The sequence below is a fragment of the Winogradskyella alexanderae genome (assembly GCF_020166335.1).
Taxonomy (GTDB): domain Bacteria; phylum Bacteroidota; class Bacteroidia; order Flavobacteriales; family Flavobacteriaceae; genus Winogradskyella; species Winogradskyella alexanderae.
The window spans coordinates 173,015-230,685 of sequence record NZ_JAIUJR010000001.1; the positions used below are offsets into that span (position 1 = coordinate 173,015).

Annotated in this window: 52 protein-coding genes (2 of these 52 running past the window's edge); 19 read left to right on the forward strand and 33 right to left on the reverse strand. The window is 34.6% G+C overall.

The genetic code is table 11. The features are described 5' to 3' along the window. The 3 genes in view from mfd to LBU54_RS00740 are tightly spaced (at most 57 nt apart) and all read left to right on the forward strand, a layout consistent with a single transcriptional unit that may run on beyond the window. Positions 1-1,038: the 3' portion of a transcription-repair coupling factor gene (gene mfd, locus LBU54_RS00730; RefSeq protein ID WP_224524081.1), read on the forward strand. It extends 2,298 nt beyond the left edge of the window; the window shows 1,038 of its 3,336 coding nt (coding positions 2,299-3,336); its start codon lies off the left edge, out of view; its stop codon occupies positions 1,036-1,038. Beyond that, the gene (locus LBU54_RS00735; RefSeq protein ID WP_224524084.1) at positions 1,031-1,894 is read left to right on the forward strand and encodes a DMT family transporter; all 864 of its coding nucleotides are present in this window, start codon (positions 1,031-1,033) and stop codon (positions 1,892-1,894) included. The genes mfd and LBU54_RS00735 overlap by 8 nt, the downstream gene beginning before the upstream one ends. Before the next feature lie 57 nt (positions 1,895-1,951). After that, a complete protein-coding gene (locus LBU54_RS00740; RefSeq protein WP_224524093.1) occupies positions 1,952-3,256 on the forward strand; it encodes a TlpA family protein disulfide reductase in 1,305 nt (434 codons plus the stop codon). A 63-nt stretch (positions 3,257-3,319) separates the two neighbouring features. Here LBU54_RS00740 and LBU54_RS00745 read toward each other — a convergent pair whose 3' ends face one another. Further along, a complete protein-coding gene (locus tag LBU54_RS00745; protein ID WP_224524095.1) occupies positions 3,320-4,264 on the reverse strand; it encodes a nicotinic acid mononucleotide adenyltransferase in 945 nt (314 codons plus the stop codon). Between the two features lie 199 nt (positions 4,265-4,463). Here LBU54_RS00745 and LBU54_RS00750 point away from each other — a divergent pair, with 199 nt between their 5' ends. Then, complete coding sequence (locus LBU54_RS00750; protein ID WP_224524097.1) at positions 4,464-5,465, forward strand: NAD(P)H-dependent glycerol-3-phosphate dehydrogenase; 1,002 nt, start codon at positions 4,464-4,466, stop codon at positions 5,463-5,465. A 2-nt stretch (positions 5,466-5,467) separates the two neighbouring features. Here the strand turns inward: LBU54_RS00750 and LBU54_RS00755 are convergent, their stop codons facing one another. Beyond that, a complete protein-coding gene (locus LBU54_RS00755) occupies positions 5,468-5,863 on the reverse strand; it encodes a hypothetical protein (protein WP_224524098.1) in 396 nt (131 codons plus the stop codon). Between the two features lie 161 nt (positions 5,864-6,024). Here LBU54_RS00755 and LBU54_RS00760 point away from each other — a divergent pair, with 161 nt between their 5' ends. Beyond that, positions 6,025-7,572, forward strand: a complete 1,548-nt coding sequence (locus tag LBU54_RS00760) for a pyruvate kinase (RefSeq protein WP_224524099.1) — start codon at positions 6,025-6,027, stop codon at positions 7,570-7,572. 7 nt (positions 7,573-7,579) lie between these two features. On the opposite strand, the gene pheS is transcribed toward LBU54_RS00760, so the two are convergent. After that, positions 7,580-8,599, reverse strand: coding sequence for a phenylalanine--tRNA ligase subunit alpha (gene pheS, locus LBU54_RS00765; protein WP_224524100.1), 1,020 nt, complete (start codon positions 8,597-8,599; stop codon positions 7,580-7,582). Positions 8,600-8,655: 56 nt separating this feature from the next. Next, positions 8,656-9,012 (reverse strand): hypothetical protein, encoded by a 357-nt coding sequence (locus tag LBU54_RS00770; protein ID WP_224524101.1) that lies wholly within the window; start codon positions 9,010-9,012, stop codon positions 8,656-8,658. Positions 9,013-9,081: 69 nt separating this feature from the next. Between LBU54_RS00770 and LBU54_RS00775 the strand changes: the two genes are divergently transcribed. After that, positions 9,082-9,600, forward strand: a complete 519-nt coding sequence (locus LBU54_RS00775) for a CvpA family protein (protein WP_224524103.1) — start codon at positions 9,082-9,084, stop codon at positions 9,598-9,600. On the opposite strand, the gene LBU54_RS00780 is transcribed toward LBU54_RS00775, so the two are convergent. The 14 genes from LBU54_RS00780 to LBU54_RS00845 all read right to left on the reverse strand — a co-directional run bounded on the left by LBU54_RS00780 (position 9,597) and on the right by LBU54_RS00845 (position 25,018). Continuing rightward, positions 9,597-10,226, reverse strand: coding sequence for a carbonic anhydrase family protein (locus LBU54_RS00780; RefSeq protein ID WP_224524106.1), 630 nt, complete (start codon positions 10,224-10,226; stop codon positions 9,597-9,599). The genes LBU54_RS00775 and LBU54_RS00780 overlap by 4 nt on opposite strands. Before the next feature lie 22 nt (positions 10,227-10,248). Next, on the reverse strand, positions 10,249-12,111 hold the full coding sequence (locus tag LBU54_RS00785; RefSeq protein ID WP_224524107.1) for a SulP family inorganic anion transporter: 1,863 nt from the start codon (positions 12,109-12,111) through the stop codon (positions 10,249-10,251). 39 nt (positions 12,112-12,150) lie between these two features. Next, a complete protein-coding gene (locus tag LBU54_RS00790; RefSeq protein ID WP_224524126.1) occupies positions 12,151-12,924 on the reverse strand; it encodes a universal stress protein in 774 nt (257 codons plus the stop codon). 10 nt (positions 12,925-12,934) lie between these two features. Beyond that, on the reverse strand, positions 12,935-14,515 hold the full coding sequence (locus LBU54_RS00795) for a SulP family inorganic anion transporter (RefSeq protein ID WP_224524128.1): 1,581 nt from the start codon (positions 14,513-14,515) through the stop codon (positions 12,935-12,937). 75 nt (positions 14,516-14,590) lie between these two features. Further along, a complete protein-coding gene (locus LBU54_RS00800; protein WP_224524131.1) occupies positions 14,591-14,923 on the reverse strand; it encodes a hypothetical protein in 333 nt (110 codons plus the stop codon). 9 nt (positions 14,924-14,932) lie between these two features. After that, positions 14,933-15,688 (reverse strand): tetratricopeptide repeat protein, encoded by a 756-nt coding sequence (locus LBU54_RS00805; RefSeq protein WP_224524145.1) that lies wholly within the window; start codon positions 15,686-15,688, stop codon positions 14,933-14,935. A gap of 1 nt (position 15,689) precedes the next feature. After that, a complete protein-coding gene (locus tag LBU54_RS00810) occupies positions 15,690-17,462 on the reverse strand; it encodes a BatD family protein (protein WP_224524146.1) in 1,773 nt (590 codons plus the stop codon). Between the two features lie 17 nt (positions 17,463-17,479). Next, on the reverse strand, positions 17,480-18,310 hold the full coding sequence (locus LBU54_RS00815; RefSeq protein WP_224524147.1) for an aerotolerance regulator BatC: 831 nt from the start codon (positions 18,308-18,310) through the stop codon (positions 17,480-17,482). A 59-nt stretch (positions 18,311-18,369) separates the two neighbouring features. Beyond that, entirely contained in the window at positions 18,370-19,407 is a 1,038-nt protein-coding gene (locus tag LBU54_RS00820; protein WP_224524148.1) for a vWA domain-containing protein, read from the reverse strand. Next, positions 19,400-20,404: a vWA domain-containing protein gene (locus tag LBU54_RS00825; RefSeq protein WP_224524149.1), complete on the reverse strand. Its 1,005-nt coding sequence runs from the start codon at positions 20,402-20,404 to the stop codon at positions 19,400-19,402. Before LBU54_RS00825 ends, LBU54_RS00820 begins: the two co-directional genes overlap by 8 nt. Next, complete coding sequence (locus LBU54_RS00830) at positions 20,404-22,113, reverse strand: BatD family protein (protein ID WP_224524150.1); 1,710 nt, start codon at positions 22,111-22,113, stop codon at positions 20,404-20,406. The genes LBU54_RS00825 and LBU54_RS00830 overlap by 1 nt, the downstream gene beginning before the upstream one ends. Before the next feature lie 3 nt (positions 22,114-22,116). Continuing rightward, positions 22,117-22,983 (reverse strand): DUF58 domain-containing protein, encoded by an 867-nt coding sequence (locus tag LBU54_RS00835; RefSeq protein ID WP_224524152.1) that lies wholly within the window; start codon positions 22,981-22,983, stop codon positions 22,117-22,119. A gap of 76 nt (positions 22,984-23,059) precedes the next feature. Further along, a complete protein-coding gene (locus LBU54_RS00840; RefSeq protein WP_224524155.1) occupies positions 23,060-24,061 on the reverse strand; it encodes an AAA family ATPase in 1,002 nt (333 codons plus the stop codon). Between the two features lie 147 nt (positions 24,062-24,208). Further along, positions 24,209-25,018 (reverse strand): DUF4382 domain-containing protein, encoded by an 810-nt coding sequence (locus tag LBU54_RS00845; protein WP_224524157.1) that lies wholly within the window; start codon positions 25,016-25,018, stop codon positions 24,209-24,211. 177 nt (positions 25,019-25,195) lie between these two features. On the opposite strand from LBU54_RS00845, the gene LBU54_RS00850 reads away from it, so the two are divergent. From LBU54_RS00850 to LBU54_RS00860, 3 genes are read left to right on the forward strand one after another with little or no spacing between them, the layout of a single operon-like run. Beyond that, positions 25,196-26,059, forward strand: coding sequence for an aldo/keto reductase (locus LBU54_RS00850; RefSeq protein ID WP_224524159.1), 864 nt, complete (start codon positions 25,196-25,198; stop codon positions 26,057-26,059). A gap of 11 nt (positions 26,060-26,070) precedes the next feature. After that, a complete protein-coding gene (locus LBU54_RS00855) occupies positions 26,071-26,823 on the forward strand; it encodes an SDR family NAD(P)-dependent oxidoreductase (RefSeq protein ID WP_224524161.1) in 753 nt (250 codons plus the stop codon). Positions 26,824-26,846: 23 nt separating this feature from the next. Beyond that, a complete protein-coding gene (locus LBU54_RS00860; protein WP_224524164.1) occupies positions 26,847-27,980 on the forward strand; it encodes an ATP-binding protein in 1,134 nt (377 codons plus the stop codon). A gap of 217 nt (positions 27,981-28,197) precedes the next feature. Here the strand turns inward: LBU54_RS00860 and LBU54_RS00865 are convergent, their stop codons facing one another. The 5 genes from LBU54_RS00865 to amaB form a co-directional block, all read right to left on the reverse strand. Next, positions 28,198-29,391 (reverse strand): DUF1501 domain-containing protein, encoded by a 1,194-nt coding sequence (locus tag LBU54_RS00865; protein ID WP_224524166.1) that lies wholly within the window; start codon positions 29,389-29,391, stop codon positions 28,198-28,200. Between the two features lie 10 nt (positions 29,392-29,401). Further along, positions 29,402-30,772, reverse strand: a complete 1,371-nt coding sequence (locus LBU54_RS00870) for a DUF1800 domain-containing protein (protein WP_224524167.1) — start codon at positions 30,770-30,772, stop codon at positions 29,402-29,404. 150 nt (positions 30,773-30,922) lie between these two features. Beyond that, on the reverse strand, positions 30,923-31,534 hold the full coding sequence (locus LBU54_RS00875) for a hypothetical protein (RefSeq protein ID WP_224524168.1): 612 nt from the start codon (positions 31,532-31,534) through the stop codon (positions 30,923-30,925). Positions 31,535-31,577: 43 nt separating this feature from the next. Next, positions 31,578-32,270 carry a hypothetical protein gene (locus LBU54_RS00880; protein ID WP_224524169.1) on the reverse strand — a complete coding sequence of 231 codons (693 nt, stop codon included), beginning with the start codon at positions 32,268-32,270 and terminating at the stop codon, positions 31,578-31,580. A gap of 116 nt (positions 32,271-32,386) precedes the next feature. Continuing rightward, positions 32,387-33,940 carry an L-piperidine-6-carboxylate dehydrogenase gene (amaB, locus tag LBU54_RS00885; RefSeq protein ID WP_224524170.1) on the reverse strand — a complete coding sequence of 518 codons (1,554 nt, stop codon included), beginning with the start codon at positions 33,938-33,940 and terminating at the stop codon, positions 32,387-32,389. Positions 33,941-34,061: 121 nt separating this feature from the next. On the opposite strand from amaB, the gene LBU54_RS00890 reads away from it, so the two are divergent. The 3 genes from LBU54_RS00890 to LBU54_RS00900 all read left to right on the forward strand — a co-directional run bounded on the left by LBU54_RS00890 (position 34,062) and on the right by LBU54_RS00900 (position 36,490). After that, positions 34,062-35,141: an isoaspartyl peptidase/L-asparaginase family protein gene (locus LBU54_RS00890; RefSeq protein ID WP_224524171.1), complete on the forward strand. Its 1,080-nt coding sequence runs from the start codon at positions 34,062-34,064 to the stop codon at positions 35,139-35,141. 189 nt (positions 35,142-35,330) lie between these two features. Further along, on the forward strand, positions 35,331-36,179 hold the full coding sequence (locus LBU54_RS00895) for an SH3 domain-containing protein (RefSeq protein WP_224524172.1): 849 nt from the start codon (positions 35,331-35,333) through the stop codon (positions 36,177-36,179). Positions 36,180-36,181: 2 nt separating this feature from the next. Then, positions 36,182-36,490 (forward strand): antibiotic biosynthesis monooxygenase family protein, encoded by a 309-nt coding sequence (locus LBU54_RS00900; RefSeq protein ID WP_224524187.1) that lies wholly within the window; start codon positions 36,182-36,184, stop codon positions 36,488-36,490. Between the two features lie 4 nt (positions 36,491-36,494). Here the strand turns inward: LBU54_RS00900 and LBU54_RS00905 are convergent, their stop codons facing one another. Then, complete coding sequence (locus tag LBU54_RS00905; protein ID WP_224524189.1) at positions 36,495-38,747, reverse strand: T9SS type B sorting domain-containing protein; 2,253 nt, start codon at positions 38,745-38,747, stop codon at positions 36,495-36,497. A 194-nt stretch (positions 38,748-38,941) separates the two neighbouring features. Between LBU54_RS00905 and LBU54_RS00910 the strand changes: the two genes are divergently transcribed. Then, the gene (locus LBU54_RS00910; protein ID WP_224524191.1) at positions 38,942-39,370 is read left to right on the forward strand and encodes a hypothetical protein; all 429 of its coding nucleotides are present in this window, start codon (positions 38,942-38,944) and stop codon (positions 39,368-39,370) included. Between the two features lie 48 nt (positions 39,371-39,418). On the opposite strand, the gene LBU54_RS00915 is transcribed toward LBU54_RS00910, so the two are convergent. Further along, positions 39,419-40,474, reverse strand: coding sequence for an endonuclease/exonuclease/phosphatase family protein (locus tag LBU54_RS00915; protein WP_224524193.1), 1,056 nt, complete (start codon positions 40,472-40,474; stop codon positions 39,419-39,421). Between the two features lie 136 nt (positions 40,475-40,610). Here LBU54_RS00915 and LBU54_RS00920 point away from each other — a divergent pair, with 136 nt between their 5' ends. The 3 genes from LBU54_RS00920 to LBU54_RS00930 all read left to right on the forward strand — a co-directional run bounded on the left by LBU54_RS00920 (position 40,611) and on the right by LBU54_RS00930 (position 45,345). Next, positions 40,611-43,478 carry a TonB-dependent receptor gene (locus tag LBU54_RS00920; protein ID WP_224524202.1) on the forward strand — a complete coding sequence of 956 codons (2,868 nt, stop codon included), beginning with the start codon at positions 40,611-40,613 and terminating at the stop codon, positions 43,476-43,478. A gap of 44 nt (positions 43,479-43,522) precedes the next feature. Continuing rightward, positions 43,523-44,917, forward strand: coding sequence for a DUF5689 domain-containing protein (locus LBU54_RS00925; protein ID WP_224524204.1), 1,395 nt, complete (start codon positions 43,523-43,525; stop codon positions 44,915-44,917). A 65-nt stretch (positions 44,918-44,982) separates the two neighbouring features. Further along, complete coding sequence (locus LBU54_RS00930; protein WP_224524207.1) at positions 44,983-45,345, forward strand: hypothetical protein; 363 nt, start codon at positions 44,983-44,985, stop codon at positions 45,343-45,345. Between the two features lie 60 nt (positions 45,346-45,405). Here LBU54_RS00930 and LBU54_RS00935 read toward each other — a convergent pair whose 3' ends face one another. Beyond that, on the reverse strand, positions 45,406-45,912 hold the full coding sequence (locus LBU54_RS00935; protein ID WP_224524219.1) for a cation transporter: 507 nt from the start codon (positions 45,910-45,912) through the stop codon (positions 45,406-45,408). Positions 45,913-46,008: 96 nt separating this feature from the next. Here LBU54_RS00935 and LBU54_RS00940 point away from each other — a divergent pair, with 96 nt between their 5' ends. Then, entirely contained in the window at positions 46,009-46,905 is an 897-nt protein-coding gene (locus tag LBU54_RS00940) for a DMT family transporter (RefSeq protein ID WP_224524222.1), read from the forward strand. A 34-nt stretch (positions 46,906-46,939) separates the two neighbouring features. Here LBU54_RS00940 and LBU54_RS00945 read toward each other — a convergent pair whose 3' ends face one another. Continuing rightward, positions 46,940-49,006, reverse strand: coding sequence for a M16 family metallopeptidase (locus tag LBU54_RS00945; protein WP_224524225.1), 2,067 nt, complete (start codon positions 49,004-49,006; stop codon positions 46,940-46,942). A gap of 15 nt (positions 49,007-49,021) precedes the next feature. Beyond that, positions 49,022-50,365, reverse strand: coding sequence for a M16 family metallopeptidase (locus tag LBU54_RS00950; protein ID WP_224524228.1), 1,344 nt, complete (start codon positions 50,363-50,365; stop codon positions 49,022-49,024). Between the two features lie 286 nt (positions 50,366-50,651). Here LBU54_RS00950 and rplU point away from each other — a divergent pair, with 286 nt between their 5' ends. After that, positions 50,652-51,323 carry a 50S ribosomal protein L21 gene (rplU, locus tag LBU54_RS00955; RefSeq protein ID WP_224524231.1) on the forward strand — a complete coding sequence of 224 codons (672 nt, stop codon included), beginning with the start codon at positions 50,652-50,654 and terminating at the stop codon, positions 51,321-51,323. A 38-nt stretch (positions 51,324-51,361) separates the two neighbouring features. Further along, entirely contained in the window at positions 51,362-51,622 is a 261-nt protein-coding gene (rpmA, locus tag LBU54_RS00960; protein WP_224524233.1) for a 50S ribosomal protein L27, read from the forward strand. 57 nt (positions 51,623-51,679) lie between these two features. Here the strand turns inward: rpmA and LBU54_RS00965 are convergent, their stop codons facing one another. The 5 genes from LBU54_RS00965 to LBU54_RS00985 form a co-directional block, all read right to left on the reverse strand. Continuing rightward, positions 51,680-53,473, reverse strand: a complete 1,794-nt coding sequence (locus LBU54_RS00965) for a MutS-related protein (RefSeq protein WP_317196315.1) — start codon at positions 53,471-53,473, stop codon at positions 51,680-51,682. Positions 53,474-53,526: 53 nt separating this feature from the next. Then, a complete protein-coding gene (locus LBU54_RS00970; protein ID WP_224525877.1) occupies positions 53,527-54,273 on the reverse strand; it encodes a succinate dehydrogenase/fumarate reductase iron-sulfur subunit in 747 nt (248 codons plus the stop codon). A gap of 8 nt (positions 54,274-54,281) precedes the next feature. Further along, positions 54,282-56,282 carry a fumarate reductase/succinate dehydrogenase flavoprotein subunit gene (locus LBU54_RS00975; protein ID WP_224524236.1) on the reverse strand — a complete coding sequence of 667 codons (2,001 nt, stop codon included), beginning with the start codon at positions 56,280-56,282 and terminating at the stop codon, positions 54,282-54,284. Between the two features lie 11 nt (positions 56,283-56,293). Beyond that, the gene (locus LBU54_RS00980; RefSeq protein WP_224524239.1) at positions 56,294-56,980 is read right to left on the reverse strand and encodes a succinate dehydrogenase cytochrome b subunit; all 687 of its coding nucleotides are present in this window, start codon (positions 56,978-56,980) and stop codon (positions 56,294-56,296) included. 100 nt (positions 56,981-57,080) lie between these two features. Next, positions 57,081-57,671, reverse strand: partial view of a hypothetical protein gene (locus LBU54_RS00985; protein WP_224524242.1) — the end only. It continues 645 nt past the right edge of the window; only the last 591 of its 1,236 coding nucleotides appear in the window; the start codon falls outside the window, past its right edge — the gene reads right to left on this strand; its stop codon occupies positions 57,081-57,083.

A 57,671-nucleotide genomic window follows, 5' to 3' on the forward strand; every position in this document is an offset into this window, starting at 1 on the left:
TTTATTCATAATCGAATCGAAAATATTAAGGAGGTAGCCGGCATGATTCAACGACTTGTCCCAGATGCGAAAATAGGTATTGGACATGGACAACTCGACGGAAAAAAACTTGAAGAGCTCATGCTCGCATTCATGAATGGTGAGTTTGATGTCCTAGTAAGTACAACTATTGTTGAGAGTGGTCTCGATGTACCAAATGCCAACACCATATTTATTAATAATGCTAACAATTTTGGATTGAGTGATTTGCACCAAATGCGCGGACGAGTTGGCAGAAGTAATAAAAAAGCCTTTTGTTACTTTATAACACCAGAGTACTCCGCAATGACAGCAGATGCCAGAAAACGGATTACCGCACTAGAACAGTTTACTGAACTCGGGAGTGGTTTTAATATCGCGATGAAGGATTTGGAAATAAGGGGTGCAGGTGATCTCTTAGGTGGTGAACAAAGTGGATTTATCAATGATATTGGATTTGATACCTATCAAAAAATCCTCAATGAGGCAATCGAAGAATTAAAAGAAACTGAATTTTCAGATTTATATAAAGATGATGGTAAGCCAAAACAATACGTTAAGGACATTACTATAGATACTGATTTTGAACTTCTTTTTCCTGATGACTATGTAAATAATATAACCGAACGTCTAAATCTTTACACAAAACTTAATGACATTAAAACCGAAGAGGAGCTTATTAAGTTTGAAGCCGAAATTGTAGACAGGTTTGGTGAAATGCCAATACAAGTTTTAGATTTATTTGATAGTGTGCGTTTAAAATGGGTCGCCATTAAAATGGGTATAGAAAAACTCATAATGAAAAAAGGACGTTTAATTGGCTATTTTATTCAAGACCAGAATAGTAAATTTTACCAAAGTGATGCCTTTACAAATGTGTTACAATTCGTTCAGCTCAATGTTGGAAAATGCAAAATGAAGGAAAAACAAACTAGAAACGGTTTGCGACTGCTCATTACATTTGAAAAAATTAAGTCCGTTAAACAAGCACTTGAAGCTCTTTCTAAAATAAATGAGTAATAAAAGTCATTATAACCATTTAATGTGGTTGACAATAGCTACAATTTTTATCAGTACCTCTGGCGCCCTTGGTAAATTTATTGACCTTCCTACACCTGTAGTTATATGGTGGCGCTCGGCAATTGCAAGCGTATTCTTGTTAGTTTTTTGTTTAGCAAAAAAAGTAGATTTAAAAATAAACAGTGGTAGAGATAGGTGGACCTTCTTTCTAGCCTCAGTTTTCATGGGTGCCCACTGGATAACATATTTTTACGCTCTTAAACTTTCAAACGTAGCCCTCGGTATGCTATCGTTATTCACATTTCCAGTAATCATTGCACTTTTAGAACCAATCTTTACAAGAATTAAGTTTGATCCCATACACATTGTTTTAGGCGTAATCGTGCTTATTGGTGTCTACATTTTAGCCCCAGAATTCAATCTAAAAAGTTCAGATCTGCAAGGTATCTTACTGGGAATACTTTCTGCTGTGTGTTATGCCATAAGAATATTGATACTTAAAAACCACGCTTCAAACTACAATGGAACTATGCTAATGTTCTATCAAGTTGCCATATTGAGCATTATACTAATACCTGGTTTAATTGTATTTGACGGATCAAATATAGAAACCCAATACCCATTTGTGTTGTTGCTGGGTTTATTAACCACTGCAGTAGGTCACACCCTTTTTGTAAATAGTCTTAAGTATTTTAAAGCAAGTACAGCAAGCATTATAGGTAGTGCACAACCTGTCTTTGGCATAATTATAGCCTATTTTTTCTTGAATGAAATACCAACATTACATACATTTGTTGGAGGCTCATTTATACTTACAACAGTTTTTATCGAAAGCATACGTTCTAGAAAATCTTAATAAACTCAAAAATTGGCGTAATTATTGAAGCTTTTATGCAGTTAACAATTTCACAATATGAAAAAATTAGTTCTTGTTTTGCTCCTTTTACCGTTAATGGGACATTCGCAAAGTGTTTCTGGAACCTTTTCGCCTTCTAGCGATTTTACCTATGCCTTTCTATACAAGGCCACACCTGAAGGTGCAGACTATGTAAATAGAGGAAAACTTGACAGTTTGGGATATTTTGAAATTGCGTTAGATGAATCTGTATCTCCAGGGATTTATAAGATCGTTTATGCCATTCCGCCAGAAGAAAATAATTTCGATTTCATTTATGATGGTAAGGAGTCTGTTAATTTTAATTTTAGTCGTGATAATGGTGTAGAATTTAAATCCTCAGATGAAAACAAACTTTGGAATTCATACTTAAAAAGTATGGAAATGGTTAATAGAACCATTAGTAATTATTACTCTAAAGGTGTGAGGGACGAGGAAGGTTTTAAAGGGATTTTTAAAACATTGAAAGACACTCAAGAAGGTTACGAAAAATTAGCCGACGATAAAATGGTATCTTCCTTTATAATTGCAAATAGACCCTACATCCCTAAAGCATATGAAGATGTAAGTACCTATTCTATAAATCTCAAGGAGCATTTCTTAAACCAGATTAATTTTAATGATTATCTATTACAAAGTTCCTCATTTCTTGTGGACCGAATTAATGCCTATGTTTTTAATATGGTACAAAATCCCAATGACGAGACTCTTAAGAAACACGTCGATGAAGTTGCAGAAGCCATTGGCAGTGGAGCTGATGAGATTAAAACCATACTATTAGAAGTATTATGGCAACGCTTTGTTAGCCAAGATAACCACACATTAGCAAATTACTTGGCAGATTCATATTTACTGGATTTAGCAAATGAAACAGGCAGAATAGTATTAGCAGAAACCTTAATATCCTACAAAAATACCTCTGTTGGTACGTTAGCACCTGACTTTGAAATAAGCTCTACAGAGAGTACCACAACCCTTCATAATCTTGAGGGGTCTGAGTATTATTTATTGGTCTTTTGGAGTAGTGGTTGTGGGCATTGCCTAAATGAATTGCCTAAAGTAAACGCGCTAGTTTCAAATATGTCAAATATTCGAGTGGTAGCTTTTGGGTTAGAAGATAATCCTATGGATTGGACGGAAGAAATAAAAAAGTATCCGGGTTTTACACATACTATTGGCCTTGGCAAATGGGATAATCCAACAGTAAAAACCTATGGGATAGCCGCTACACCAATGTATTTTTTACTCTCAAAAGATAAAATTATCATGTCAAAACCATATGCATTTGAGGATTTAGAAGTACTAATAAATAATCTTAAATAAAAAAACGCTCAGTAAAGCAAGCACTTTATCTGAGCGTTCTGAAACTAAATAACCAACCAAAATTTAGCTTCTTTTATTTTCCCTCGGGTTATCTACCTTAATGGTCTTTTGTTTACGTTTCTTCGGTTTATCAAACTCTTCAATTACTTTCCCTGAAGTATCAGAACTTCTAAAATACGGTATATAGCCACGTCCTTCAAACTCATAAATCGTTCCCGAACTCGGATGAAGTAACTCAATTGTTCTATCATTGATAACGCTTAGCTCAAAGAATTCATTGTCAAAGAAATCATAATCTAACGTTAAAGTTTTTAGATAGATATTACCCGACACGTCACCTACGCCATATATCCCTGTATAATCCCAGTAAATGTTTGCAGGATCCAAAATAGTTATATCCTGCGAGCTCCTAAAGGTAGAATCATTACCACCAGACAAAAATTGAAGATAATTTTCGTTGTCAAACTCATTTAAAGTCCCAAATTCACTCGTAAATACTTTCTCCCATGCCTCATATTCTTGGAGGAAATAATGAATGTTATCATAGAAGATAAAATCATAATCAAAATTATTTCTTTGAAATCCTCTTAGAAAATAAGAGGTGTCATTGAATGGATTATAAAGCTCAATGGTATTATTATTTATTTGAAAAACATCAAAACTTTCAATGCCATCAATTATATGATCTACATCCAAAATCATATCATAAGCTACATAGTTTCCTATTGGAACACCAAACCCGTTCCCTTGTGATCCAAAATCAACAAGATTGTTATTAGCGAAAAGCGTTCCATTTCTAAAAGAAATCGTAAATGCTATTTGGAGAAAAGGTGTTTCACCAAACCCTTGTGTCTGATTTATATCTACATACCATAACTCATAAGAACGCAATAGTTGATCTAAAGACACTCCTGGATTATTGTCTACAATTACTACCTCATCTGTATAACAAGAAGTAAATAAAGTTGCACTTAATGCAAAACCTAAAAGTAATTTCAATGTCTTCATAATTCAACGGTTTTAAAGGTTATCAATTCTCTAAATCCAAAACCTGTGCCAAAAATTAATTTTTATTTGTTGTTCTAGCTCTACATTCTTGTTAACACCAGTAATTATATAGGTTTGTGGCCTCCAGGATTCTATGTATGCAACTCTAATCTTCTTGATATTTTGTGTATTTTTGAATGCTAAAAATTGTTATAATTAAATGGGCAACACCACAAAATATGCTGTATTTGGAGCAGGTTCTTGGGCTACAGCTATAGTAAAAATGCTTAGTGAAAATTTGGATGAAGTGGGTTGGTATATGCGCAGTGTTTATACAAAGGAGCATCTATTAAAAGAACAACATAATCCCAGTTACCTAAGTTCGGTAGAATTTCATACCAATCAATTAATATTAAGTAATGATATCAACGAAATGGCAGACTGGGCAGATGTATTGATATTTGCTATTCCATCAGCTTTTATGCATTCAGAGCTTGAAAAACTATCTGCTGATATCAGTAAAAAAACTATTGTCTCGGCAGTAAAAGGTATTATCCCAGAATCTGGATTATTGGTTGGTGAGCATTTTCATGATATTTTCAACATTCCATTTGAACAAATTGCCGTAATTGCTGGACCTTGCCATGCGGAAGAAGTAGCCCTAGAGCGGCTGTCCTATTTAACCATTTCTTGCGCTGACCCTAACAGAGCACAATCCATTGCCAATAATTTGTCTAGTCACTATATAAAAACAAAAATAAGTGATGATATTATTGGCGTAGAATATGCGGTAATGCTTAAAAACATTTACGCTATTGCCGCTGGTATTGCTCATGGACTAGGATATGGTGATAATTTTCAAAGTGTATTAATGAGCAATGCCATCAGGGAAATGAAGCGCTTTATAAAGAAGATGCATAAAATGAAACGCAACATTAACAATTCGGCTTACCTAGGAGATTTGCTTGTAACTGGCTATTCTGTTTTTTCTCGTAACCGGATGTTTGGCAATATGATTGGGAAGGGTTATACCGTAAAATCTGCAATGATGGAAATGAATATGGTGGCCGAAGGCTATTATGCTACAAAAAGTGCTAGGTTGCTCAATGAAAAAAATAAGAAAAAAACGAGACTTCCAATTATTAACGCCGTTTACGATATACTTTACGAAAATAAAGATCCAAAAACCGTATTTAAGAAATTAACCGATAAATTGGACTAAATTTATTTTGCCAAAACCCCTTTAGAATTCATTAATGGTAGTTGTTGAAATGCTTTTGAATTAATGGTGTTCTTCCTAAACACATAAGTCTTATCAAACATTTTGTTGCTTTTGAAATAAGTGACTTTAAATTCATTGTTTAACTCTAATACAGCTTCTTGCAAGTATTCAATTTTGGCAAAGCTTCTTTTAGGAAGATGCTCAAGTCTGTGCCGCATTGCTGGTGTTTGTTTTTTTTGATTATACCCCTTTGATACAATAAGTACCATCTCCAAATCTTCATCTGAATTATTAATGATGTAGGCATTCCAATCCAATGTGTGATATTCAAGGTTTTTTTCATGTATTACCGCAACATAGACATCCTTAACGTCCGGGATTTCGATATCACTTCTCATATGAAAATTTATAAATACTAATAGTCAAATATATGGTAAAAAATAGTTGAAGTTAAACTACTATTAACAAATTGCAAAGATGACTAATATCATTATTAGTAAGTGTAATCTATATTAATTTTGCAAAGCTATTCTAAGTCATACAATCATCTTCTAAAATCATGGATATAACTAAATTAACTAGCGAATTAGAAACTATTTTAAATAGGCTGGAAAATTCTGAATATGAAATTAACAACGCAGTCAAAAATATTTCGCCAAAAAATAAATTAAGTGCAAAAAATCTTCTCAGATATTTGATTGTAAGAACCTTTGATCTTAGAAAATATCATGATAATCTTTCCGATTTAGGTATTTCCTCTTTACGAACCTCTGAGGGTTATGTATACAGTAATCTGTATAATGTTGTACGTAATCTAAAATTAATCCAGGGTATACCAATCAATAACATTGAACAATCGGTTTTACCTATTGAATTGGTCGGTTATAAAAAGAGTAAAAAATTATTAAAGAAAAACACAAATAAACTTTTTAAACGTAAGCAGAAAAAACATTTTGCCGAGATAATGGTTACACTGCCAGAAGACGCCTCAAAAAATAGATCTATAATAAGCAAAATGGCTAATAAAGGTATGGAAATAGCCAGAATAAATCTAGGTCATGGCAATATAGAATCATGGACCCAAATGGTAAAATATATCAAAGAAATAAATAATAAAACATCTCACAATATTAAAATTTATATGGATCTGTCAGGTCCCAAATTCAGAACGTCTAATATTGAAATTCGGGATGATAATGGTAGACTAAGGGATAAAATTAATATCAGGAAAGAGGAACATATAGTACTGACCAAGAGAAATACAAAAGGAAAGAAATCAGTTTTTAATAAAAATGATGAACAATTAGAAAAAGGCGAAATTGGAGTTTTACTACACGAGATAATTGATGCTATCAAGGTGGGTGATCTGGTATTTTTTGATGACGGAATGATTAAAGCTAAAGCAATCGCAAAAACTAATGAAGATGTAGAACTAAAGATTATCAATTGCTATAAATCCAAACTTTCCTCCCAAAAAGGTATTAATATTCCAAACAGCAAATATGAATTGCCTGCGCTTACTGATAAAGATATTGAATACTTACCATTTGTTTGTAAACATGCGGACCTTGTGGGATATTCATTTGTAAGAACAAAAGAGGATGTTCGGTATTTATACAATGAGCTTAATAAATTGAACGCCGGCAATTTGGGAATTATCTTTAAAATTGAAAATGCTGAAGCTTTTGAAAATCTCCCTTCAATTTTGATAGAAGGTATGAAACGCGAGCACATTGGAGTAATGATAGCAAGAGGAGATCTTGCTGTTGAAGTTGGTTTTGAACGAATTTCTGAAATTCAAAATGAAATTTTATGGATATGTGAGGCTGCACACGTTCCTGTTATATGGGCAACTCAAGTGTTAGAAAACTTAGCGAAAACAGGAGTTCCAACTAGAGCAGAAATAAGTGATGCTACTTTAGGGGCACATGCCGAATGTATCATGCTCAATAAAGGCCCTTATATTAATAAGGCCATTAAAACTTTGGAAGATATTCTTGTTAGGATGGAAGCACATTCCTTTAAACGAAAAAACGCAATGCGTCCACTTAATATTGCTATTAAAGCAATGGACCAACTAATGGAACCTCAAGAATTATTAGTTTAATTAATAGCTATAGAGCACTTTTAAATTGCTCTAGAAAGCGTACATCATTTTCACTTAGCAAACGAATATCGCTAATTTGATGTAAGAGCAATGCTATACGGTCAATTCCCATTCCGAAGGCAAAACCCGAATATTCTTTAGAATCAATACCGCAATTTTCTAAAACATTTGGATCTACCATACCGCAACCCATTATTTCTAACCAACCTGTTCCCTTGGTCATTTTATAATCGGTTTCTGTTTCCAGGCCCCAATACACGTCTACCTCCGCGCTTGGCTCTGTAAATGGAAAATAGGATGGCCGTAATCTTATTTTAGATTTACCAAACATCTCGGTTGTAAAGTATTGCAAGGTTTGTTTTAAGTCTGCAAAACTTACATCCTTATCTATGTATAACCCTTCTACCTGATGAAAGAAACAATGCGAGCGTGCAGAGATAGCCTCGTTTCTATAGACTCTGCCAGGTGAAATTGTACGTATGGGAGGTTTATTATTCTCCATATATCGTACTTGAACTGAGCTGGTATGTGTGCGTAATAAGATATCAGGATCGGTCTGAATGAAAAAAGTGTCTTGCATATCCCTTGCAGGGTGGTATTCTGGCAGGTTTAAAGCCGTAAAATTATGCCAGTCGTCTTCTATTTCAGGACCTTCACTAACATTAAATCCTACACGAGAAAAAATATCAATAATCTGATTCTTAACAATCGATATAGGATGACGCGCACCTAGAGCAATAGGCTCTCCAGGTCTTGATAAATCGCCATAAATCCCCTTATCTTCTTCCTGTTGTTCTAAAGCTTCTTTTAGCGAGTTTACTTTGTCTTCAGCTGTTTGTTTTAAAAGATTTATCGTTTGTCCGAACTCTTTCTTCTGCTCATTTGCTATGTTTTTAAACTCGGCAAAATATTGTTTTAGGAGTCCTTTAGAACCTAAATATTTTATTCTGAAAGCTTCGACTTCTTCTTTAGATTCCGCAGTAAAAGCTTCGGCTTCAGCAATGAGTTCTTTCAGCTTATCTATCATTATGTCCTGAATTTAATACTGTAACCTATTTATTGAAAGGGCAAATTTATAAAAACTTAGTCGATATATTCAGTTTCAACAAAATAGTTCACTATTGCCTCTTTCATAAGAACACTTTGTTCACCTGCCTTTAAAAATGGTAACTGCTCTTTTACTTTGTAATGTGGCCAACCTTCATCATCTACAAAATCAAATTCGTAGAATCCATAAGGTTCGAGTAATTTACAAATTGCAATGTGCATCAGATCTAACTTATGGTCTTTTTTATATTCCCTATGCAATTGCCCTAATTCTTGTACACCAATTAAATAAATAATCGCATCTAAATCTAAAGTATCACCATCAGCGAACTGCTTTGATAGTTTTTCAACAACCAAATCCCATCTTTCCTTTAATTGCTCGTCTCTTGCCATAATTTATCTGTCACTTGCATCGTTATAAGATTAGCAAAGTTAATTTATATTTGCTTAAACCACTATTATATGGGTATTATTGATATCGTTTTGGGGGCACTGCTTTTGTTTGGTCTTATTAGAGGTGCTATGAAAGGTTTATTTGTAGAAATAGCCTCATTGTTGGCACTTGTTTTAGGTATTTATGGTGCAATTCATTTTAGCTATTTTGCCGCAGGATTTTTAGAAACAAAAGTGGATTGGAGCGAAAAAACAATCAATATTGTGGCATTTGCCATAACTTTTGTAATCATTGTTCTAGCTATAAGTTTAGCTGGTAAAGCACTAACTAAATTGGCTGATTTTGCGGCCTTAGGCTTATTAAATAAACTTTTAGGCGGTGCATTTGGTGTCTTAAAAATAGGACTTATTTTAAGCATTCTTCTAATTGTATTCAACAAATTAAACCGAACACTTCCATTTATAGACCAAGAAGATATTGAGGAAAGTATACTTTATGAACCTGTGAAGTCATTGGCTCCAATGCTTTTCCCAACTATTATTAAAAGTGAGGTCGAACACAATGGAACTGAAAAGTCAAACGTCTAAAGTATCATTACCTTACCTGTGTGTAAACTATAAACCCCACCAACAATAGCAATTTCTCCAAAATCTTCCATTTCGGCTAGAATCGGACTTTTTGTCCGAATACGCTCAATTGTTAACCTAACATTATTTTCTACTGTTTTAGCAACAAATTCCTTATTTGACGAGTTGGCTTCTCCCTCAATCTCATTAACTGATTTTCTGACGGCAGGCTTTATGTTTTCTAACATGGCTGTAATGTTTCCTAACTCTACACCATCACAAGCGGCTTTTACCGCACCACAACTTTCGTGACCAAGTACCAATATTAATTTGCTGCCAGCTACGTTACAAGAGTATTCCAAACTACCTAATATGTCGGTATTTTCAAAATTACCTGCAACTCTTGCAACGAAAATATCTCCAATAGCTTGATCTAAAATCGTTTCTACAGGTACTCTTGAGTCTATACAGGATAATACAACAGCTTTAGGATATTGGCCCGTGGTAGTCTGATTTATTAGCGAGGCATTATCTGAACCTTCTGGTATACCTTCAACAAATCTCCTGTTTCCATTTAGTAAATCCTGTAGCACAGCATTTGGTGTTAAGGCGTTTTGTTGGTCTTTTGTGATTGCTGTTTTCTTCATTAGTACCTGTGATTTTGATTAATTAATATTTATCCTCAACATTTTGCTTAATCCACCTTAGACAGGCTTCAAATTGGTCAAATATGTGTTCCTCTGGAATAAAGTCTGGAATAATGTCTATACGCTCCATCATATACCTTGGTTGCTCTAGTAATCCAACAAATAAGACCTCTACATTCTTTGTTTTTAAATCTTGAATCATATCCTCCATGGCATAAAGCCCAGATTGATCCATATACTGCATTCTTTTCATTCGCATTATTACATATGAAGCTGTCTCTGGAATTTGAAGTGAGAGTACCTGAAATTCATTTGTTGAACCAAAGAATAACGGTCCTCTCAAATGTTTAATAAATACCTCTTCCTTTAAAGCCTCTGGAAAACCAATTTCATCGGGCCATTTTTCTTCTTGTAACGATATGACATCACTTCTCTTGGCAGTTAAATCACCTATTTTCTTCATAAACATAAGTGATGCAATTACTAAACCGATACCCACAGCATAAACTAAATTCCAAAATGTAGAAAGTAATAATACAACTAGCATTATAATTACTTCAGAACTAAGTCTTATTGGACCAATTTTAATATCTCTAGGCAAATTAGGTATTGCTTTTAAACCTTTGTAATCCATTACGCCAATACCAACGGTAATTAGAATACCTGCTAGAACTGCTGCAGGGATTTTTGATGCCAGCGGTGCCATCGCCAACAGTATAAAAAACAATAATATACCAGCTATCATACCTGATAGCCTTGTTTTACCGCCAGCATTGATATTAACCACTGTTCTAATGGTTGCTCCTGCTCCTGGAATACCACCAAAAATTGATGCTACAGTATTTCCTATTCCTTGCCCAATAAGTTCCTTATCGGGTTTATGCTTGGTTTTTGTCATATTATCCGCAACAACACTGGTTAGCAATGAATCTATTGCTCCTAAAAGTGCAAGTGTCAAAGCTGTAAAAATATAAGGTGATATATTGTTTACATTAAAGTTAGTAAAGATTTCAAGTCTTGGTAAAGGCAGTTCTTGTGGGATAGTCGGAATTGGTTTATAGTTAAAACCACCTAGAATGGCGATCGATGAAACTAAAATTAGAGCAACAAGTGTGCTGGGAATCTTGGTTGTGATTCTTTTAAAACCATAGATGACAAAAATAGTTCCTAAAGCTAGGATTAACTCGAGCCAATTTATGTTCTTTAGTGCTCTTGGTAACAATTTTATAGCACCAAGTACACTTTTTGATTCTTTGTTTGCAAGATTTATGGATTCAGCTACAATATCTTCTTCTGTAATTGCTTTAGACTTTTCAATGGTCTTATTATATTCCTCCAATACCAATATTCCATCTACAGCTTCATCTTTTATAATTTTTTCTAGAATCACTTCTTCAGCCTCTGGCCTAAATTTAATTACAAATTCATTGTCCTGACTTGCATTATATCCGAGTATTGGTAGTAGTTGCGTAATTAAAATCATAACTCCAATAGCTGTCATAAAACCAGATACAACAGGATATGGTATATATCTAATATATTTCCCAACTCCAATAACGCCTAATACTATCTGCATCAAACCAGCCAACAAAAAAACGGTAAGTATTGCCGGCAATGCATTCTCTACACTGCCACCATAGGCACCAATTAAACCTGCAATAACAACCATACTCAAGGCAGTCATTGGCGCAGTAGGCCCCGAAATTTGCGTATTTGTACCTCCAAAAAGTGCGGCAAAAAAACTTATGAAAATAGCACCATATAATCCTGCACTTGGCCCCAACCCGGACTGGACTCCAAATGCCAATGCCAAAGGCAGTGCAACTATTCCAGCTGTTATTCCGCCAAAAGCATCGCCTTTTATGTTTGAAAAAAAGTTCTTCATACGATCTACAACACAGAAATATAATTATAGAATAAGATATTAAATGATGAGGATTGATACATTAACACGTTTTATAATGTCCTTGATAGTCTTGTTTTTATTAAATGCTTCGGTTCGATTTAAACATAGCAAGTTTACTCTGCTTTTAGGGATATAGCTAGATATATTTGAAATAACATCAGTTGTATCTTCAAACACGTATTCAACAGCCTTCTTGGATAGGAATTGATCTAAATTTTCTGGCGTACTTCCTATTTTAAACAATTTAATAGGTGAGATGGCATTTTGAACCAGTGCCTTAATAAGGCTACCATTAATACCAGAACCGTCTTTATTAAATATTCCAATGCTTAAGTCATTATCAGGAGAAAAATTACTGTTATGTGATACCACTAATACAGCTCCTTTATGTGACTTTAAAACAAAATCTATAATATTATCGCCAACGAAACTTAATCGGTTAGACTTTCGTTTGCCCAAAACAATAATATCCGGTTTAGACTTTTTGACAAAAGTTTCAATTTCATTTTTGATGTTTCCAAAACTGTACTTGTAATTTACTTTAGTTTTATGCTTCTCTGCTAAAGGATCTAGAAGTTTTTTAATTTTTTTCTTAGCAATTATAGTGCTTTCGTTTATTGATCTTACAGCAGACAATTGACTTTCTGTCTTAACCAATTCTGTTGGCTTTTTCACATGTAAAAATTCCAAATCGCCCTGAATCATTTTTGCCAATGCTATAGCGTTATTTAAAACAATCGGTGTCGATGATTTTAAATCAGAAAGAATTAAAATTTTTTGGTTTCTTGCCATAATTCTCGTTTTAAACTGGCTTTGGTTTTAGTTTAAAAAACTCCACAAAACTTTCTGGGTTTTCTATTACACCTCTCTTAGAAACAAGTTTTATGTCTATGTGCCTCTCCTTTGCTTTTACTGAAAAGTCGTCTAATATTTCAATAATATCATTATCTAAATATGTTGTGTTTTTGACATCAAGCTCTAAATAGGTATTCCTAGGAAGGCTATAAAGTTCTTTCAATATCGCACCCTTATTAAAAAAGGTAACTTCTTCTGCAAATGTCATTTTTATTTTGTGCTTACCGTTGCTCTTATCTTCAATATGTAAAAAATGTGAGTTTTGGTAACTCTTGATTAAGATTACAACAATACCAACTGCCATTCCCATACCAATTCCCTTTAGAAGATCTGTAAAAACAATGCCCAATACAGTTACCACAAAGGGTATAAACTGTTTCCACCCAAGTTCGTACATTCGAACGAATAATGAAGGTTTTGCAAGTTTATAGCCAACTATTAATAGAACAGCTGCCAACACTGAAAGTGGTATCATATTAAGCAATTTTGGAATGAGCATTACCGAAATGAGTAATAAGAAACCATGAATAATTGCGGATATTTTACTTCTGCCACCAGATTGTATGTTGGCAGAACTCCTAACAATTACCTGAGTAATTGGTAGACCTCCTATTAATCCAGATAGAATGTTACCAGTCCCTTGAGCTAATAACTCACGATTGGTTGGTGTCACATTTTTGTGAGGATCTAATTTATCTGTAGCTTCAACACATAAAAGCGTTTCTAAACTTGCAACCAAGGCAATTGTAAAAGCTATAATCCAGATCTCCGGATTTGTAATCTCTGTAAAATTTGGAAAGCTAAATTGTCCTAAAAATGACTGCACTCCATCTGGTACCGGAACGCTAACAAGATGCGATGTCGCAATACTCAAGGTTTCATGAGACTTTGTTAATACGTAAAAAACTATACCAATAATCACGGCCACCAATGGTCCTTGGACAATTTGAAAGAATTTACCTTTTTTAGAAAGCAAATTACCCCAAAGTATTAAAATCCCTAAAGAAACTAATCCAATTAATGCAGAGCCCGGTTGAATGTAATTAATTGTATTTAGAATTTCTGAAAAAGTATTTTGCCCGTCTACTTGCAAAAAAGCGAAATCACCTTCAGGGTCAGCATCATAGCCGAAGAAATGCGGTATCTGTTTCAATATTATGATAATTCCTATACCTGTAAGCATACCTTTAATAACTGATGACGGAAAATAATACCCTATAATACCTGCTCTTAAAAAACCAAAAACTAATTGAATAATCCCACCCAATACTACCGCGAGCAAAAAGTTTTGATAGCTTCCTAGCGTAGCAATTGCAGCTAGGACAATAGCAGCTAAACCAGCTGCGGGACCACTTACTCCAATTTTTGACCCACTCAGTGACCCTACTACAATACCACCTACTATCCCTGCAATTACTCCAGAAAATAGTGGTGCACCACTTGCAAGAGCTATACCCAAGCACAAAGGCAGCGCAACGAAGAATACGACTATACTGGCAGGTATGTCATTTTTTAAATATTTGAACATTTTTATATGCATTATCTAACTGTCATGTTTCAAACAGTTAATTTGATTATTGATTTAGAAAGTTTTATAGAATAGTTAAAGGGTTAACTCAGGAGGCGGTGAAATAATATTAATTAAAGGCTTATTATACAAACCATGAGTAAAAACAATTCTATCCTTTTTCAATAAAGAATAATCGATTTGTTCTGCACTAGTAGTCTGGTCTTGAATAAGAATTTTAAAAGTTTCACTTTCTTCTTCTTCTCCAAGACCATCAAGCATAGATATATCAATAGAATTATCTATCGAAGTAATAATGGTCGGTGCACTTATTATCGTAAGGAATAACGTCACGATAAAAAATGCTGTCAGCTTTTTTAAAGTCATAGGTTGTTGTACTAACAAATAAAATTCTGCTAGTATTTTCACTAAATATAGTTAAAAATCGCTCAACAACTTAATGTCTTGTGCTCTAATCCAGCCAATTGAATTGTCTGATAATTGAATTTTACTCCAATCCTGATAGTTATCCAGGACTTGTACCTTGGTACCTTCGTGCAGTCTAAAAACTTCTTCACTTGATGTATTGGGATCTGCCTTAACTCGAGATTCTTGTGCAAAGACTATTGCAGGATTATCTCGATTATCCAATCTTGTCTTTTGAAAAGCCATTGCTACTGATACGCAAGCCATAAATAGACAGATAGTACTTATTACAAAAGCGAGTCGCTTCCTTGATGTTGCCTGAGCGAAATGGTAAAGCAAAAACAGTATCACAAAAATAAAAACACCAAAAATGGCAATTGTCGCCCAAATATCAGCCGAAAATGTGTTTACTAAATTCTTAATTATCCTTGAGAATCCAACATCCGGAACTTTATCTATGGCATCTATAGTCATATTCTGGGCAAACGCCAAGTTGTTTTTAATTTCTTTGTCCTTAGGGTCTAACAAAAGTGCTTTTTCGTAATAATATACACTTGGTGCTATATTATTGAGTTTGTAATTTGCATTTGCAAGATTAAAGTACAATTCTGCTGAATGTACATCAGATTTCAGAATTACCTCATACTTATCTATAGCCTCTGCATATTTACCGTTATTGTATAATGCATTTGCTTCCTCAAACAATTGTGTGTTTTGGCTAAACCCAAAAATTGAAAAACAAAATATCATTATTGTTAATATGCGCATCCTATCGTATTTGTTTATCCAAAGTTGAGATTGTTTTTGCTGCCTTATCATAATCACTCTTTATAGTATCATGTGGTATTGGTGTATATCGTGCCAATTCGCAACTTTCTAAAATTGAAAGAAAGTCTGTAATAATTGTAGATTCTACATTCCGTTTTGAAAGGAGTGATTCAATCTTTTCCTTATTAAAATCGCTAGTTTCTATATGCAATTTTGCTTTAAGGTAATTATGAAGAGCTTTCTCTAAGGCAACATAAAACAGTGCTTTATCATTTAGGTTCTTTTTAGCTTCACTCAAGTATCTACGCGCTAATTTGTCTGCTTTTCTAATTTTATTTCCTTGAACGTCTGCATCACGCTCTTCTTTCTTTCGCCTAACAAAAATGGCAAAAGGTATGGCTAAAAAAGGTAATAAAAGTAAGGACCAGAATGTATTGGAGTTAAAAAATGGTGTGCTTTGCTTATTTATCCAGTTTGCACTGGTTTTAATGAATGCAAATGTGTTTGAATTTGGCCTTACCGGTTGTTTACTTGTTGGGGGTTCGGAAGAATCTGTAGTTGCTATTGTTGCCGTTGGACCTTCAAGTACATCAACAACCAATTCATCTGATGTTATACGTTTATATGATTCTGTATTCAAATCAAAATATGAGAAAGAGATTGACGGAATTGGGTACTTTCCTTTAAATTGTGGCACAATGGTATAGGTGTCTGAAATTGTACCTTGCATACCACTTAGATTTGTACGAACACTTTCTTTATGTTCAGGCTCATATACTTCTAAAGAACTTGGTACTGTTAATTTTGGAAGCTCAAATAACTTTAAATTTCCTTCTCCAGAGACTTCAATTTTTGCTTGTAGCGATTCTGTGGCATTTAATTGATTTTTAGTAGTCGTTATACTAAAAGTAAAATCACCTACAGCACCTTTAAAATCGGAAGGTTTACCAGATTCTGGCAGAGGTTTTACATTTATAGTTCTGCTACCTGCAGTAACTGTCTTTGGCACCTTTGTCATAATAGGTCTACCAAAAATATCTGCTCTTCCCGTTGGGACCTCAACTGTTATATCTAATACAAGAGGTTCTAGTTTTAGCTTACCTGTTTTTTGAGGATATAAGACCGTTTTTCGCAATATAACATACCTGTAATCTTCACCCTTATAAAGTCCCTTTTGAATATTTAAGCCCTTAATTTCAATATTTTGGCTCCAAAAATCATTGTATCTTGGATTGTCTTTTTCTCGCCAATTACTTACACCTGTTTCTGGTGACACGTAGAGTTTGTAAACCACAGTAATTGCCTCGTTTAGATAGGGATTACTTTTTGAAACCTCTGCTACCAAATGAATATTTTGTGATGCAATATCCGAGGCATCAGAATTTCCATTTGGCTTGTCTACAGCGGCAGTAACTGTAATGGTAACTGGAAACGTTTTATAGATTTCGCCTTCGATTTCTATAGTAGCTTGTTTTATAGTGAATTTCCCTCTTTTTTTTGGTGCTAAAAAATAACTGTAAGTCTTAGTATAAGATCGTTTACCATTTAGCCACGAATTACTCACAGATGTATTTGGTCCGCCAACAACATCAAAATCCCTAAAACTCGGCGGCACAAAATTATCACCGTCCTTATTCATTTCAAAATCAATTCTTAGTCGCTCATTAACACCCAGTTTAGTCTTGCTTACCTTAGCTTCAAACTTAACTTGAGCCGTGACTAATCCTGTAAATAAAATTAAAGCTACTAATGATATGTGAAACTTAAAATTCATTAAATAATAAAGGTTAATTACCAGTCCTTTTCTGTTTTAACCTTGGCGCCTTTTTGTTTTTCGGCATTGATTTTTTCTTGAACTTTTTGTTCTTGATTTTGCATGGCTTCGAGGATGTTCTTTATTTGCTGTGGTGACATTTGGCCAGGTTTAGGTTTTTGCTTTTCGTTTTTATCCTTGTTATCCTCGTTCTTGCCATCATCATTTTTATCATCCTTAGGCTTACCATTTTCATCTTCTTCTTTATCACCTTCCTTCTTGTCCTTATCGCCTTCGTCTTTTTGATCTTTATTATCCTGATTCTCGTCTTGTTTTTTTTGTTCGTCTTCGTTGTTCTGTTCTTGTTCTTTATCCTTATCCTCTTTGTTGTCTTCGCCTCCACCATCTTTCTGTTGCTCCGCGCATTCTTTGGCCAATGCAAAATTATATCTGGTTTCTTCGTCGTTTGGATTGTTTCTTAAGGCATTTTTAAAAGCTTCGACAGCTTGTTTGCACTGCTCATTTTGCATTAAAATATTTCCAATGTTGTGAAATGCCCTGTGCTTTTCGTCTTTGGTTTTTGCGTTACTCGCCGCTTCTTGGCTTCTATATAAGGCTTCATCTAAACTACCATTCTTATAATATGAGTGTGCCAAGTTATAGGCGCCAACAGCTTTGCTTGGTGCTTCAGATATTGCTTTTCGGTATTCCATTTCAGCCTCCACAAAATTATCATCGCCCAAAAGTGAATTGCCTTTGTAAACCAAATTAGTTGCTTTCTTTTCGGCCTCGATTTGTGCTTTGGACTTTTCTTGTGAAAATCCAATAAACGAAATTAACCCTATAATGACTATTAAATAATATTTCATTTGTATCATTCTTTATTTAAAATTAGCAAACCCTATTATTAACTACCGTTAAAGAATAATTAAAAATTTTCATTGAAAAGATTTAACTTTTTTAGCCATGCTGTTTTTCGCTCTAAAAAGAATATATCCACAAATAATAGTAAAATACTTAATCCTAAAAACCATTGAAACTGATCTTTGAAATCTGCTATTTGTTTAGATTCAAATTCTTTTTTATCCATTTTATCCAACAAATCCTTTATAGTATCCACAACCTCTGTCGTGTTACTCCCATTTATATAAATACCGTCTGTTTCCTGAGCAATCTCCTTAAGTGTTGCTTCATCCAATCTTGTAATTACGGTTTCACCGTTTTGGTCTTTTTTATAGTTAAGGACAACACCGTTTCGTTTAATAGGAATAGGGCCTCCTTTTACATCTCCAACTCCAACTGTAAGAATTCTAATCCCTTCATCATTTGCCTCTTCAGCAATATCAACAGCCTCACCTTCATGGTCTTCACCATCTGATATTATTATAAGTATTCTATTGGTTTGCTCTTCATCATCATAATAGGTCTTAGCCAATTGTATGGCTTCACTTATCGCTGTCCCCTGAGATGAAAGCATATCAGTATTCATGTTTTGAAGGAACATTTTTGCTGACGCGTAATCTGTGGTAATTGGCAATTGTGGAAACGCTTTACCAGCATATGCAATAATACCAACTCTGTCACTTGCTAAGCTATTGATAATTTGCGTTACTAACTGCTTAGACTTTTCCAGTCTATTGGGTGCTATGTCTTCTGCCAACATGCTTTTCGAAACATCTACTGCAAATACAATATCTACCCCTTGACTCCTTACTGTCTCAAGTTTAGTGCCTATTTTTGGATTTACCAATGCCAAAGACAAACACCCAAAAGCACCACATAACACCAATACTTTAAGGGTGCTTTTAAATAACGACTGATTTGGACTTAGTCGTCTCAATAGGTGGTTGTCAGCAAATTTTTTCTGTGCTTTGCGTCGCCATACTTGGACAATCATAAACACTAGCATTATTACTGGTATTACCAGTAAAGTCCAAAACCATATTTTTTCATCGAGTCTAAACAAAACTTCTGAATATTGTATTTCTGAGCAACAATTCTAAAAGCAATAACAATCCTGCAAGTAGAACGAGTGGTCTATATTTTTCTTCGTAATTGTAATATTTTTTTTCTTCTATTTCGGTCTTTTCAAGCTTATTTATTTCGTTGTAAATCTCTGCTAGTTTCTTATTGTTTGTAGCCCTAAAGTACTTGCCTCCGGTTACCTCAGCAATCTCTTCTAATAAGTCCTCATCAATTTCAACTTGTTGTCTACCATATCTAAAAGTACCATTTGGATTTATAGCTATTGGCGATAGTGCCATTCCGTTAGTCCCCAAACCAATAGTATAGACTTTTATACCATATTCAACAGCTAATTCACTTGCGATTTTTGGATCAATGAAACCAGAATTATTAACTCCGTCTGTAAGTAGTATAATTACTTTACTTTTTGCCCTACTGTCTTTTAATCTATTCACAGATGTTGCCAACCCCATACCAATTGCGGTACCACCTTCAATAATTGTATTATACTTTATATCTCTTAACGACCTTTGAACAATAGACTTATCACTTGTAATAGGTGTTTTTGTATAAGCTTCACCAGCATATTCTACTAGACCAATTCTATCATTTGGTCTGCCATCTATAAAATCTGAAGCAACTTGTTTAAGCGCCTCTAATCTATTTGGTCTTAAATCTTTGGCCAACATACTGGCAGAAACATCAATGGCCATTACAATATCAATACCACGTGTGGTTTTAGTTCGTGTTGAAACATCTACTGTTCTAGGTCTTGCAATAGCCGTAATTAATAGTCCTAAGGCTAGTAATCGTAGTACAAACAAAAGATGTCTAAATGTTGACCAGATTGATGATGTGGATTTAAACCCTTTTATGCTAGAAATTCTTAATTCTGCCGTTTGTTTATTATGGGTAAATACATACCAAACAATCGCTATTGGAATTAACAGCAATAACCAGAACAATTCTTTATTTAAAAACTCTATATTCTCAAACATTAGTTTTCCTCTTCTGGATTATTTGGGTTTAGTTCTATTGAATCTATTATACGTTGTACCATTTCATCCGCATATTCATCGTTATCGGGCCATGTAATTATAATTTGCTGAAGTACATTTTCGTTTGAAAAACAGAATAAGGCATACTCCGCATTAACTACTCTATTGGTGTTTGGAATAACAATATTGAAGGTACCGAATGTTTTAAGGCCTTCGGCGCCATTAGGTGTAATAAACTGATCTCTCTTTACGAGTATATCCCTAGCACCCTTTGTTTCAAAGCCCTTGATACTTTCTTCAGAAACTTTTATTAAATCAAAAGTTGGATTTTCTGTCTCTTTCGTTTGTGGTGTAGTTTTTGGCACATTCAACGTTGTTGTGTTTATCGCCACACTAAAAATGTCGAGCATTGTTCCGTATATAAATGTAGTCATGCTCATTTGCTCCTTGGCTTCCTCAGGCAATGGTGCATCAACACGTTTTAATACTCTCGGTGTTTCTATCCAAACTGGTGGAAAACCATAAGCGCTTTTTACCCAATCCCCTTCTAGTAGCTCTTTGCTCTCATGTCCAACTATAGTATCCTTTACATAGCCAAAACCATATTTAATTCCAAAACCAATAATCGTTGCCACAATCAGGAATATTGAAATCAAAACTGTAAGCAATATTTTCTTTCGTTTTTTCTTTTGCTCTAGAGCCTCTTTGTATTGTTTGTCGAGTAATTTTTCTTCTTCTGATGGTTCGGGCAAACACGCCTTTACGTTCTCTATCTCCTTTTCAATAATAGCTCTATCCATCTCTGCCAATGCAGTGTCTGGTTTAGATTTGGCGAATTTTACTAAATCGGCACGCTTTAAAATGGACTCAAGATTTTGGATTGTCTCTTTTTTAAATGGAAATTGATTTCCGTCTTTTAGTAGTTGAAGTCTCATTATGAGCTCATCTGTAGTACTCTCCATGGCCCTGTCATAAACCTTTTCGTCTAAATATTTACGAATAATAAGGGTCAATTCTGAATAGTATTTTTTAATTTCTGAGCTTATTAAAAACTTACTTTCATCAAGTTTCTTAATAGCCAATTTTGCACGGTCATAAGGTGGTAATAATGCAATTTCCTCCTCTACTGATAATGGCTTTTTGCGCCAAATAAACCAATACAAAAGAAAACCTACCAATCCAATCATTAGTATTACTAAAAGCAAATACTTCCACCAGTTACCTCCGGTTTTATCAACCTCAATAATGGGCTTTATGTCATATAATCCTTGCTTAGTGGTGTCTACTTCAATTGTATTGACTTCCACCTTCAAAGAATCGGTAAAAAACGGTTGATCTCCAATTATTATTTTTTGTCGCGGTATGGTAAATGCTCCAGAATCAAACTGAGTTAGCTTGTAGATTCTAGACAATAACAATCTAGAGTCCTTTTTTATGGTATCAATATCCGTCGTCTCAACCGCTTCAAGTGGCAAAAAGGTTTGACCCTCTGGAAAAACAATAAGCGAGGATGAATCTGCTTCAACTTTGATGTTGTACGAAATCTGTTCTCCAATTCTAATTTTAGTCGTATCTACTTCTGTCGTGACCTGAGAAAAAGACTGAGAAATAAACAGTAAAAAGAATATCACTGCTAAACCTGTTCGATATGGTCTGCATGAGTTTCCTGAAATCTTTCTATATAATTTTAGTACTTCCGCTCCAATCATGGATTATCCTCTTCTTTTAAAATAGCCTAGCAATTTTTTTACATAGCTGTCATCAACTCTACAATCTATGGTGCCAGCACCAGACTTTGTAAAACTGTCTTTAAAGTATTCTACTTTTTCTCTGTAAAACTTTTCGTAGTTATTTCTTACCTTTTTTGATGCTGTGTTTACTAAAAGTAATTCACCTGTCTCTTCATCTTCCATTTGGACCATTCCAATATTAGGTATGGTAGCCTCATACTTATCGTAAATCCTTATGCCTGTTATGTCATGCTTACCAGCAGAGATTTTTAAGTTATGCTTATATTCATCTGCAATAAAATCTGACAAAACAAAGACAATCGCTTTCTTTTTCATCACATTAGATAAAAACTTAAAAGCCATGCTAACATTGGTTTTCTTGCTTTTAGGTTTAAATTCTATCAACTCCCTAATAATTCTCAAAACGTGAGATCGGCCTTTTTTAGGAGGAATATAAAGTTCAATCTCATCAGAAAATAAGATGAGCCCAATTTTATCATTGTTCTGTGTTGCAGAAAAGGCCAAAGTTGCTGCTATTTCTGTAACTATTTCGTCTTTGAACTGATTCTTTGTGCCGAAAAATTTACTCCCAGAAACATCGGCCATGAGCATCATTGTGAGCTCGCGTTCTTCTTCAAAGACTTTTACAAATGGCTCGTTATATCGGGCGGTTACATTCCAGTCTATATTTCTAACATCATCACCAAACTGATACTGCCTAACTTCAGAAAAGGTCATACCTCTCCCTTTAAATGTTGAGTGATACTCGCCACCAAAAATATGATCAGACAACCGTCTAGTCTTAATCTCTATTTTTCGTACTTTCTTTAGAAGTTCTTTAGTATCCATTTTTCAATTTTCGATTGAAGATTGTTGATTTACGATTTATCAAAATCGCGATTTCGTTACTCTCAAATCTAAATTCCTATGGTACTTCGATTACGTTAACGATTTTATCGATGATGTCTTCAGAAGTTACATTCTCGGCCTCCGCTTCATAGGTGATACCTATTCTATGACGTAATACGTCATGTACCACAGCACGAACATCTTCTGGAATAACATAACCTCTTCGCTTAATGAATGCATAACATTTTGCTGCAGTGGCTAAGTTAATACTTCCACGTGGCGAAGCTCCAAAAGAAATAAGTGGTTTTAAGTCTGGAAGATTGTATTTTTCTGGATAACGCGTTGCGAAAACGATATCTAGTATATATTTTTCGATCTTTTCGTCCATATAAACATCTCTGACTGCTTCTTGGGCACTTAAAATTTGTTTTGGTGAAACAACAGGGTTTACTTTATCATAAGTCCCTTTTAAATTTGCCCTGACGATTTGTTGTTCTTCATCTAATTTTGGGTAATCAATGATGGTTTTAAGCATAAAACGGTCTACTTGAGCTTCAGGTAATGGATATGTACCTTCTTGTTCAACCGGATTTTGTGTTGCCATAACCAGAAATGGTTTTTCAAGTATAAAAGTTTCATCTCCAATAGTAACTTGCTTTTCTTGCATTGCTTCTAACAATGCTGATTGCACTTTTGCTGGAGCCCTGTTAATCTCATCTGCTAATACAAAATTGGCAAAAATAGGGCCCTTTTTTATTGAAAAATCATTCTCTTTAATGTTATAAATCAATGTACCAATAACATCTGCAGGAAGTAAATCTGGTGTAAACTGAATTCTACTAAATGAAGCATCAATAGCTTTTGACAAGGTGTTAATTGCCAATGTTTTAGCCAGACCAGGCACTCCTTCTAATAAAATATGGCCCTGCCCTAAAAGACCAATAAGCAAGCGTTCTACCATATGTTTTTGACCCACAATTACTTTATTCATTTCAAAAGTTAGTAAGTCTACAAATGCACTTTCTTTTTCTATCTTCTCATTAATTGATTTTATATCAATAGTACTCGTTTCTTCCATAGTTTAAACATTTAATACCGAAACAGCTAAACAACATTTTTCGAAGTTGCAAAGTGTTAAAATTAATTGGTAGTTGCTGTTAACAATTGGTTAAAAAAAAAGCGCGATATCCCAAGAATATCGCGCTTTTCAATAATTTTTTGTTAACTACTCTAGAATAATCGTTCCTAGGTCACTTATCTCTCCCGTATTAACCTCAACATTTTCTATAATCTGAACACTTAACCCAGAATCATTGTCTGGTGCTACTGTAACTGTATATGCTCCCTCTGATAATCCCGGTATTTCAAAATTACCTTCAGAATCGACATAGGTAGATGCCGTATCAATTCCATTAGAAGCTTCAACTTCAACTACGATATCTGTTGGTTGTACATTGCCTATCATCGTTCCAGAATTAATCTCTAAACTTGCCCTTAGCACAGGTTTCAGATTATAATTTCCAGAATTTCCAGCCATAACTATTGATTCATCAACATCAAAATCTAAAACAAAATCATAATTAAACCCAGCTTGAATATCTTGGTTCACCATCACCTTTAAACCGGACTGTTGCGCACTTGGTGTATTTAAACTAATTGGCTCCTCTGCCCCTTCAATTAATAGAGAATTATCATCACCTAGAATTAATCGTATTTGTTTGATTATTCCTGTTTGAATCTCTTCATTATCTAAAAGCTGTAAACTAACCCCACCTGTAAGCTCTAATAAATCGTAAACGCCTGGGTTCAAAATTCCAATTGACTCCCATCCAGAATCTTCTTCAGCAGATTCGGTATTTTCATATTTTATCATTACATCAAGAACCTCAACAAAAACACTTTCATAATCTCCGGGTTCATCAACAAGCCTAATTGATAAATAAGCAGTGTCATCATTATCCTGATAGCTTGTATCATTGCATGACACTCCGATAAATGTCAAGCATGCAATGATATAAAATCTTATATTTTTCATATTTACTCTTTTATTATTTAAATTATATACGTAATGAAGAGATAATTTGGACTTTCAGTCTATTATTGAAAGTTAAAATTAAGCATTAAAATTGGTTGAACTCTATTGATTGAAATATTTCGTTCTGATGATTTTATGTTATTTTTATTGTGCTATTAATATTATAAATCCAGTATATTGAAATACTCTAAAATAATTTCAGGCACCATGACTTGGGGCAGTTGGGGTAAAAATTTGTCTAAAAATGAAATGGCAGATCTTATGAACCACTGTCTATCACATGGTATTACCACCTTTGACCATGCTGACATTTATGGCGCCTACACGACTGAAGCGGACTTTGGAAAAGCCTTTACTGATTCTGGCATAAAGCGAGAGGATATACAACTCATATCTAAATGTGGTATTCAATATATCTGCGACAATAGGGAAAATAAGGTAAAGCACTATGATTATAGCAAGGACTACATTATTTGGTCCGTTGAACAATCTTTGAGCAATTTAAACACCGAGTACCTCGATTTGCTCTTATTGCACAGGCCAAGTCCATTAATGGTGCCGGAAGAAATCGCAGAAGCTATTACTATTTTAAAAAAGGACGGGAAGATAAGAGACTTTGGTGTCTCAAATTTCACACCTTCTCAAATGGAAATGATTGGCTTAAGAATAGACATAGATGTTAATCAAATTGAATTTTCTCTAACTGAGCATTCAGCTATGCACGACGGTACTTTAGATTACATGAAAACTTGTGGGATTAAACCAATGGCCTGGTCTCCACTGGGTAATGTGTTTAAAGACGATAATGAACAAACACGACGTATACACAAACAGCTCGGTGCATTATTAGACAAATACAATGCAACAGAAGATCAATTGCTATTGGCATGGATATTAAAACATCCTGCAGGCATTGTACCGGTTGTAGGAACTACGAATAATAAACGATTACAGCAAGCAATGGGTGCCACAAAGATTGATTTAGAGCTAGAAGATTGGTTCTTAATTTTGGTGGCAAGTCAAGGTCATAAAGTACCCTAATATTAAAAAACATGAAAAAGACAGCATTAATAACGGGCGCTACTAGTGGAATTGGTCGCGCTACAGCACACGTTTTTGCCAATCACGGTATAAATTTAATTCTCTGCGGAAGAAGACAAAATAGATTAGACGACATTAAAAAAACACTTTCTAAACAAACAAGTGTTCATACATTAAACTTTGATGTTAGAAACAGATCTGAAACATTAAAGGCAATAGCATCAATCCCTGAAGATTTTAAAACTATTGATATTCTCATAAATAACGCCGGCAATGCTCATGGTTTAGACCCAATTCAAGATGGTGATTTAGATGATTGGGACGCCATGATGGATATCAATGTTAAAGGTTTACTTTATGTGAGCAAGGCGATTATTCCTGGAATGACAAAACGAAACTCAGGTCACATTATTAATATTGGTTCGTCAGCTGGCAAAGAAGTATATCCTAGAGGAAATGTATACTGCGCGAGCAAACATGCTGTTTTAGCTATAACAGAGGGCATGCGTATAGATTTAAACCCATTTGGAATTAAAGTAAGCGCTATTAATCCTGGTCTTGTTGAAACTGAGTTTTCAGAAGTGAGATTTAAAGGAGGCCCAGAAGCAGATAATGTTTATAAAGGTTACAAAGCACTACAAGCAGAGGATATAGCCGACATTATTTATTTCACAATATCACGGCCAGAACACGTTAATCTTGCTGATGTTTTGGTTTTTCCAACCGCTCAGGCTAATTCGGTTACCATAAAGAAAACACATTAGAATTTCCTTTGTTATGAGTTACTATGATAAACAAACGCCTTCTTATTAAAAACCTCTTAGCTCATAACGATGAGAACAGTTTCTATGACAAAAAAAGGAAGGTTGATATTAGTTACAAAGAAGGAAAAGCTAAATTTCTAAAACATATCTGTGCCTTATCAAACAGCAACCCAAAAAACAACTCATATATAGTAATTGGTATACAAGACGAGGATAATAAAATCATTGGAACTGATTTTTTTGATGATAGTAAAATTCAAAACCTTATAAATGCCTATCTGACAAATCCTCCAATTGTTCAGTATGAAAATATACCGTTCCCACATTTACCCGATGATAAGGTTGTTGGTCTAGTAACCATAAGACCAATTGATAAAATTACTTCGCTAAGAAAAAATATTTGGAAATACTATGGAGGCTCTGTTTTCTTTAGAGATGGAAGCATGAGTATGCCTAAGGTATTTGATATTGAGATTAAGGACGTTAATTCTAAAATTGTTTCCGCTATCGAAAACCATGCGCAAAACAATATTGAATTAACTTTAGATGGTGTTTTTGATTTTTTAAATAAGCGAAAGGACTACAACCCAAAATACAAGGTCTTTAAAGAATATTTTGTCCTTTGTTGGTCTGGTGACAGAAAACAGGTTAAAGATGAAGTGTTTTTCTCCAGAGTGGATATTGAACTTATTAATGAGCAGGTCCGTTTATTCTATTCGGCATTGGACGAAGTTTCGATTGCATACAATGATCATTCTTTTTCCATAGTTGAATATGTTAGACTTGGTCTTCAAAATTCGTTTAAATATTATAAGCTAGAAGAAACCAAGATTAGCTTTGAAAATAATGCTAATTATTCAATTGATGCAAATTTAATTTTTAAACCTCCACAATTTAACAAAAAGGTGCTACATCATATTTACAACACGAATAATTCCATTTTAGAAAAATTAGAAAAAGGAATGCGTTTAGCTCCACATGAACTTGGGGATTTAGAAAATTTAGCCGCAAGTTATTTAATTTGCTACCTCAACGGTTTCGAGGAGGCCTTACCTAAATTAGACTATGCTAAGCCTTACATAAAAAAATATAACGAAACCCTTTACAAGTCTTACAAAGAGACGATTAGAATCTTAAGAAAAGTAAGGTATAGTTAAATCTTATCGGCAACTCTGTTTCTTTCGGCTTGGTTTTTTGCATCTTGTCGGTTGAGGGATTGTTAAACTTGCAGATTATACATTTTTTTTTGCTATTCGTCATAAAATTTACTTTCACTGTAAATTTATGTGCATCTTTGAGTGCTATTAATCAATTTATATAAACCTTGTTTCAATGGGAGCTAATCCATCTTGATGCAAGGTTTTTTATTTTGGTTTAGATAAAATTGAGTTTACTAAATGACCTGTTAAGAATTCTTCTGTCATCAACATTAAGCCATTTATCGATTATTGTTGCGTATACTTCTCTAAAGTCAATTTCATATTTCAGATCTCCATTATCATCTAAATCCTTCAAGTCAGCGGGCAAATTATAGAGTCCAGCACGTTTTAAATTATTTCCAACAATAAATAGATTATTAGCAGCGCCATGATCCGTACCATCACTGTAATTTTGTTTGACACGCCTTCCAAATTCAGTGAAAGTTAGAATCAATGTGTCCTTAAAGGTATTATTTAATTTGAGATCTTCTACAAATGTTAAGAGGGCTTCTGAGTAATCTGTCAGTAATTTATTATGCCTTGATTTTTGAGCAGAATGTGTATCGAACCCACTCAAACTTGCATAATAAACGCTTGTGTCAAGCCTTGAATTTATAAACTGTCCTATTACCTTTAACTGATTTGCCAATATTGAATTTTTTGGATAGTTATTTGATAGCTTAGAGCGCAGTGCCGTGTCATAAAGATACTTTGCAGATGATTTTGCATCTATCATTGTTTGGTATAAATATCCGAGATTGTGTTCTGTTAAATGATCCTTGCTGTAATGAGACAGAATTTCATTAAAGTCAGACTCTTGAAGAGACATGTATAACTGCCTAGAATTCTTTACGGCAATACCATTTAAAGAGGCACCTCTTAAAGCCAATGATAAGTGATCATCTACATGAATTGCATTATAAGGTTTTTTACCGTAATGGTCTAGATATCTTCCGACCCAACCAGTATCTAGTATGTTTTCGTGATCACTTGCAGTTTGCCAGATTTCAGAGGAAGTAAAATGCGATCTACTTGGATTAGGATAACCCACATTATTAATAATGCTTAAATAACCCTTGTCATAAAGTTCTTTTAAGGGCTTGAGGTTTTCATTAAAACCTAATTCGTCATTTAATTTTAAAGTGTTACTTTTTTTTATCCCAATTTTTGGACGAGACCTGTAATAAATATCATTAGTTACTGGCACGATTGTGTTTAAGCCGTCATTGCCTCCCTTTAAATGAACTATAACCAATTTTTTATGGCCAATCTTTGATGGGTCGGCATTTTCGAAAACCTTAAGAAAGTTTGGTATTAACAACGCCGAAGTTGCTAGTGAGCTGTTTCTAATAAATTCCCGCCTTTTCATTCTTAATCTTTTAGCACATCTGGTATTCTGGTAATGACATTAATTTTACCAGATTCTTTTTACTTGGACGTTTTCCAAAACTAGATATATACTGTTTTGTTCCACCATTTATATCGCACAATACCAAGGTATTTGTTAATACTTTTAGAGATAATTTCTTTACATTTTCTTTATATGTTTTCCAATCTACATAAACGGTTAGTTTCTCTTGATATTTATTTTTTACAGTCACTACCTTGAGGTTCTTTAAATTTCCTTTGTACTGATATGAATAGCTTTCTTTTTCAAGGAGCATTGAAGGTAGTTTTATCCGTAACATCAAACTATTGGTAGTTATCCAATTTTTTCCACCCTTCCATCCTGCTACATTTGGAGGGAATAGCAAGTATTGGTCTAATAGGCTTTGTAATCTAAAAAGTTCATTGTTTTTTGTAAAATAAACAGGAACTATACGTTGAATTCCCACAATTAAATCGACTGGTGATTTAATCTTTGTTCCTATATTTTTCTTTTCATAAAACCAGTCTGACATAAAAACAAAACGCATTAAACCTTCTATATTATAATCTTGATAAAAGATATCTGTCATTTTTCTAACATTATCTTCATCTAATTCTTCATTTACGAAATAGCTGTAAACTTTTTCACATATATATCGTGCACATTGTTTCTGCTCTAAAATTATATCTATAATATCATCACCATCAAAATTACCAGATTTACCTAAAAAGGTTTTTTCATTGTAATCATGCCATAATTGAATAAACCTAAAACCTCCTTCAAAATTGTAATGATATCCTGTAAAAGCCCTTGCGCATTCTTTAATGTCCTTTTCAGAATAATTCCCCTCTCCGAGAGTGAATAATTCTAACAACTCTCTACTAAAATTCTCGTTTGGACTATTTTTTCTATTTTGGGAGAGGTTCAAAAACCTTATCATCGACGGCTCCTTAGATATCGCCTTCACAAATTCCCTAAAATTACCTAATGCATGGGTTCTGAGAATAGTATTATACGCTAAAACATGTCTGGTAGGCGTGTCTTTGCAGACAAAATGATTCGCCCAAAAAAGGGTCATACGTTCACGCAACACTCTTTTTGTTGTTGCTATTCTTTTTAACCATATTGTATTTAGTATTTTGGTATTCTCTCTATCCTTCTGATTTAATTCTTGCCGCTTCTTTTTGTCATTCCTAACATCTTTACTTGTATAATAATCAAAATACGACAGGTCTTTCTCTAATGGAACTATATCTTTTGACTTTTCAAATAAATCATCAACAATTTGTTCTCTACTGTACTTGGAAAGATCAATTAATTCTTTAGGCTTCAAACCAAAACCTGCACGCCAATAAAGATGTAGTATATGTTTTTGTTCCATACAATTAAGACTGTGTTGACTTCTGATGGTTTAAATTACGAAAAAATGAAAGTAATCTCACTTATTTATTTGAGACAAGAAAACTAAAAAAGTCACAACACATTGCTTCTAAAAGTAAGAACATCCGGGTAAGTGACCTTAGGTGGACTTTTACTTATTTAGAATAGAAGATATTGCATCTTTCCCAACAAAAGAAAATTTAATACCAATACCAATCTGACTAAACGTTCCTTTATCAAAAACGGTTTCCAAAGCGGTTGGAACATCAATATTTGTTTTATCAATACGATAAGCGTAGTCCAGATAAAGCATAAAACCTTTTGCTAACTCGTACGTAAGATAAAAACCGTAACCACGAAAATTTGCTGAGTCTACCTGATAGATACTATTACTTTTTTTATTCTTATATCTTGAAGAACCTATGACAGAAGCCGTTAGGCCGATTCTAAATTTTTCAGTTAGAACGAATTCATAACCAACGAATAAAAAATTCTCTGCAATTCGAGTTCTGTTATACTTACCTACCACTGTCTGATCTTTTACATCAAAATAGCTTGCGCCTAAAGAACCTCCGACAAAGAATTGTTTATAAACATATATTTGAATTTTAAAACTAAAACCTCCTTTTCCACGTAATCCTTTACCAATAAAATTGTCACCCGTTTCAATTGGGTTGTGGTTACCCAAGGAATAAGCTATATAGCGTTGTTTGGTGTTTAAAACTGAATCCTTTAGCGCGCCAAAATTCTCTTGTGAATTCAAATTTATAGTGCATAGGCATACTAAAAAACAAATTAGTAGATCTCTAATAGGTAAATGAAAAATCATAATCTTCTTGATCTACTAAAAAAGTATCTGTTATTGAATTTTGACCATTTAAGGAATACGTAAATTCTACTATGGTACCAAAGGTCGTATTAAAGCTTCCTTCTGTATCAGGATTAACGTCATTTAGTGAGCCATTAGAAAAAATCTCCTCATAACAAAAACTTTGATCAATGTCCAACTCATCATCAGTGTAAAATTCTATACACTCTATACTTCGAAATTTGAACGAATACACAATGTCATTGCCCCCACCACTCTCCCTGGTAATATTAAAATGTACTTTACCTATTCTTTTTAAGGGAATAGTACCAATATTTATTTCAAGATTAGCTGGCGCATTATCATTTGTGCTTGTGAGATAAGTATATTTTGAAAAGTTATTGTCTTTATAAATTTCAATTGAAAAGTCGTCTGTCCTATCAAACAATGACACTATTTCAAAAGTACCATCTTGCTTGCTAAAATTTCTGCCTAATAAGAAATCATCGTCACTAAAAAGGCTTGTTGCTCTTGTGCTGTAAACCTTGATTTCAGCATTTTCTATGGGTTCATTAAGTTCATCAACTATGGTTCCCAATACTAAAATTCTTGTATTTGGCTCAAATCTAACTTCACACGAATAGTAAAAAAAGAATCCCACAAGAAACAATGAGAGCGATCGAAATTTCATTTATACATTGATGATTTAGATGAAGATGGTTTTTGTAAGAAAAGGTTGCGTTCAAATCTGTTAAAAAAAGAAAGCCACATTTGGAAATGTGGCTTTACTGATTCAGCAAAACTATTTTATAAATCAAACTTAATACCTTGGGCTAATGGCAATTCTGTTGTATAGTTTATTGTATTTGTCTGTCTTCTCATATAAATCTTCCAAGCGTCAGAACCAGATTCTCTGCCACCACCTGTCTCTTTCTCGCCTCCAAAGGCACCTCCTATTTCAGCACCTGAGGTTCCAATATTCACATTAGCAATACCACAATCTGAACCTGCATGTGATAAGAATCGTTCTGCTTCTCTTAAATTATTAGTCATAATTGCCGAAGATAATCCTTGTGCAACCCCATTTTGAAATTCGATCGCGTTTTCAACATCTCCAGAGTATTTTATTAAGTATAAAACTGGTGCGAACGTTTCATGTTGAACAATCTCAAAATGATTCTCAGCCTCAGCAATAGCTGGTTTTACATAGCATCCAGACTCATACCCGTCGCCTGATAAAACGCCACCATCAACTACTATTTTACCACCTTCTTCTACTACTCTTTCTAAAGCATTTTCGTACATTTTTACAGCATCTTTATCAATTAAAGGACCAACATGATTAGTTTCATCCAATGGGTTTCCTATTCTTAGTTGCTTGTAAGCATCTGCAACAGCATTTTTTACTTTATCATAAATAGATTCGTGAATTATTAATCGACGTGTTGATGTACATCGCTGACCTGCTGTTCCAACAGCGCCAAAAACAGCACCAATTACAGTCATTTTAATATCTGCATCTGGAGTTACTATTATTGCATTATTACCTCCCAATTCTAACAATGATTTTCCTAATCTTCCTGCGACTTCTTTAGCAACAATTTTACCCATTCGTGTTGAACCAGTCGCAGATATTAATGGTACACGTGTATCTTTAGTCATAAATTCGCCAACCTTGTAATCGCCATTTATTAGGCAAGAAATACCTTCAGGCAAATTGTTTTCTCTTAATACTTCAGCAATTATATTTTGACAAGCAACACCACAAATAGGTGTTTTCTCACTAGGTTTCCAAATACAAACATCACCACAAATCCATGCAAGTGCTGTATTCCATGACCAAACTGCAACTGGGAAATTAAAGGCAGAGATAATTCCAACAACGCCTAGAGGATGATACTGTTCATACATTCTATGACCTGGTCTTTCAGAGTGCATTGTTAGTCCGTGTAATTGTCTTGAGAGTCCCACTGCAAAATCACATATATCTATCATTTCCTGAACTTCTCCAAGGCCCTCTTGGTATGATTTCCCCATCTCATAAGATACCAATTTACCCAGTGCCTCTTTATTTTCTCTTAATTTTTCACCAAACTGTCTTACGATTTCGCCACGTTGAGGTGCTGGCATTAAGCGCCAAGTTTTAAACGCTTGAGTAGCAGTCTTCATGGCCATTTCATAATCTTCACGTGTTGTTGATTTTACAGAGGCGATTAATTCGCCATCTACTGGCGAAAAGGAATCTATGATATCTCCATTTGAGAAGTTATTTGAACCTGTAGAAGTTCCCTCATTTACTGCCTTGATTCCAAGCTGATTTAAGGCTTCCTTTATTCCAAAATTGGTAGCAATTGCTTCCATATTGATTTAGTTTTTGTGAATTACTATAAGTTATCGCGAAGTTACTAATAAATTGTCATTTTTGCTTGAAGCAAGCTACTTAAAACTGTAACTTTAGATCATTGAGAAAAACGGAAATTATATGAAAAAATCTATTCTAGTATTAATGGCATTACTCGTGCTTTTTAATTGCAAAAATGAGACAAACAATCAGACAACTGTATCTCAAAAACATGATTCTCAAGCTACGGAAAAAACGTCTAAATTTGCGATTATAATACATGGCGGTGCAGGTACCATATTAAAAAAGAACATGACACCAGAGCGCGAGCAAGCCTACAAAGCGAAACTTGAAGAAGCTATTAGGGTAGGTTATAATATCTTGAATAATGGAGGTAGTAGTTTAGATGCCGTCGTAAAAACCATCAACGTTATGGAAGATTCTCCCTTATTTAATGCTGGTAAAGGTGCTGTTTTTACTAATGCGGAAACAAACGAATTAGATGCCTCAATAATGGATGGAAAAACCTTAAATGCAGGTGCATCTGCTGGTACTACCACAGTAAGAAATCCTATAGATCTGGCAAGAGCAATTATGGAAAAATCAGAGCATGTTATGTTATCAGGTAAAGGTGCTGAGACCTTTGCTAAAGAACAAGGGTTAACTATTGTAGAACCAGAATACTTTTTTACCGAAAGACGTTTCAATAGTCTTAAAAGAGTAAAGGAAAGAGAGGTAATTAAAGAAAAAAGTGCTATCAAAAAATCCGCACTTAATAATTTTTATGATGACGACATTAAAAATTCAAAATTTGGTACTGTTGGTTGTGTAGCGCTTGATAAACAAGGTAATATCGTTGCAGGAACCTCAACAGGTGGAATGACAAATAAACGCTATGGTAGGATTGGAGATGCTCCTATAATTGGATCAGGCACCTATGCCAATAACTCTACTTGTGGTGTTTCTAGTACTGGTTGGGGAGAATATTTTATACGTGCCCAAGTAGCACACGATATCTCAGCTTTAATGGATTATAAAGGTCTCAGTTTAGAAGAAGCTGCTAAAATTGTTTTAGATAAAGTGGCCGAATTGGGTGGTGATGGTGGCATCGTAGCACTTGATAAAAACGGGAATATGGTAGCAGAATTCAATACTGCTGGAATGTATAGAGCACAAATGAATGATCAAGGCGAACTCAGCATTGGCATTTACGAAAAATAAAACGCCATAACTTTAAGAACACTTTAACAATACATAGGAATCTGAAATCAAAAACGTAAGCGTATTTAATTAACAAGAAAGTACTTACTTCACCTAATTATTTAAAGTTCAAAACTTTATTTGTTCTTTTTATAAACTAACAACTACAAAACAAAACCGCTTAAAATGTTCAACATAAAAACAAAAATTATGAACTTTTTAAAGCAGATTTTATTGGTTGCCTTAATAATTTGTGCAACGCCAACATGGTCCCAAGAACAAGCTTATGTTATTGCAGATAATGGATTATCCATTAGAGAAAAACCAAATTTAAACTCAAAAAAAATAGGGAAGCTTAAATATGGCCAGTCTATAAAAATTGAAGATGACACAGGAGAAAAACTTGTGATTTTAGATAATGGTAAAACCGTTTCTGGTAACTGGGTAAGAGTTAAGACACGTACCAAATATGGTTATGTTTTTGACGGTTACTTATCCAAAGAGATGTCCGAAGGCATAGAAGTAGATTATAAGGGTTTAAGTTTGAAAATTAAGAATCTTAAAAGTACTGATGAATTTAAAGTTAAATCATTTTTTGACACTGATACTGTCACTGTTGATGTGGAACTTGGTGATACACCAGAAGGAAAAACACTGCTTCTTAAAAACAAAGACTACAAAAGAATAAGTATCTTTCAAAAGTTTGAAAATAGCATTTCAATTTCAAATGAAGGTCCACATTGTGATCTTACAAAATGGAAACATTATTCCTCTGATTGGAAACCGATTGAGCAAATTAATCGTGGTACTTTTGAAGTATTATCTTACACTACCGAAGACTGGCCTAAATTTGTAAATATTTCAATGGAAGAATTGAAACAAGAAATAAGTAATTATTGTGGTTCAGATTGGATGAAACTTGTTAAAAACGCGAAAAGTATAAACGATTATCCTATTTCAGTTTCAACAAGTAGAATTTTATTGAAGTTTATAATCACGGATTTTGATGATAAGGTAATCGAAAAAATAATTGCATTTAATATTCCAATGGGTTGCTAACTATGAATAATTTTAAACCATATTTTGCTGTAATATTTACTTCTAAGCACACTAATAATATTTCTGGATATACTGAAATGGCCAATAAAATGGAACAATTGGCAAAATTGCAAAAAGGATTTTTAGGTATGGAAAGTGCGAGAAATGAAGTGGGTATTACAGTAAGCTATTGGGAAAGCTTGGAAGCTATTAGACATTGGAAAATAAATACAGAACATATGCTTGCCCAAAAACTTGGTAAAGAAAAATGGTATAGCTGGTATAATGTGAAAATTTGTAAAGTTGAACGCGAATATGAATTCAAAAGCTAACAATTTATCGCTTCAATGTAAAGTGGCCATAGAATTCCTGACCGTCAATCACAATCTTATACCAATAATCTGCACTTGGTAATTTATTGCCTATAAATGTTCCATCCCAGTTAACATTACTGTTGTTAGCTGAGTACAATAACTTCCCAAACCTGTTGAATATGTATACTTCAGTAGAGCTGTAATAAGGTGCTAGATTAAAATTGAATGTGTCATTGTTACCATCTCCATTTGGTGTAATGAACTTTTGAATATAGAAGTGAATATGATCTGCAGTTACCACAACTTCACATACATTTGATTTTACATACACTGTATATAATCCACTTTCAACATCGCTAAAAACATTACTAATCTGAAAATTCACACCATCAAGAGAATATACATATTCATCAGGATTTTCGAGATTAACAACAATTGAGTTACCGTTTGAACTAACACTTTCAATAACTGGTAATTCAATTTCGGTGACGTTAAAAGTAATTATTTCAGTAAAACAATTATCTGTTACCTCAACCATGTAGGTCCCACCACTATCAATAGTAATTGAAAAAGAATCCTCGCCAGTTTCCCATTGATATGATGGGTTCTCAATTACAGATATGGCTTCTAGATCAATGGTTTCTCCTTCACATAGAAACAAAAACTCATCTCTAAATTCCAATGGTTGGTCACCAATAATTTGCCATTCGCATAGTTCATCATCAAATACAGTGCTTTGCCAGCATAACAAATCTGTGGGTTCTTCTGGTTCGCTACCAAATACTTCCCATTGGCAAATAGCATCATTAAAAACTGCAGTCTCCCAACATTCAAGACCAGATGGTTCAGGTGGTTGAACACCAGAAACAATCCAAGAACAACTTGCTAAATCAAAGGTTGCAGTCTCCCAACACTCTAAAATTGGTTGCTGTGGTTCTGTTCCAGTAACTTCCCAAGCACACACTATTGTATTGAATGTAGCGGTTTCCCAACATTCTAAACCAACCGGCTCTGGTGGTTGTGTTCCTGTTACCTCCCATGAACAGGTTATGTTATTGAATGTGGCAGTTTCCCAGCATTGAGTTGTAGGTTCAACCGGTTGCGAACCTGTAACAACCCAGTCACATAAATTATCGTCAAAATTAGCAGTCTCCCAACACTCTAAATTGAGTGGTTCCGGTGGCTGTATGCCAGTTATCTCCCACGAACAAGTTGTGGTATTAAAAGTAGCGGTCTCCCAGCATTCGGTAGTTGGTTCTATTGGTTGTGAACCTGAAACAACCCAATCGCACAAATTGTCGTCAAATGTAGCGGTCTCCCAGCATTCTATAACTGGCTGAGGAGGTGCCTGGGTTATGTTGACTTCATAAACATCGGAAAACGTAATACAATCTGCATTTGTTAGATTAGCCGCAAACTCTGCAACTTTTGCCCTGTAAAATGTAGTTGTAGTTAATCCAACAATATTTAGTACATTATTAGTTTCGCCTATAATGTCCACCCAATTGACACCATCTGTACTTGATTGCCATTGATAAAAATGCGAACTAAATACCGCATTGTCTGGTATGGCATTAATGGTTTGGGAATATGGCGTAAAGGAACTGCATAGCGATTCAGAATTATTCCCTGTAGCATCTTCTACAATAATTAAATCACCACAGCTTTTAAATACAATATCATCTATAGCTAAATCATTACCGCAGCCTCCTGAACTGTTATTAATCATCTTTAAAATTACAGAGGTCTGACCTGGCAAGGTTTGAAACACCAAGGCATATTGTTCCCAATTCGGAGTAATTGTCCCGCTAATATCTCCTGTTGCTCCAGAAGCAAGTAAGTTTGTGTCTGTATTATCCCAAATTTCAAATCTTACATTAATAGGAATGGCTGTAGCACCACAAAAGCCATCTAAAGGTGTAAGATTTATTAACCAGGAAGAGAATTCATATGTAGTATTTTCACATAATCCAGAAATGTCAGTTCTGTAAAATTCACCTGGTGTAAAGCTTGAATTTACTAATAACATCCTACCATTAGTGTCATTTGGCGTAACATCATCAACATCAAACCAATCGAAATAGTTTGTATTACTAGTTACTGTATAAAGCCCGTCATCTGGCGAATTACCATTGGCATAAGTATAGGTTGTTGTGCCTGCTGGTAAAGCCGTGTCTGTAAGTCCTGAACCAAATGTTTCTACAAAAATTGGATCCCCTGAATTACCCTGACAAAAACCTAACTGTGCATGGGTTTTTTGAAGTGTCAACACCATACACAGCATCAAAATTAATTTGATTTTAAAACGTAAGTTAAGCACGCTTAAAGATAAAGATAAAATGGTGTTTTGTAGAATACCTTTCTTTAAGTTGTGAAATTATTAGATTAACGTTGTCTTATTGTAATTGAGGCTAGTTTTATTGCTTCTTAAATTGTTATTTTTGCATGTAAATAATTACTACTGATTTTATGGAAGTTTTACAGTTTATACATTCGTATTGGGCATATTTAGTCTTATTTGTTCTAGTTGTTGCGACACTAAATGCACTTTTTAAATTTTTTGGGAATAAAGAATTTGATGCTAAGGACTTTAGAATTTCGTTGTTTGCATTAATAACTATGCACATTCAATTACTTTTAGGTCTAATTCTTTGGTTCACCAAGGGATACTTTGACGAGATGACAGTTGGTGAAGTTATGAAAAACAGTACAATTAGAAATTTAGCTGTTGAACACCCAACAACAATGATAATTGCTGTAATACTAGTTACTATTGGATACTCTAAACATAAAAAGAAGTTAGTTTCTAAACCAAAGTTTAAAATGCTGGCCATCTTCTATACTCTAGCACTAGTTTTGGTTTTGGCAAAAATTCCCTGGAATCTTTGGTTCAGTTAACAAAAAAGCATCTCTGTTTGAGATGCTTATTTGTTTATGAGGTGTGGTTTACTCTACTTCTTTTATTAAATATACATAGACTGGAAAGTGATCACTGAATCCGTCTGTGAAACCGCCATCAGCAAAACTCCTGAACGGATAGCCCTCCCAACGACCACGTTTATTTGATAAGAACGCCTTATTGTATATACCAGCCTTCCAGAAGCGGTACGAAGAGTAATCGTCTTCTATAAGTGGTTTTGTTACCATAATTTGGTCAAATAAACTCCATGCATCTCTGTAAGCTGTTGTACCGTATCCTTTTTCTGTAAACATTTTTTCAAAGGGATTGTAAATTCCTTTTAACGGAACCTTTTTTCTGTCTTTTTTTGCCTTAAGTACTTTTTTTACGCTGTCGTTGGTAGGATCATCATTCAAGTCGCCCATCGTTAATATCTTGGCATAAGGATCTATTGATTGCAAGGAATCAATTATTCTTTTATTCAACTTGGCCGCGCCAACGCGTTTCGATCTGCTCCTTGCTTCACCTCCGCTACGAGATGGCCAATGATTAACGATAAGGTGTATTAAGTCGCCATCTAATTTGCCACTTACTAATAATTGGTCTCGAGTGTAAACCCGTTTTCGAGTAAGATCGTCATAGATTTTTAATTCATGTGAACTTGACTCTATTGGCTTAAAAAGTGATTTTTGATATAATAGAGCCACGTCAATACTTCTTCTATCTGGCCCATCATAATGAATAATACCATAATCTTTTCCCAAAAGCAATGGGTCATTTACTAAGTCTTCCAAGACTTTTCTATTCTCAATTTCACAAACACCAATCACAGCGGGTGAATTATTGGCCATATCACTACCTAAATTAGCAATAACCCGTGCCATATTTTTAATCTTTTTATGGTAAACTTCAGAACGATTGGCTTTTAGCTCCATCATTGGGCTCGCTTCATCATACTTTAAAGGATCATTTATGGTATCAAATAAATTCTCAAGATTGTAAAAAGCAACGGTATGGATTTTAAACTGTTTTTCAGACTGTGCGTTTAGATCAAAGAAACAAAGAAATGCAGCAAGTAGTAGAAGCGATTTTAGAAATTTCATTAGGTAGTATTATCTTATTGTTAGATCCATTACAAATTGCTTGCCAAAAGTATATAATTATTATAAAAAACTTACATTTGGGTGCTTTAAATAATCATTATTTAAAACTACTATAACAATCAATTTAAAATTAGGTATGAAAAAAAGTTTTTTACTATTTCTATTCGGAATAGCTTTTTCTTTTTCAAGTTTTGCACAACAAACTATTGTTAAAGGAAGCGTTTTGGATGGAACTACAGGAGAACCTATTCCTGATGTAACGATTACTATTGAAGAAACCGAACAAAACACAAAAACAAACTCTAGGGGAGAATTCAGTTTTACTGAAAATGTTCCTCTTGGTGAACAGGTTTTAAAAGTTGAAAAAGTAGGATACGTTACAAAACGTTACCCAATCATTGTAAACGAAGGCCAGACCGTTGATATAAGCGGAATGACATTAGACTTTGATTCGAGTGACAAAAAAGATTTATTCATTATTTCAATTTCTGACGACAATTTGAATAGTGAAGACGATGGTCTAACAGATAACATTTCCGGTCTTTTACAGGCCTCAAGGGATGTGTTCTTAAACGCTGCTGCATTTGATTTTAGCGCAACATTTTTTAGGCCTCGAGGGTTAGACAATGCCAATGGTAAAGTACTTATAAATGGCATTGAGATGAATAAACAATTTAACGGCAGACCACAATGGGGCAATTGGGGAGGTTTAAACGATGTGCAACGTAACCAAGAATTCTCCATGGGTATCTCTGCTAACGATTACACTTTTGGTGATTTAGCAGGCACAAACAACATTATTATGAGAGCCTCTAAATACAGAAGGGGTGGGCGCATCTCTTATGCCTCTGCAAATAGAAGTTATCAAGGTAGAGTCATGGCAAGTTATAGTTCTGGACTACTAGAAGGTGGTTGGTCTTACTCTGTACTTGGTTCTAGACGTTTTGGTGAAAACGGTTATGTTGACGGTACTCTCTATGATGCCAATTCGTTCTTCGTTGCCGTTGAAAAACAAATCAACGATAAACACAGTTTGAATTTTACTGGAATATATGCTCAGAACCGTCGTGGTCGTTCTACGGCTATCACCGAAGAAGTGTTCCGCCTTAAAGGGAGACAATACAACCCGTTTTGGGGAGATTTAAATGGCGAACAACGCAATTCTAGAATGCGCGAAATAAACGAACCAATATTGATGCTAAACCATTATTGGGACGTAACTTCTAAAGTGAAGTTAAATACTAACATTGCTTATCAATTTGGTAAAATTGGTAATACAAGAATAGATAATGGTGGTACAAGAAGAGTGACTTTTAATGGCGAAGACACCTACATAGGTGGTGCTCGTAATACAGACCCAACTTATTATCAAAATTTACCAAGTTATTTTTTAAATACCGATGACGCTCCAACAGCCAATGATTTTGAATTGGCGTATTTGGCACAGCAAGCTTTTATCAATGATGGCCAATTTAATTGGAATGATATTTACAGGGCCAATATCAACTCAACAGCAAGAGGACATAATGCAATCTACGCATTACAGGAAGATAGAATAGACGATCAACAACTTAGTGCTAATATTTTACTCGATGCGGAATTAGCCGAAAACATTAAACTAAATGGTGCAATAAATTACAGAAACCTCAAAAGTGAAAATTTCGCTGAGGTTAAAGATTTATTCGGTGCAAATGGCTATTTGGATGTTGACTTTTTTGCAGAGGAAACAGACCCAAGTCAAAACCTAAGTAATCTTGCTCAGTCAGATGTAAGAAACCCTAATCGATTAGCTGGTGAAGGCGATCGTTACAAATATAATTATGAGATAGATGCCAATATAATAAGTGCATTTGCTCAGGCTCAATTTAAATATAACAAAATAGATTTCTATTTGGCAGGTAATGTTTCCAGTACGGACTATCAAAGAAACGGTCTTTTTCAAAATGGCTATTTTGCTGATAATTCATTTGGAAAAAGTGAAAAAGCAGAGTTTACCAATTTTGGTGTAAAAGTAGGAGGAACATATAAGTTTAGTGGTAAACATTTATTTGATTTTAATGCCGCTTATCTGACCAAAGCACCAAGTATAAGAAATACGTTCGAAAACGCTAGGCAAAACAATGAACTCATTAACGAACTAAACAGCGAGGTAATTACAACAATAGATGCTAGCTACATTTACAGATCTCCAATAATAAAAGCCCGTATTACTGGTTTTTATACAACTTTTGAAGATGGAACCGATATAGGGTTTTATTTTACGGAAGGTAGTTCAGGGGCATTTGTACAAGAAGTCCTTACCAATATAGACCGCAGACATGTCGGTGGTGAACTGGGTATTGAAGCACAGGTTACCCCAACAATTAAGTTAAAAGGAGCTGCATCGGTTGGTCAATATATCTTTACCAACAATCCTAATTTGTATTTGTCTGGTGACGATTTTGAAAATGACCTCACGTATGGTGACGGAACAGTGGCATTGGAAAACTATCATATTGCAGGAGGTCCCGAAAGAGCTTTTCAGATTGGTTTTGAATATAGAGACCCTGACTTCTGGAATATTGGTGTTACTGCAAACCATTTCTCAAATGCATATGTAGATGTTAATAATCTGAAAAGATCGGGTCGATTTAATACTAATTTAGATCTGATACCTGAAGACACCTATAGAGAAGGTGGCAATATCTCAGGCTATAGTTTCAATGATTACGATCCAATTGTTGCACGTGAATTATTAAAGCAAGAACAGTTTGAAGATTATATGCTTGTAAATATAATTGGTGGTAAATCATGGAAGGTAGGTGACTACTTCCTAGGTTTCTTTGCGACCATAAATAATGTGTTCAATCAAGAATACAGAACTGGTGGATTTGAACAAGCCAGACGAGTTGATTATAGAAGCCAGATACAAGAACAGACCAATGAAAACGGACCTGTTTTTGGTAATCGCTATTTCTATGGAAATGGAACAACCTATTATTTAAACCTTTACGTAAGATTCTAAAAAATATTAAAACATAATCTTTAACTTTATAAAGACAATTAAAAATGAAAACATTAAAATTAAATAAACTAGCACTTTTACTAATTGGTTTGTTGGTATTTACAGCATGCGTAGAAGATGATGAATACGATTTACCAAATATTTCAGTTGGTGAAGTTGAGCTAGATCCAAACGACCAGGTCATAGATATTGACGCTGTATTAGGTTTCTTCAACCAAGAAGGTGAAGCATATACCTTCGAGGACAATCCAAACTTTGATATATATACTTCTGGATATGTGATTTCTAGTGATGAAGGTGGTAACTTCTTCGAAGAATTAGTAATCCAAGATAAAGCTGAAAATCCTACAGCCGGTATTGTAGTTCAAATAGATACAAATCCATTATTTACATTATATGAGTTTGGTAGAAAAGTATTTATTAAGCTTGATGGTTTAACTATTGCAGAAGACAATGGTGTATTACAACTTGGCAAAGCAGCTGGAAATAGTATTGAAAAAATTGCAAATTCTCAAAGAACAGAACACATCATTTTAGATCCTGAAGTTGCGACCATAGTGCCTTTGGATGTTGAAATAAGTGATTTTTCAAATGATTTGGAAAACTTATTCATTAGACTAAATGATATGCAGTTTAATCGTAACGATGTATTAGGCGATAACCCATTAACTTTCGCAGCTGAAGATACAGACGAATTTGATGGAGAACGTACAGTTGAAAATTGTGCAAATGGAACTACTGTTATTATGAGCACAAGTACATTTTCAGATTTTAAAGGGTTAACCTTACCAGCAAACAGAGGTTCAATTTCTGCTGTTTTGACTAGGGATTTCTTTGATGATTTTTACACGATTGTTGTTAATTCTCCTGAGGATATAAATTTTGATAATGAAAACCGTTGTGATCCAGATTTCTTAGAATGCACAGGTCCATCTGGTGGTGGTTCAGTAATTTTTGAAGAAGACTTCGAAGGTTTTGGAACATATGATTCTGAGGGCTGGGATAACATAAACATTAGTGGCACAAGTACAGACTGGTTTATCAGCAGTTTCAGCGGTAACTTCTACTCTCGTATTTCTGCCTTTAGTTCTGGTAACGCTGAGGCAAATGTTTGGTTAGTAACGCCTCCTATAGATATGGATAGCACAACAGGTGAAGAGTTAACATTTGATATCCAAGCCAACTTTGATACTGGTACAAATTTATCTGTTTGGGTATCTACGGACTATGCTGGTGATCCAACTACAGCAACATGGTCCTTACTAGATGCAACTATTCCTGTTGGCCCTGCAAGTACTTTCGGCAATTTTGAAACCGTAGGGCCTGTGAATATTTCTTGTGTTGATGGGAATGCGGTCTTTGGATTCTACTATGAAGGGTCAGATCCAAGTGCCACTACGAGATACCATTTAGACAATGTTGTTGTAACTGGTAATTAATTAATATCATAAATTATTAAAAACCACATCTTAACAATGGATGTGGTTTTTTTATTTTAGCAATTATGCTAGACAATTTTTACATAGCTATTCTTAAATACTATAAGACTGGATTTAGAAGAAAAAGCCTTACTATTGCCTTATTCTACATCAATTTTTTAGAATTGGCAATACTACTTTTATTGGGAACATTCTTCTTGGCTTTCGCAAAACAAATGAAGCTAGCAACAATGTCCTCAACTAAATTTTGGTGGTTATTTATTCTAGTAAGTGTTTTCGTGGTATTTAAAAACTGGATGCGATATAACGGCAAAAAAAGGAATGTACTTGGTGTAAAAACCAAGGGTAAATTAATGTCTATTTACTTGCTATGGATATTGCCCTTTGCCAGTTTAATTTTGGCTTTTATTCTTTACCAAGTTCAATAAAAAAAGCCAACCTCAAGAGGTTGGCATCATTTTATATTAGCAGTTCCAATATTATTTTTCTTACTTTTCTTTTGAGCAACAAGCTTTTTTGCAGTCTTCCTTACACGCCTTCTTCTCAGCTTCCGTTTTATTTGCACAACAAGCTTTGTCGCAATCTGCTTTACAAGCTTTCTTTTCACCATCAAAGTTTTCAACTATTTTCATGTCTTTAACTTTATAAATGTCGGCAACACTTGTTACTGCATCTTCCAATGTTTTTGGTGATACTTTAGCTTCATCGTACTCTACCATTGCCAGACGTTTGCCAAAATCTACTTTGGCAGATTTAACGCCTTCCATTTTAGCCATTTTCTTTTCAATAGTCTTTGCGCAACCCATTTCACATGTCATACCCTCAATGCCAAACTCTACTTTTGCATAGGTCGCATTTGGATCCAATGTTTCGGAAACCCCTTTTTTAGTTACTTCAACATCAACAGTTTTTACCTCAGGCTGCGTTTCGTTTTTACATGCAACGATAACTAAGGCCACAATTACAACGATAAATAGATTCTTAAACGTATTCATAGGATTATACTCTTAATTTTGCGCTAAATCTACTAAATATTGGTGTTTCTTGGATAAGAATTAACGATTTTTGTGATTCTTAGTTCAAGACATTGTATGAAAAACCTAAATTTAAAATGGATTTACCTCATTATACTATCCATAATCTGGGGAAGTTCATTTATTTTAATAAAAAAAGCACTCTTAGGTTTAACACCATACCAACTTGGTGCACTGAGAACTATCCTTACAGGATTAATTCTTCTATCTGCGGGCTTTTATACTCTGAAAAGCATTCCTAAAATCAAATGGAAGTGGTTATTGTTATCTGGCCTGTTGGGTTCATTTTTTCCTGCTTTTCTTTTTGCCATTGCCGAAACTGAGATTGACAGTGCAGTAACTTCTATTTTAAATTCGCTAGTACCCTTAAATACAATTCTCTTGGGATTTGCCATTTTTAAAATTACATCGACAAAAAAACAAATTCTAGGAGTTATTATTGGCTTTATTGGTACTGCAATATTAATCCTTAAGGGATCGGAACTAAATCCAAATCAAAATTATTTATATTCCGTTTTTGTCATTGCATCTACTCTTATGTATGCAACTAATACAAATATTATTAAACGCCATTTACAAGACGTAAAACCTTTAGCAATCGCGGTTGGCAATTATGTCGTTATAATAATTCCTGCGATAATCATATTATTCTACACTGATTTTTTTACTGAAGAGACCTTTGGTCATCCAGAGTTTTTGCCATCCTTAATATATGTTGCAATACTGGCTCTTTTTGGCACAGCAATAGCCAAAGTTTTCTACAATAAACTGGTACAGATTTCTACACCAGTATTTGCATCTTCTGTTACCTATATTATGCCAATTGTAGCCTTATCCTGGGGCATCTTGGATGGTGAAAAATTTAGTTTTGTACAAGGATTGGCGGCATGTTTAATTTTGGTAGGTGTTTATTTGGCCAATAATCGAGTTAAAAAAACAAAAAAGCCAGAGTAACGCTCTGGCTTTTTCTATTTAAATAGTTAATAAATTAATCGAAATCAGCCTCTGAGACGCCTTCGTTTATTTTTACTTCAATAAGTTTAAATTCGATAACCTGTCCCATCTGACTACCAGATCTGATGTTAGGAAACTTTAAACCTTCATAAGCTTGATAATCTTTCAAAAATGTTTCTTGACTTTGAGATCGGCCCTGCATATTAGTGTTTTGCACTTCTTTGACCTTAAGTCCTGTTTCTACATCATAATAATATGAAAGGGAAATGACATCTCCAGCAACATCTATCTTATAGGCATCTTTTCCGTCTATCGCTTCGATTCCTGAAAGCTTAACTTTATCAGATTCTAACATATTTAGTTCTGGTAATAAACCTGCTAACATCTGCATATCTGAAGCCATATTTTCTGGTAAAGGATTTTTGTTCATTGTAACCTGATCCTTAGTCATAATGACCGTCATCATTGGGTTACCACCCATTGATAATACCTGAGATGCTTTGCCGTCTATTTTTTTCTCCTCACTTATAATAGTATTTCCCATTGCTGAGGCTTCATATTTAAGAATTAAAGAAGTTGTATTGTCAATAGCTTCCTTGCCCCCAATAGCTTTGAAATAATTATTCAAAACCATTTCTGCAGTTAACCCTTCTGGTAACACAGCTGTCTCTGGTCTTTCAGCCGGGTTTGCTTCTTTGTCAAAAAACTTAATTGGTAGTTTCTTGCCATTCCATTCAATCTTTTCAACATTCTCTAACACATCCGCAGCTTTACCAACTAAGACAATCCTAGCATTTTCATCAGTAAAATATTTATTCGCTACACGCTGAACATCCTCAACAGTTACTGCATCAATATTGGCGATGTAGTTTTTATAAAAATCTTCAGGTAGTTTATTCGTTTTAATCGTTAAAGCACGTCTGGCGGCAACTGTTTTATCTTCAGACTGAAGGATAAAGTTCCCTAAGAACTTTGCCTTGGCATTTGCAAGCATCTCCGGATCAACTGGTTCGGTTTTAATGCGCTTGATTTCTTTTAAAGTTTCCACAACAGCACTATCTGTAACCTCATTACGTACTTTTGTCGTTGCTCTAAATGAAGAATTATACCAACGGCCAGTTCCTAAGCTAGATCTCGCTCCATACGTATAACCGTTTTGTTCTCTTAAATTCATATTTAAGTAAGAGCCAAAAGCACCACCTAAAATATAATTAGCAACCAAAGCTGCATAATAATCCTCGTCTGTCATTTTTAAAGGTGATACACTCATAACGGCTAGTTCTGTTTGGACCGCATTAGGGACATCTACAAAGTTGATCTCTGTAGTAGGAACGTCTTCAAAAGAAGGGTATTCAGGCGTTTCAACTGAACCTTCAGACCAATCTTTCATATAGGTCTTTAACAACTTTTTAGCGTCCTTAACTGTAATATCTCCTGAGAAAAGCATATAACCATTAGAAGGTTTAAAGCGCTGGTTATAAAACTGCTTAACATCTTCTAGAGTAACATTATTTACAGTTTCTTCAGTTACAATTTCTCCAGCGGCGTGATTCTTTCCATACATTAAAGCACTTCTTACATTACTTGCAATAGCTGCTGCGCTATTTTCTCCAGATTTGATACCTTCTATTAATTGCTCTTTTTCAAAATCTAACTCCTCTTGGGTAAATTTTGGTTGTAAAGCTGCCTCAGCAAATAATTCAAAAACTTGGTCTTTGTATTTTGCTAAGCAGTATCCAAATCCGCCGTTAGGATTTATATTTACTGATGCACCAAGAAAATCTACTTTTTCAGCAAACTCATCCTTTGTACTTTTTTGAGTCTCCTTACCAAGTAATGCACCTGTTAAGGATTGTACACCAGCTTTTTCTCCTTCATAGACTGGAGGGTTATTTAAATTTAGGCTCCAGTTAACCACAGGAAATTTTGTGTCTGTCGCTACTAAAACAGTTAATCCATTTTTTAATGTAAATTCCTTTGCTTCACGCAAGTTTACCTCTGGCGTAGGACCAGATTCTGGAATTTTAGTTCTATCAATTTGAGCTGTTGCGCTAAGCCCCATGAACAACGCAACGAATGTGTATATAAAATGTTTTTTCATAACTAGTATTAATGCTTATTGTTTTGAGTCTTCTTCTGGTCCAGAACCTGCTAAATATTTAATTTCAACACGCTGATTCGGTTTTAAATATTCATTCGCAACGCGCTTAATATCCTCCTTCGTGATTGTTCTGTAAATATCTAATTGCTTGTTAATTCTGTTTGCATCACCTTGTAACATATAATATGTTGCCAGGGATGAAGCGATTCCTTGAACACTTGAATTTGCTTCTACATAATTTGTTTCAAATTGGTTTTGTAGCTTCTGATATTCTTTGTCTGAAATCAACTCTGTTTGTAGTTTTTTAATCTCATCATCCATTGTTGCCTTTAATGCATCCCAGTCTGGTTCACCCTTAATAAGCGCACCCATTGTATAAGTGCCATAATCTTGATTGGCCTGGTTGAATGCCAACACTTGTAAAGCTACTTTGTCCTGATCTACCATTCTTTTGTACATTCTAGAACTATTCCCTCCAGTTAAAATAGATGAAATATAATCTAACACATAAGCATCTCTGTCTACTGATTTTGGAGTGATGTATGAGAAAATGTATGCTGGAATTTGAATATTAGCATCGTACTCCGTAGCATATCTTGTTTCAGTGATTGCTGGCTCAACGATGTCTTCTCTAATGTTTGGCTCGGCATTATTTGGAATGGGTCCGAAATAGTCATTAATTAATGATTTGGTTTGTTCAACATCAATATCACCTGCAACAACTAAAACTGCATTATTAGGATTGTAGTATTGTTGGTTAAAGTCTATAAACTCTTCTAATTGAGCAGCGTTAAGGTCATCCATTGATCCAATTACAGATCTTCCATACGGATGCTTCTTAAATAGATGGTTGTCCACCCCTGTTCTGTATATTATTTTACCGTAAGGAGCGTTGTCTATACGTTGACGTTTTTCCTCTTTTACTACTTCGTTTTGAGTATCTACACCAACTTGCTCAATTATAGGGTGCAACATGCGCTCACTTTCCATCCAAAGTCCTATTTCTAGTTTGTTAGACGGAAACGTTTCGTAATAATAGGTTCTATCTTGCGTGGTGTTTGCATTATTGCTACCACCATTGGCGGAAACAATATCGAACCATTTTCCTCTTTCGATATTTTCTGTTCCCTCAAACAATAAGTGTTCAAAGAAGTGAGCAAAACCTGTTCTTCCTTCTACCTCGTCCTTAGCACCAATTTGGTACATTACTCCAACCGTAACCACTGGAGCGGCATTTTCTTGATGTAAGATAACGTGCAAACCATTATCTAATTTGTACTCCTCAAATTCTACTTTTTGTGCTGAGGCACCGAAGCCTACAAACAAAAAAAGTACTAGAGCAAAAAAGCTTTTTCTCATTATTAGTGTGTTTAAAATTTAATTTGTTTTTAGTGTTTGTCTCTAACCGTAAAGCTTTGTTACACAAAGCCCAACAAAAATAATGAATCATTGGTCTCAATACACCAAAAAAAATGTGAAAAAAGTAGGAATTGTTTGATATTCGTTATGGCAATACATTACCATTTTACCAAATGCACCTTAAAACCATTAAAACGTTTGTAGATTAAGAATTTAGGAGTATATTTGCATCCGCTTTCTGAAAAGAGAGCTTTCAAGTTTAAACAAAAAATAAAAACGTTACGCTATGTACGCAATTGTAGAGATAGCAGGGCATCAATTTAAAGTTGAGAAAGACCAAAAAGTTTTTGTTAATCGTTTATCAGTAGAAGAAGGTAAGAAAGTAGCTTTCGATAATGTCCTCCTAATTGGTAACGGTAACGATGTAACTTTAGGCGCCCCGGCTATAGACGGAGCACAAGTAAGTGCGAAAGTTTTAAAGCACCTAAAAGGTGATAAGGTAATCGTTTTCAAAAAGAAAAGACGTAAAGGTTATCGAGTTAAAAATGGTCATAGACAATCATTGACCGAAATTATTGTTGAAGGTATTACTGCTTCAGGTGCTAAAAAAGCAACACCTAAGAAAGAGGAAAAGAAAGCTGAACCTAAAGTTGCAACTAACAAGGTAGAAACAACCGCAAAAGCAAAACCAGTTGCTAAAAAGACTACAGCTAAAGCTGATGATTTAAAGAAAATCGAAGGTATAGGGCCTAAGATTGCTTCGACTTTAGTTGAAGGTGGTATTGCTACTTTTGTAGATTTAGCAAAAGCAAAACCAGAAGACATATCAGAAATTATCGCTGGTGTGCGCGGAAACCATGTTACTGATACTTGGCCTCAACAAGCTAAATTGGCCGCAGATGGTAAGTGGGATGAATTAAAAGCATTACAAGATAAATTAGATGGTGGTAAAGCATAACCGCTTATCTATATTGTTAACAATTAAATCGAAATAAAATGGCACATAAAAAAGGAGTCGGAAGTTCGAAAAACGGTAGAGAATCAGAATCGAAACGTCTAGGTGTTAAGATTTTTGGTGGGCAAGCTGCCGTCGCAGGTAACATCATCGTTAGACAAAGAGGTAATACACACCACCCAGGTGAAAACGTTTACCAAGGTAAAGATCATACGTTACATGCAAAGGTTGACGGTGTTGTTCAGTTTTCAAAGAAAAAAGACAATAAGTCTTATGTATCGGTTCAACCATTTGAAGCTTAAGACAAAAAACTCAAAAATATCATACAGCCCTTACTTTCATAGTAAGGGTTTTTTTATTTACACGATCTCCATTTTCTTGAGGAGAAAACTTGCATTCATGTTAGAGCATACACCTTTTTTAAGTTTGTAATCAAAATAGAGCTCTTCATTAATGATTTGTGCATCAAAGAAATAATTTTTAACCGGCTCTAGCTCATCTTCAATTTTTGTTAAACTTAAATCATGAGTAGCAATGATTCCTGTTGCCTTGATATTTACAAGACGTTCAACAAACTTCTTTGATCCAATAGCTTTATCTGTACTATTTGTGCCTTTTAAGATTTCATCCAGAATGACAAAATAATTATCTTCAGTTGTAATGGTATCTACAATAAACTTGAGTCGTGTCAATTCACTGAAGAAATAAGAGCTATCGTCTTTTAATGAATCTGTAGTGCGCATGCTTGTTATCAATTTAATAGGGGTATAATGAGACGATTTTGCGCATACTGGTAATCCTATATTAGCCATTACAATATGAAGCCCAACCGTTCTTAAGAACGTACTTTTGCCTGCCATATTAGCTCCGGTGACAATAAAAAATTCATTCTTATTGAGCTCTAAATTACTAGCTATTCTTTTGTCAACTTGTAATAGGGGATGACCAAGCTCATTAGCTTTAATACTTGTATTATCATTTATAATTTTTGGGAACACATAATCTTTGTGATTATAGGCATATGTCCCTAAGCTATTAAATGCATCGAAAAAGACTACTACACTAAACCAGTCTTCAACCTTATCCGCATATTTAATTATCCAACGTTCTACTCTGTAACTTTGAAGAATATCCCAGAGGAAATAGCCATTGCCAAATATGGCAGAGATAAAGTTGTTTCTATTATCTAAAGCATCTAATGCCTTAGTAAATTCCGAGAAAATCTTTGACGCTTTTACATCCCCAAGCTTTAGTTTTTGCTGTTGTGTCTTCAAAAGTTCTGAAGTAAAACTTTGATTTTCTATTTGATCTAAAAGCAGGGCATATTGCCTGAAGGTATTTTTAGTTCTTTCCGTATTTTGTGAAAGTATATTAATTCGTTTTACATAAATCCCAGTTATTCCAAGGCCAATTAAAAGCCAATATCCAGCAACTTTTATTGGCATATATTGTAAAATAACCATTGCTAATATTCCTGTGGATAATGCGCTAAAGCTAATGGACAACCAATAATGAAATGGTCTAAGAAATGGTTTATACTCCTTTAGCCAAGTAATTATTTTACTCGCCTTATACTCTGTTTTAATTCCTTGTGCTAAACCTGCATATAGTTGTGTCCAATTAGGAATTTCAGCTAATTCCTTTATGGCCTGTTGACGATTTTCGATACCATTAATATTGTTGGCTAAAAGGATATTGGATAGCTTTTCCATGCCTTCATTAATATTAGTCCTATTCATGTATTGAAAAAATGACCCCTTACCAAATAGGTCAATATCTAAGCTATAATAATGATTAGAATTTTGAAATTGAATACCATCTTCTCTATGATAGTACTGGCCATTATTTATGCTTATTTCTTCTTCATTAAGTTTTATTAGGCGTTTACAAAGTGCTCTTTTTGCCTTTAAATCAGTATATCGAGACAGCAAAGCGAGAAAAATAACGGTTCCAATAAGCCCAGATAAAAATGCCCATTGCCATTGTTGTCTCAATAAATAAACTATGCCTACAGTGGAAAGAAATACCGTAAGTCTAAGCACGCTTAAAACGCTTAGTTGTTTAAAGATTTGCTTTGACTCTTGTGTAAATTTAGCAATCTGTAGATTGTAGAATTCAGTGTTTTCCATATATCCATGAAATAAAAATCCCAAGATAATATTTTACCTTGGGATTATATCTTGTATCCTGCTTATGCAGAGTTTATTTATCCTTTAAAGCTGGCCGCGAGATACTCACGGTTCATCCGTGCAATATTTTCTAAGGAGATTCCTTTTGGACATTCCACTTCACATGCTCCAGTATTGGTACAATTTCCAAATCCTTCTTCGTCCATTTGCTTCACCATGTTTAATACGCGGTCTGTAGCTTCAACGCGTCCTTGAGGAAGCAATGCAAACTGAGACACCTTTGCTGAAACAAATAACATCGCAGACGAGTTTTTACAACTCGCTACACAAGCACCACAACCAATACATGTTGCTGCATCAAAAGCTTTATCTGCATTCTCTTTTTCAATAGGAATAGCATTTGCATCTTGGGTATTTCCGGAAGTATTTACGGAAATGAAACCACCTGCTTGCTGGATTCTATCAAATGAAGAACGATCTACAATTAAATCCTTAATTACCGGAAATGCCTTAGCTCTCCATGGCTCTATATAAATGGTATCACCATCCTTGAAACTTCGCATATGTAACTGACATGCCGTAATTTTGGTTTGTGGTCCATGTGCTCTACCATTAATGTATAACGAACACGTGCCGCATATCCCTTCTCTACAATCATGGTCAAATGCTACTGGTTCTTCTCCTTTTTCAATCAATTCTTGATTTAAAACATCTAACATTTCTAAAAAAGACATGTCAGGAGAAATGCCACTTACTGGATAATCAACAATTTTTCCTTTATCGTTTGCGTCTTTTTGACGCCATATTTTTAGTGTTAAATTCATCATAGCTTTTATTTGTAACTTCTCTCTTTCACTTCAATATTTTCGTATTCTAATGGTTCTTTGTGGTGAACTGCCTCACTTGGTTGTCCTTTATATTCCCATGCCGATACATATTGGTATTCTTTTACCCTTAATGCCTCACCACTTTCAGTTTGGTATTCTTCTCTAAAATGTCCACCAGCAGATTCATTTCTTTCCAAAGCATCCTTAGCAAATAATTCACCAAGCTCTAAGAAATCTGCCACACGTCCAGCTTTAGCCAACTCTTCGTTATATTCGTTTTGATCTCCTGGTACAAAAACGTCCTTGTGGAATTCTTCTCTTAGGGTGGCAATTTCTGTGATGGCTTCTTTAAGTTCTTTTTCATTACGTGCCATACCACATTTGTTCCACATAATTTTACCGAGTTTTTTATGGAAATAATCAACAGACTTTGTGCCTTTGTTATTTATAAACTTATCAATATCTGCCCTTACTTTATTCTCTGCTTCATCAAATTCTTTGGTGTCTGTTGGAATTGGTCCTGTTCTAATATCGTGTGCTAAATAATCTCCAATGGTATATGGCAATACAAAATAGCCATCGGCAAGACCTTGCATTAAAGCTGAAGCTCCTAAACGGTTAGCACCGTGATCAGAGAAATTAGCTTCTCCAATAGCATATAATCCTGGTACTGTAGTCATTAAATTATAGTCTACCCATAATCCACCCATAGTGTAATGTACAGCAGGATAAATCATCATTGGTGTTTCGTATGGGTTCTGGTCTACAATTTTCTCGTACATCTGGAATAAGTTCCCATACTTATTTTCAACGACCTTTTTCCCAAGGTCAGTCACCACTTTTTTGTCATCTACATTAAGACCTTTAATATAAGCTTGCTCTTTCCCATATCGCTCAATAGCAGATGCAAAATCTAAGTAAACAGCTTCGCCAGTTTGGTTAACACCATAACCTGCATCACAGCGTTCTTTAGCCGCTCGAGATGCCACGTCTCTTGGCACTAGATTACCAAATGCAGGGTAACGTCGCTCTAAATAATAATCTCTATCTTCTTCAGCAATCTCAGTTGGTTTTAAACTACCATTTCTAATTGCTTCTACATCTTTTTTATGTTTCGGTACCCAAATACGACCATCATTTCTCAACGACTCGGACATTAAAGTCAATTTAGACTGATGATCTCCTGATACAGGGATACAAGTTGGATGAATCTGTGTATAGCAAGGATTCCCAAAGAATGCACCTCGTTTATGCGCCTTCCATGCAGCAGTTACATTGCTTCCCATTGCATAAGTTGAAAGGTAGAATGCATTTCCATACCCTCCTGAAGCAATTACTACAGCATGCGCAGAATGTCTTTCTATTTCTCCAGTTACTAAATTCCTTGCAATAATGCCTCGAGCTTTCCCATCTACAACAACGACATCTAGCATTTCGTGACGTGTGTACATTTTTATTTTACCTCGCCCTATTTGACGATTCATGGCGGCATAAGCACCTAATAACAATTGTTGTCCTGTTTGTCCCTTTGCATAAAATGTTCGAGACACAAGTACACCTCCAAAGGATCGATTATCAAGAAGGCCACCGTATTCTCTTGCAAAAGGCACTCCTTGAGCGACACATTGATCAATAATGTTTGTAGAGACCTCAGCAAGTCTATAGACGTTTGCTTCACGCGATCTATAATCACCACCCTTTACGGTATCGTAAAACAATCTGTAGGTAGAGTCTCCATCACCTTGATAGTTTTTAGCAGCATTTATACCTCCCTGTGCGGCAATTGAATGCGCACGTCTAGGTGAATCTTGAAAACAAAAGGATTTTACATTATAACCTAATTCTGCTAAAGTCGCTGCGGCAGAACCACCTGCCAAACCAGTACCAACAATTATTACATCTATTAGGCGTTTGTTAGCTGGATTAACCAGATTAATTTCATTTTTATGTTTTGTCCATTTGTCCGCTAAAGGACCTTCTGGAATTTTAGAATCTAATATTGACATATTAATTGTTTTTAATGTGCAAAGTGATGATAAACTGCAATAAAAATAAATAGTGCTGGTATACCAATGGAATACACCTTACTAAAACCTTTTAAACTCTTCACATATTTATTATTGGCGCCAATAGATTGGAATGCAGAGTTAAAACCATGTAATAAATGCAAGGATAATAACACAAAAGCAACTGCATAAAAGCCAACTCTTACAGGACTTACAAACTTTTCTCTTAATTCTTCGTAATATCTAAAACCAGAATCGGCATTATTAGGATCAATCAGACCACTCATATCACCTTCTATATACTTTACAGTCATTTCGTGAACCCAGAAATCGTAAAAATGTATTCCCAAAAAAGCAAGAACTACGAGTCCTGTTAATAACATGTTTCTGGATACCCAACTTGAATTACCAGAAGCGGCATTCTTTGCATAACTAACTTGTCTTGATGCTCTGTTTTTAGCCTCCAAGATAAAGCCCATTACAAAATGAAAAATTACACCAAATATTAAAATTGGTTGCATTAATCCTTGAACAACAGGATTTGTTCCCATAAAATGAGACATCTCATTAAATAGCTCTGGACTAAAGACAGAAGTAAAATTTATTGAAACATGCATTACCAGAAAAATCATAAGGAAGAGTGCCGAAAGTGCCATGGCAAACTTTCTTCCAATCGACGAATTTAGAATTCCGCTCATTGTAGATCTAATCTTTTTTGTTAGTCTCGCAAAAATACTGCACAATTGCCGTTTTGCCAACAAGAGCCTACTATAATTACTTATTTAGAATGATTTTAATCTAAAAGTCAAATCGAGGATTTACAATGGTATTGTAGATAGAACCAAAAGCATAACTGAAACCAATATTAATGAAATAGTTATAACCAGATTGAAGTTGCTGCTGCTGTAAGAGAAGTTCTTCAAGTGCGAGGTCGCCACCTGGTAAATTTATCTGATTTCTTGTTATGGAATAGCTACCGCTAACATTAAAATTAAACCCTTTAAAAAGACGAATTCTTGTTCCTACAAAAAAGTTAAGTGCGTACAAATTAGTATCATTTAAAAATTGGTTAAATGATACTTCGGCATTAAAATTCCCCCATTCTTGATTTATCCTTCCGCCTAACTGTAAACCATGTTCCCAAAAATACTCTTCGGTTTCATTAAAAACCGTTCGCTCTATGTAATCATTGAACCTAATCCCATTTCTATAGGAAATTGTCAATTGCTTTTTAGCTGAATCTGCATAATTAAAAAAACTATACTCAAGTGCAGGTCTAAACGTCCATTGTAAGTCTGTATTATCAAATGTAGAAGATCCTACAAACCCAAAGAAACCATAAGACCAATGGTCATTAATGCTTAAAATATCACTAACACGAATTGATTT

Bases quoted from the DNA above. Each gene is read 5' to 3' on its own strand.
- LBU54_RS00735 (WP_224524084.1), top strand. From the start codon at position 1,031: ATGAGTAATAAAAGTCATTATAACCATTTAATGTGGTTGACAATAGCT.
- LBU54_RS00740 (WP_224524093.1), top strand. From the start codon at position 1,952: ATGAAAAAATTAGTTCTTGTTTTGCTCCTTTTACCGTTAATGGGACAT.
- LBU54_RS00745 (WP_224524095.1), bottom strand. From the start codon at position 4,264: ATGAAGACATTGAAATTACTTTTAGGTTTTGCATTAAGTGCAACTTTA.
- LBU54_RS00750 (WP_224524097.1), top strand. From the start codon at position 4,464: ATGGGCAACACCACAAAATATGCTGTATTTGGAGCAGGTTCTTGGGCT.
- LBU54_RS00755 (WP_224524098.1), bottom strand. From the start codon at position 5,863: ATGAGAAGTGATATCGAAATCCCGGACGTTAAGGATGTCTATGTTGCG.
- LBU54_RS00760 (WP_224524099.1), top strand. From the start codon at position 6,025: ATGGATATAACTAAATTAACTAGCGAATTAGAAACTATTTTAAATAGG.
- pheS (WP_224524100.1), bottom strand. From the start codon at position 8,599: ATGATAGATAAGCTGAAAGAACTCATTGCTGAAGCCGAAGCTTTTACT.
- LBU54_RS00770 (WP_224524101.1), bottom strand. From the start codon at position 9,012: ATGGCAAGAGACGAGCAATTAAAGGAAAGATGGGATTTGGTTGTTGAA.
- LBU54_RS00775 (WP_224524103.1), top strand. From the start codon at position 9,082: ATGGGTATTATTGATATCGTTTTGGGGGCACTGCTTTTGTTTGGTCTT.
- LBU54_RS00780 (WP_224524106.1), bottom strand. From the start codon at position 10,226: ATGAAGAAAACAGCAATCACAAAAGACCAACAAAACGCCTTAACACCA.
- LBU54_RS00785 (WP_224524107.1), bottom strand. From the start codon at position 12,111: ATGAAGAACTTTTTTTCAAACATAAAAGGCGATGCTTTTGGCGGAATA.
- LBU54_RS00790 (WP_224524126.1), bottom strand. From the start codon at position 12,924: ATGGCAAGAAACCAAAAAATTTTAATTCTTTCTGATTTAAAATCATCG.
- LBU54_RS00795 (WP_224524128.1), bottom strand. From the start codon at position 14,515: ATGTTCAAATATTTAAAAAATGACATACCTGCCAGTATAGTCGTATTC.
- LBU54_RS00805 (WP_224524145.1), bottom strand. From the start codon at position 15,688: ATGCGCATATTAACAATAATGATATTTTGTTTTTCAATTTTTGGGTTT.
- LBU54_RS00810 (WP_224524146.1), bottom strand. From the start codon at position 17,462: ATGAATTTTAAGTTTCACATATCATTAGTAGCTTTAATTTTATTTACA.
- LBU54_RS00815 (WP_224524147.1), bottom strand. From the start codon at position 18,310: ATGAAATATTATTTAATAGTCATTATAGGGTTAATTTCGTTTATTGGA.
- LBU54_RS00825 (WP_224524149.1), bottom strand. From the start codon at position 20,404: ATGTTTGAGAATATAGAGTTTTTAAATAAAGAATTGTTCTGGTTATTG.
- LBU54_RS00830 (WP_224524150.1), bottom strand. From the start codon at position 22,113: ATGATTGGAGCGGAAGTACTAAAATTATATAGAAAGATTTCAGGAAAC.
- LBU54_RS00835 (WP_224524152.1), bottom strand. From the start codon at position 22,983: ATGGATACTAAAGAACTTCTAAAGAAAGTACGAAAAATAGAGATTAAG.
- LBU54_RS00840 (WP_224524155.1), bottom strand. From the start codon at position 24,061: ATGGAAGAAACGAGTACTATTGATATAAAATCAATTAATGAGAAGATA.
- LBU54_RS00845 (WP_224524157.1), bottom strand. From the start codon at position 25,018: ATGAAAAATATAAGATTTTATATCATTGCATGCTTGACATTTATCGGA.
- LBU54_RS00855 (WP_224524161.1), top strand. From the start codon at position 26,071: ATGAAAAAGACAGCATTAATAACGGGCGCTACTAGTGGAATTGGTCGC.
- LBU54_RS00860 (WP_224524164.1), top strand. From the start codon at position 26,847: ATGATAAACAAACGCCTTCTTATTAAAAACCTCTTAGCTCATAACGAT.
- LBU54_RS00865 (WP_224524166.1), bottom strand. From the start codon at position 29,391: ATGAAAAGGCGGGAATTTATTAGAAACAGCTCACTAGCAACTTCGGCG.
- LBU54_RS00870 (WP_224524167.1), bottom strand. From the start codon at position 30,772: ATGGAACAAAAACATATACTACATCTTTATTGGCGTGCAGGTTTTGGT.
- LBU54_RS00880 (WP_224524169.1), bottom strand. From the start codon at position 32,270: ATGAAATTTCGATCGCTCTCATTGTTTCTTGTGGGATTCTTTTTTTAC.
- amaB (WP_224524170.1), bottom strand. From the start codon at position 33,940: ATGGAAGCAATTGCTACCAATTTTGGAATAAAGGAAGCCTTAAATCAG.
- LBU54_RS00890 (WP_224524171.1), top strand. From the start codon at position 34,062: ATGAAAAAATCTATTCTAGTATTAATGGCATTACTCGTGCTTTTTAAT.
- LBU54_RS00895 (WP_224524172.1), top strand. From the start codon at position 35,331: ATGAACTTTTTAAAGCAGATTTTATTGGTTGCCTTAATAATTTGTGCA.
- LBU54_RS00900 (WP_224524187.1), top strand. From the start codon at position 36,182: ATGAATAATTTTAAACCATATTTTGCTGTAATATTTACTTCTAAGCAC.
- LBU54_RS00905 (WP_224524189.1), bottom strand. From the start codon at position 38,747: ATGGTGTTGACACTTCAAAAAACCCATGCACAGTTAGGTTTTTGTCAG.
- LBU54_RS00910 (WP_224524191.1), top strand. From the start codon at position 38,942: ATGGAAGTTTTACAGTTTATACATTCGTATTGGGCATATTTAGTCTTA.
- LBU54_RS00915 (WP_224524193.1), bottom strand. From the start codon at position 40,474: ATGAAATTTCTAAAATCGCTTCTACTACTTGCTGCATTTCTTTGTTTC.
- LBU54_RS00920 (WP_224524202.1), top strand. From the start codon at position 40,611: ATGAAAAAAAGTTTTTTACTATTTCTATTCGGAATAGCTTTTTCTTTT.
- LBU54_RS00925 (WP_224524204.1), top strand. From the start codon at position 43,523: ATGAAAACATTAAAATTAAATAAACTAGCACTTTTACTAATTGGTTTG.
- LBU54_RS00930 (WP_224524207.1), top strand. From the start codon at position 44,983: ATGCTAGACAATTTTTACATAGCTATTCTTAAATACTATAAGACTGGA.
- LBU54_RS00935 (WP_224524219.1), bottom strand. From the start codon at position 45,912: ATGAATACGTTTAAGAATCTATTTATCGTTGTAATTGTGGCCTTAGTT.
- LBU54_RS00940 (WP_224524222.1), top strand. From the start codon at position 46,009: ATGAAAAACCTAAATTTAAAATGGATTTACCTCATTATACTATCCATA.
- LBU54_RS00945 (WP_224524225.1), bottom strand. From the start codon at position 49,006: ATGAAAAAACATTTTATATACACATTCGTTGCGTTGTTCATGGGGCTT.
- LBU54_RS00950 (WP_224524228.1), bottom strand. From the start codon at position 50,365: ATGAGAAAAAGCTTTTTTGCTCTAGTACTTTTTTTGTTTGTAGGCTTC.
- rplU (WP_224524231.1), top strand. From the start codon at position 50,652: ATGTACGCAATTGTAGAGATAGCAGGGCATCAATTTAAAGTTGAGAAA.
- rpmA (WP_224524233.1), top strand. From the start codon at position 51,362: ATGGCACATAAAAAAGGAGTCGGAAGTTCGAAAAACGGTAGAGAATCA.
- LBU54_RS00970 (WP_224525877.1), bottom strand. From the start codon at position 54,273: ATGAATTTAACACTAAAAATATGGCGTCAAAAAGACGCAAACGATAAA.
- LBU54_RS00975 (WP_224524236.1), bottom strand. From the start codon at position 56,282: ATGTCAATATTAGATTCTAAAATTCCAGAAGGTCCTTTAGCGGACAAA.
- LBU54_RS00980 (WP_224524239.1), bottom strand. From the start codon at position 56,980: ATGAGCGGAATTCTAAATTCGTCGATTGGAAGAAAGTTTGCCATGGCA.